Below are 57,671 nucleotides of genomic sequence, written 5' to 3'. Positions count from 1 at the left end.
TTGGACCGGGTTAGGACCGCAGCGCCCCTCGAACGAAGCGCGCCTCGCTTCGAAGGATAACGTGGCACTTGCCGAGCATTGCGATCGGCGCTATCGGACGGGCTCGATCGCCAGCACGCTCACCAAATCTTTCCGTCAAGCCTCAGGTTAACTTGAGCAACTCGAGGCCAAATCGCTGGACATCGGGTGAGATGCGAACGCACCTCGCCCCCAATCGCAGGCTCGCGAGCTGTTCTAGCACGACATCTCACGGAGCTCTTCCCTGCCGCTTGTATGCCATGCATCTCGTCCTTCCTTTTCATTGCATGTCGGTGCGCTCAATGAGAAATTCGGCCACGCCACAGACAACAATCTTGTCACCGAGAATTACCCGAGGTTTCAGTAGCTTGAGAGTCACTCCTGCGCCGCGAGCGGAATAACGCCCGAACAACTGTGCGAGTTTGCGGCATTGCCGAAAATATGCCGGAAACGTCAGGCGCTTACGGGTTGGTCGATAGTGCCCTGATGGCAGATTCGCGGCCATGAAACTGCATTCGGCTGGCGTGAGATTTTCTCCGGACCCGGCCATTTCAAACCGAGAGGAAACTCGCCATGTCACCAGCGTCCATCGCGCAAGCGTCAAATGCCAAATCGCGCATTGGCGCCATCTTACGTGCGACGAGCGGCAACTTCCTCGAGCAGTTCGACTTCTTCTTGTTCGGGTTCTACGCCAGTGCCATCGGAAACGCATTCTTTCCATCAGGAAGCGAAACCGCTTCACTGCTGAACACCTTCGGTGTGTTCTGGCTGGGGGCCTTGATGCGACCTGTTGGCGCGATTGTGCTTGGAGCCTATATTGACCAGATTGGCCGTAGGCAAGGCCTGATCATCACGCTTTCGATCATGGCTATTGGCACCGTCATCATCGCCTTTTGTCCCGGCTATGCAACAATCGGCATTGCCGCACCTGCGATCGTGCTGTTCGGACGGCTGTTGCAAGGCTTTTCTGCCGGCGTTGAGGTTGGCGGCGTTTCCGTCTACCTCTCCGAGATTGCCACTCCGGGCAACCGCGGCTTTTACACATCCTTTCAGTCCTCGAGCCAGCAGGTTGCGATCTTTGTCGCGGCTCTTATCGGATATTTTTTGAGCGAAGCACTTCCGGCCGAAATGGTTGCCGCCTGGGGCTGGCGGATCCCATTCTTCCTTGGCTGCTTGATCGTTCCGCTTATCTTCTTCCTGCGCCGCACGCTGGAGGAAACTCCGGAGTTTCTGGTCATGAAGACCCACCCAACTGCCCGCGAAGTCTTTGCCTCCACATTTGCGAACATGGCGCATTGTCATTCTCGGCATGATGATCGCGATGCTGACGACCACGACCTTCTATTTCGTCACAGTGTACACGCCTACGTTTGGCAAGCACGTATTGCAGCTGTCCTCGCAGAGCACGCTCTTGGTGACGCTTTTGGTCGCCGTGACGAACTTCATCTGGAACCCAATTGGCGGCGCGATTTCTGACAGAATCGGTCGGAAGCCAGTCTTGCTGACCATTGCCGGCCTTGCATTCGTGACTGTGTATCCGGCGTTGTCTTGGCTTGTGACCGACCCAAGCTTTGGCAAGATGCTGGTAGTGGAGATGATGTTCTCGTTCTACTTTGGCACCTATAGCGGCGCCATGTTGGGCGCTCTGGTCGAAATCGTGCCGAAGCACGTTCGCACAACCTGCTTTTCTTTGGCTTTCGCACTCGCCGCAGCTCTCTTTGGCACCTTTACGCCGCTCGCATCGACTTGGCTGATCGATCGGACTGGCGACAAGGCTTCACCGGGTTTCTGGTTGATGTTTGCAGCTTTGCTCGGCATTATCGCCGCACTCACGATTTATCCAGGAAATACCAAGAGAGTTGCGAAGCTGTCGCGACCCGAGCGGTCTAACCGGGCCTTAAGCCCGCAATTTACCCCGCATTAGCAGCGCGCCCAGGGGGACCTTCACGTCCAAGACTGAACTGAACGGGGTGCGTGGCGGTCCTTGCGGTGATCTCACGGTGGTCCGCGTGCCACTCTGGGGGTCTCGGTTCTTTATATATGCAGCATCGAGCAGTATCGGGACGAGCTGTCGCTGATGTTGAACGGGATAGCTGAGCACTACCGCCACGCTCGATTCGTTCTGTGGTCGAGCGCCGCGATGATAACGCTCGCACTTTGCGGTTAATTGAAGCAGGGCAGAGCTCGCGCGAGGGAGATACAACCCTCGAGCGAGCTCCACATGCACTGTCTTGCAAAATCAACGGGGGACGTCTTGAGGTTGCATGAATTCCCCAGTGGACCGGTGTATCGCAGCTCGCAAACCTTAGCGAGCGATCGAAAAGCTTGATCGTGCCTGGTGCACCGAGCGACGGGCCAATGCATGACCACGACCCAGGCCATCGCCGGCTCCGCTCGATCAGCCGCGACTTCACGCACCACTAGTTTGCGCGGATGAGGTACCGCGCGCAAGCTGTGCGAGCTCCGTCTCGAGTGTAGGGTTGCGCTTGAACATGGCGTCGATTAGCGCTTGCGCCGGCTGCTCGGCCGCTTCCACCCACGTGGCCTTCTCCGCTCGTGCGGAGGGCGCGAAGACACGCTTGACCACGGTCGGCGACCCCCTCAGACCGCATTTGGCCATGTCATCCACGCCGGCAGTTTGAGCGCTCCATTTTACGATTGAGGCACGGGCCGCACGCAAGGCATCGATCATCGCACCGCGACGAATTTGATTGCTTGCCTCTAACATGCTGACGAGACAAGGAAGCTTGGAACGCAGCACCTGGACTCCCCCTTCGCAGCGCCGGTTCCGCATCAATCGTGCGTACTTTGAAGTCCAACGCTTTCATTGTGGAAACATAAGTAAGCTGCTGGACCCCGAGCCTCTTCGCAATGCCAGGTCCCACCTGCGCTGTATCGCCGTCGATAGTCTGCTTGCCGGTGAATATGACGTCTGGTGGGCCATATTCCTTCCCGATATTGCGAATCCCGCACGCCAGCGCGTAACTCGTCGCCAGCGTATCGGAGCCCGCGAAACTACGATCAGTGAGCAGGACAGCACGATCTGCACCAAATGTCAGCGCCTTTCGGAGAGATTCTTCGGCCGACGCCGGCCCCATTGTGAGAACAGTGATTTCGCCGCCGAACTTGTCTCGTAGCTCGAGCGCAGCTTCCAGTGCGAACAGATCATATGGGTTGATGATTGTCGGCACGCCCTGACGCATGATCGTATTCGTGACAGGATGCACGCGGATTTGTGCGGAGTCGGGGACCTGTTTGATGCAGACGATGCTATGCATATGCTTCTCCTAAGATGTTGAGCAGGCTCCCCCACGAATAGCAACTGTCATACCACCCCAGGCATTTCGCCGATGAGAGACGAATGCAACGGCTGGCGACTGACGGTGAGACCGTTGGGGACTGCGACGGGCTGCGTGAAGCGGACGTGATCTCTCTGATCTGAGTCGCGCCGTAAACGGCGCGGCCGCGATCTTGCGCTAGTTCGACACCTAATCATTTCTCATAGGGCGAATGCATTGCAAGCGGACGATGACCAGCACCGGGCTGACGCGAAGAGGGCTTATGCTTCCCGGCATGGCCACCCCCAAGCAGAGCACATCGGTTTCGCATCCGCTTCATGGACCAGAGTACCGCCTCTTGCGCACACTCTCCTACCGCGCCCGGGCGAGCGAGAGACACGCGAGCCGACTCTTTATTCAGAAGCGCTTGATCTCGATACCGTGCCTTCTCAAGGCATAGCCAATCTGGCGCGGCGTCAGTCCAAGCAAGCGCGCCGCCTTGGCCTGTAACCCACCCGGACCTTTCCATCGCCACGACTACGCGCTCGCGATCTGTGACCTTGGCGGCACCTATGCTAGGTCGGCCGGGTGGCTCTAGCGGCGTCAGTTCGCTACCGACCGGCTGAACGTGTGCCACAGCTTGTGTCGGCGGCATGCTCAGCCTCGCGGGAAGTGAGATTATCGGGCTCGGCTGTCGCGCCACTTGCTCCGGACCGCACTTCCATAGCGTGGCCGACAGGCATTGCCCGTGCCAGCAGGCAAAATCGTCTCTTGCGATCGACGATCCGTGCGCCAGGGTCGCGGTCCGCTGCATACAGTTCTCCAGCTCGCGGACATTACCGGGAAATCCGCAATTCATAAGAACGTCAGCCGCACTTGAATCGAAGACCAGATCACGGCCGTTCTCATTGTTGAAGTTCTTCAGGAATCGAGCGGCGAGAAGCGGAATATCAGTGCGTCTTTCGCGCAGCGGCGGCAGTAGCAGAGGAACCACGCTAATGCGATAATAGAGATCGGCACGAAACTCCTTCCTTGCCACCGCCTCTTCAAGATTCTTATTCGTGGCTGCAATCACGCGGACGTCGACTTTGATCGTCTGATTGCCGCCCACCCGCTCGAACTCCTGCTCCTGAAGCACCCGCAGGAGTTTTGCCTGGAACGAGGCCGAGATCTCGCCAATCTCATCCAGAAACAACGTTCCCTTGTCGGCGAGTTCGAAGCGACCCTTGCGCGCGTTGAATGCGCCCGTAAACGCCCCCTTCTCGTGACCGAACAATTCGGATTCCAGCACCGTCTCCGTGAGGGCTGCGCAATTCAGCTTGATAAAGGGGCGTTTGGCGCGCGCTGAACGCTCGTGAATAGCCTTCGCGACCAGCTCTTTGCCGGTACCCGATTCGCCACGCAAAAGAACGGTGCTATTCGACTTTGCGATCAGCTCGGTCTTCTCAAGCATCGCGCGCAACGCCGGACTATCGCCGATAATTCCCTCGACTTGGACCTTCTTACGCTCCCGCCCAGGAGGCTTGAGCTCGGACGACAGCTGCTTCTGCAGCCGAAACTCCTCGTCCATAAGCCGCCCGCGGTCGCGCACAAAGATGCAATGCAGCTTCGCCGTCTGGCCCAGAAGGCTTGCGACCATCGTCAGCAGGCGGAGGTCGTCCTCGAGCTGCGCATGCGTCCCGTTGTCTGCGATGCGGTCGATGCTCAGCGTACCCACAACTTTCTCGTCAACCTCTATGGGAACGCCGATGAACCCAACACACGTATTACCGGCGGCGTCTAGCATCTCGACGTCCGAAGAACTGAAGATCGAATGCAGCGCTACGTTGTGGACGATGAGCGGCCGCCCCGTCGCCACAATTTGATCAATTGCTGCTTGCGGCAAGCCCCCCCCGCAACGCGCGTCGCGCCCTTCGCTCCGGCCGTTGTTTACGATGATCTGGGGCACCCCGTCATGTTCGAACAGACATACGATGCCGCGCCGCATCTGCACGAGCGATGGCAGACGCTCGATGACGCTCGCCAGCTTGGCTTCGAGCTGGCATAGGCCGGTGAGCGTGTGCACTATTTCAAAGATCGTGCTTAGCGATTTCTCTTGCGACGGCAGAATAGAAGCGGAAGGGCCCGCAGAGGCGGAAGGGCGCGCGTCGGACGTTGAGTTTGGTCTTTCGGGCAGGGAAACGCTGTCCAGCATAATGACTTCTCCGTTCCTTTCTTGATCCTCCCCATCACCTCGATCGGACTTGTTAGACTCGTGTTGCATGCCTGCCTCGATCTGACATCCAGTTCTCAGGGCGCGGGCGAGAGATGACGCCTCTTCATGGCACGCCGGCAGCACTTACAGTGACTAGATCTTCCGCTTTATTCTTCCAACTCGCTTCGCGGATTCGCCCCGGCCAACATGGCTTCCATCGATGAAGCTCAGTTAGCCGGGTTCGCCAGGACGGATTCACTCACAAGTGTTGCCCACCATTGATCGGCACTTCGGCGCCAGTGACATAACTTGCCGCATCTGAACATAGGAAGAAAATGACCTTGGCGACCTCTTCGGGTGTACCCACCCGGCGTAGTGGGATCTTTGGCACAAGATACGCTTCCGTGTCAGGCGACAAAATGTCCGTCTTGATTTCGCCGGGCGCGATCGCATTGACGCGAATGCCATGTGAGGCGTAATCGTGCGCCATTTCGCGCGTGAGACAAGCGAGCGCAGCTTTCGACGTGGCATATGCCGTGCCTGCAAATGGATGCACCCGCGCTCCGGCGATCGAAGTAACATTGACGATCGAGCCTGAAGCCGCTTTTAGCTCATCGAACAGACCCCGAGCGAGCAGGATCGGCGCCACCAGATTGAGGTGGAACACGCTCATCCAGGTATCGACTGAGGTCGCCAGCGACGTAAGCCGGGCACCGTTTGGCGTTTTTGGTGAGTTTCCGGCATTGTTTATCAGTCCCTGCAGCGGTGCGCCGGCAAGGCGCTCCTTTATCTGGGCAATCACGCGCGGTAGCGTCCGATGATCGCTCAGGTCGACTTCGATATAGCTATCCCCCTCTGAGTCCCATGGGCAGCGCACCGCGTCGAATGGTTGGCGCGCGCAAGAAATGATGCGCCAACCGGCTTCCGAAAACAATCTTCCGGTGGCGCGACCGATACCGCGCGATGCCCCGGTCAATACCAGCGTCTTCCGCTCACGCAGCGGACGGCCCGCTCCATCGGTGTGAATTGGACCACGAGGGCCCGTTTTCGACGATTGAGCTGCGACCGCATTGTCATCTGGTAGACCTAGATTCACACGCGACTCCCTTCCGCTCCCCACGCCTGTGCACCTGGTGCAGGATCCGGGCCAGAGCGATGCAGGGCACAGGTGGCGCGCTTTTACGACGCAAATGGCAGGTTCCGAACATCTGGCCTGTTTGCTTTTCGACACCGGCAGCGCCGCAGCAATGGCTGTCGTCGAGCTCCCGGGTGCTGCCCACTGCGTGCGCTACGTCTTCGAGCCGAGAGGCTGGGGTTTCCATGGCGAGCTGACTGCGTCACCACTCCACGAGTGGTCTGTGGGTCATGCGCGCTGGACAAGATAAACTAGCTGTCCTTGGCGAAGATCAGGATTCAATGGCCGGTTCGTTTAAGTCGCTCTCGGCCTGGTTACGCGCGGCCGCACATAGGGCTCTTGAGCAATATCGATGGGCCGCCGGCCGCGCCGTTCATCACACCTCCGTTCGAAAGGACTAGCATGAACAAGGCGCCGTCGTCCAGAAAACGAGCTGACCGCAAAAGGGTTGCCCAGCAAAGGCGATCCATCTACCGGACGCGCCTCCTTGCTGCTGGGACATTCTGACGTGACTGTCTGTTACGTCAGATTTCCTCGGCGACCCGGACCGCCATTGCGTGCTTTTCACCGTCTGGCCAGCGATGGCGGACTCGGCGGGAGGATGACAGAACCATAACCTTTCCTCGCGACTCGACTTACACCGGAGGGCCCGAAGCATTGCGGGGCAAGGCCGCCGGCGCCCCGCTGGCATTGGCCTTACGCTTCTCGGGCGTTCGCCCTCCCACGCACCGCATCGGTGGTAGTGCGCCGGTCAGCCGTCGCTTGCGGGACGGAAGTCGCCATCCAACGTTCCCGCGACACGTTGCGAAACTCGATCGTGTCGAAGCCAGCAGTATCAGACCGATGATCTAGCCCGCCATTGTTCAGGCCCAGATTCTGGCGCTTCAGGAAGCCGCGAAATGCTCGTATGGATTATCGATCATGGTCAAGCGCTCCGGATTGCTCTGGTCGAATTCAATAATCCGTGGCACGAGCAGACGGGCATAGCGCGTGAAGGCGCTGGTGGGGGGAAAGCGGATCACGGTAGCGCATCGCGCAAGAAGATACATGTCGATGAGAGCGGAAGCTCCACCTTCAATTCCCATTTCCGCACTATGCAACGGCCCTGCCCGATCGGCCTGGAAACGTTTTGGTACGGCGAAGACATCGGGAAACAGACCCGATAGGCGATCGAGCACCTGTGCACTATCCGTGCACAGGAAGACCTTTACAGGCTTTGGATATGGCAAAGCCTTGGCTTTACGGATTGCCATGCAAACCTGACGAAGGGCGAGCTCCGAATCGGCCCAGTACGGCGCATGCTCCATGATATCTTCGCCATTGCCGTGCCGAACATGAACGCCAATGATGCTATGGCCGCTAAAGTGTTCCTCATACAAGGCGTCGATCCGCGCTTGAATCTCAGACCTGAGCTTGATGTTGCGAAAGATCAGTCGTTCGGCTGCCTCGCCACAACGCCACATCAGGCAGGCGTCACAGACAATGGTGTTGGCTTCGTTATCTTCTCTTGCCTGGAACAGCTCGGTCAGTTCGTCACGTTCTCGGAAGATCTGCTCATCCGGACGGTTGATGCAGTCGATCGATGGCCTATTCCACCACCGCGGGAAGAACGGTCCGGGAAACGAGAGCTGGTTGATCCGGTCATCGCAAATCACCGGTACCCCAGCGATGTCCTCAACCGGCTCGAAGAACACCGGAAAGGCGTTGCTGAACGGTCGGTCGATGTAGCAGGAACCGCGCCAGTCAACGACGAGCGTCCGCCCGGTCCGCTGCGCGTACGACCAGGCTGACGCCAGCGACCAGAGGCAGTCACCAAAGCCGGTACGCCTCCGAGAAATAACAAAGCGTTCCTTGGTCAAGTTATCAAACCCTTCTCGTTGCGCAAGATCAGTTTTGTGTGGCGCACCTACTCATCGGCGATTCCGATCCACGCCAATGGACGGCTGGTCACCTGGACGCAAGGCGATCAACCTGCAAGTCCTCCTCCACGGCACCGCGATTGGCAGGTCATGCAAGAGGCCTCCAGTGAGCCCTCTTCCGCATTGCACACTTTTACGATCACGCAGTCTGTGACGGATGCAGCCGAATACGGCGTAGATCCCAGAGCCCGCGCAGTTCGTTCACGAGAGCTTCTCGCCTAGTCCTGTCAGAGGTGACCCTGGCGAGAAGATCGGCAAGAACAGCTTCCTTCTCAATTTGCATCAGCATGTCGAACAGGTCATGCGAGATGCGCACGCTGTCCTGGCTGGAGTGACCCATGCGGATCTCGCAGACTGTCTCCTGGCGTTCTCGGCCGGCGTGAGCGCGAACCCGGTAAAGAGATACATGGGGCGGCAGTGATACAGCGAGTGCAGTCCAGCTTTCGAGTGTTGTTGCCCGCTTCTTGACGAGGAATGAACCGACCACAAGGCCATCCAGCTCGGTCGACAAAAACGCCGTAATCGCATCGGCAACGGAATCTACGATCGGTTCGGCATTGTTGTTGAAGGACGTATTAAGCAGAATCGGGACGCCTGTCCGGCTCTTGAACGCATTGATGAGTTCCCAATAGGCGGCATTGTTCGTGCGGGAAACCGTTTGCAGCCGAGCCGTACCATCGACATGCGTGATCGCGCCCAGCAAAGCACGCTTGGATTCACGCACGCGAACGACGAAATTCATGAAGGGATACTCTGCGCGACCATCCGGCAACTCAAAGAACGCGCCCGCATCCTCCTCCAGAACCGATGGCGCAAATGGTCGATAACTCTCGCGCTTCTTGACCATCGCATTGATCCGGTCTTTGTTCGCCGCGGGCCTCGGGTCCGCTAGAATACTGCGGTTGCCGAGCGCACGAGGGCCGAACTCCGATCGGCCCTGTACCCACCCGATCACGGCGCCATCAGCCATCCACTCGGCTGCTCTGGTTGCGACGTCAGCGGTCCGCTCAATCTCGAGGTGTCCGGCCCATCCCTTCAGTTCCTGTTCGATGCTGTCGTCGCTGCCGACATCTGGCCCCCAATAAACCGCCTGTAATCGCTCGCGGGGCGCAGGTTGCCCGGCCCCGTTCGACACCATCAGTGCCGCGCCCAATGCGCATCCGGCGTCATGCGCGGCCGGCTGCACGAAGATGTCTTCGAACAGGCCTGAATACAGGAGTTTTCCGTTCAGCGTGCAGTTGTGGGCCACCCCGCCAGCCAGGCACAACCGTTTCATTCCGGTCGACTCACGGTAGTGCCGAAGAATGTGAAATACGATCCGCTCCAGCGCCTCCTGCAACGATGCGCTCACGTCTCGATGCTGTTGGGTGAACGGCATTCCCTTTCGCCGGACCTCGATATTGCGCAGCAATGCCGGGCCGATACGTTCGAGGTGTACGCGGTAGCCACCGTTTGCGGAGAGCTCATAAAATTGCGAAAAGAGCTCGCGATAGCGTGCGGGATCTCCGTAAGGAGCCAGTCCCATAACCTTGTACTCGTCGAACAGGCCGTAGCCGAGATATCGGATCGTCTCCAGATAGAACAGTCCAAGAGAGTTATTCTCTGGAAACGTCACAAGTTCGGTCATTTCGCTGCCCGACCCGACAGCCAAGAGACCCGACAGGAAGTCGCCACAACCGTCGATCGCGAGGACCAGGCTTTCTTCAAAACCCGACATCGCCAGAGCGCTCACGGCGTGGGCCTGATGGTGGCCTACGAATGACACCCGGGAGGGATCAACTTGGGTACCGAACTCCGTTGCTAGAAGGTGCCGTAGCAGCAGATTCGCATCTAGGGGAATTGAGATTTCCGGTTGTGAGATGAACAACCGTTCGAGCATTGCATTGCAGTAGGCTTCAGTAGCGTAGAACGCAATACGATCGACGTCGCGAAGCTCCACACCCGCGGCTGCAAGACAGTATTCGATCGCACTGCTCGGGAGCTTGTTTGAATGTTTGATCCGGTTGAGGCGCTCCTCTTCCACGGCAGCGATCACGCGTCCGTCCTTGACAAGTACCGCGGCGCCGTCGTGCAGAAACGTGTCCGGTAGTCCAAGGGGGTTTTCATAGACCCTGTCGAGGCCGCCACTCAATCCTAGACACAGCATCTTGTTCTCCGTTAATCCTGAGAGGCCTGTTGGCCTATTTCGTATCGCTTGCTTTGGGAGCACGTCGCCGCGGGGCCGATCAGGCAGCGCTAGCTGACGAGACGCTTATAAGCGTCGCACGCGATTGGAAGTTCGCTACGCCCGATATCTCATCTCGCACACGCGATGCTTCGCTTTAGGTTGTGTTCCTCTCACCGCATCAGGCGCTGCCGAAGCAGCACGGCCGAGACCAGGAAGGGAAGTGCTGCGTAGATGCAAAGTGCGCCCACATGCAATCCGACGCTGTCGACCGGCCGACCAAGCATTGCTGGACGAATGAGATCGACTGAATGAGTCAGCGGCAAGAAGGTCGTGATGCGTTGAAATGAACCGGGCAACTGGCTCATTGGGAAGATCGTCCCGCTCAAATACATCATGGGCGTGAGAATGAGCGACTGGTAGAAGATGAAATAGTCATGGCTCGGTGCAAGTGCTGAAACGACCATTGCGAGGCTCGCGAAAGTAACGCCAGTGAGGGCGATGGCTGGTAACGCATAGGGGATGGATGACCACTCTGCGTAACCCAGCGCAACGGCCACAATCGTGATCGCGGTCCCGGCGAGCAAGGCCTTGCTCGCTGCCCATGCCACTTCACCGAGAACAATGTCGCCGAGCGTAAGGGGCGTGCAGAGCACTGCCTCCCACGTGCAATTTGTCTGCATGCGAGCATAAGCCGCATAGATCGTTTCGAAGGTTGCGGAGACCATCGCGCTTGTAGCAACCATGCCAGCCGCCAGAAACGAGATGTACGAGGTGCCCTCAACACCACCTATGATCATTCCAAGGCCAAAACCGAGACCGAACAGAGAGCTCATCGGCTCGGCCAAATTCCCAAGAACCGATGCCAGAGCGACTTTCCGCCAGACCAGAAAATTGCGGCGCCATACCGCGATCCAGTTCCATGGATTAGCAGGGAGCGCCGGCGCAAAACGTTGCCACATCGTTCAGTCCTTCATCTCTCGCCCGGTTAGCCGCAAGAACACATCCTCCAGATTTGGGGGACGCTGCAGAAAGCGCAGATCCGTGCGGTTGGCAAGGCGGAGGCGCACCTGCTCTGGATCCGTGACATAGCAGAACAGCGTCTCCCCGCTCACCTCAGCGCACTGCACTTCGGGTCTGACCAGCGGCAGCAGTTCGTGCGGGTTACCGCCGTAAATCTCGATCACTTGACAGCCGATCTGCTGCTCGATCAGCACGCGAGGCTGACCTTCGGCGATCTTACGGCCGTGCTCGAGCACGCACAGGCGGTCGCACAATCGCTCCGCCTCTTCCATGAAGTGGGTTGTGAGAAGGATCGTTTTGCCGCGCCCTAATAAAGAGCGCAAGCGTTCCCAAATCAGGTGACGGCCGTGCGGATCGAGGCCGGTCGTCGGCTCATCAAGCACCAAGAGCTGCGGGTCGTTAATGAGAGCCCGTGCCAACGTCAGGCGTCGCTTCATGCCGCCGGACAGTTCGGCGACGCGGGCATCCGCCTTGTTCTCCAGCCGCGCGAATTCGAGCAGTGACGGCGTGACCGCTTCCACCTCAGCCGCGCTCATGGCGAAGTAGCGCCCGAAAACAAGCAGGTTTTCGCGCACCGTGAGCTGAAGATCAAGGTTATCGAACTGTGGGACAACCCCGACCCCCCGGCGCGCCAAGCGCGCCCTTGCCGGCACCGGCTCGCCGAGCACGCATATCTTACCTGCGTCGGGCGATGCAACACCCAGAATCAAACGCGCAAGCGTGCTTTTACCCGCGCCGTTTGGTCCCAGCAGACCGAAGCACTCTCCCGGCCAGACCGTAAACGAAAGAGCGTCTACGACGACCCTGTCGTCGTAGAACTTGCTCACCTGGAAAAGGTCGACTGCCGCGGTTGACATTTGCTTACGCCATGGCGACGGAAGTTGTTCGCGCCGCTTCCTCGCTTGCGCGCTTTTTTGTCCAAAGCAGGCCATCACACCATACGTGATCGACGCGACCCCACTGGCACGCGGCGGCAGCATCCGGGAAAAAGCCGCGTCCATGCAGATTGGCGCTGGTATTGCAAAGCAGCGGAATGGCTGTGAGCTTCTCGTACTCGACGAGAAGCTCGGCCACTTTATGCTGGGAGGTTCTGGCAACGGTCTGTAGACGAGCAGATCCATCGAGATGCACGACGGCGGGAATTTTGTCCCGCCATTCTGGTCGCGTCTGGTGATCGAACAGCATGTAGGGATCGGGTATTCCAGGGCTAAAAATCTCCGCCGCACGATCCTCCAGGCATATCGGCGCTACCGGCCTGAAATGCTCACGAAGTTTGATGTCGTTGAGATGATCCTTCATTCCTTCCCAGCTAGCAGCCGCGAGAATGCTTCTGCCACCCAAGGCTCGTGGTCCGAGCTCGGCACGCCCGGCAAGGAAGACCACGGGCTTGTCGCAAGCGAGGATTGCCGCAAGTTCGCCCATAGTGCAGGGCGCGCCCTCCCATTCGGGCGGGACTTCGCTGGCACGAACGGCCGGCCCACTGTAGACCGACCATTCCAGAGCTCTGAAGCCTTGCTGTGCCGCCAGTGCAGAGCAAGCAGCACCAATGGCTGAGCCACTGTCGTTCGGAAAGGGCGGCACCCACACGGCATCGAACAGGCCAGTCGCACGAAATGCACTATTCCACTTAATATTCAGGCCACAGCCGCCGGCTATGCAGAGGTTACGCGCCCCCGCAAGACCTGAATGCCGCTCCACCACGTCAGCAATGGTGCGAACCAGCAGACGCTCTAGAAAGACGTGAAATGACGCAAGGATGTCTTCGGCTTGCTTTTCCTTCAATCGCATTGCGCACGCATCGAAGAAGTCGTGCAGAGCCTCAAGTGGCGATTGTGAGCTGTTGAGCTCCTTAAGCTCAGGACAAGCGCCCTCCGCATCCGTGGCAAAGTGCGCCTCATAAAGTTCATGAAACGTCTTAATACAGTCCTCGTCGGGCGATCCCAGCGCGATATAGGCCATCAGCTTGCCGGCAATACCAAGATCCCAGCTGGTCCGGTCTGCCCGCCTGTAAGGTCCAAAATGATGTCCTGCCGTCGCATAGGCGTGACCTATCATCGGAAACAGGCACTCGATGAACCGGATGCCGTGGGGCTCGACATAGTAGATGCGTGGAAACATGCAGCCGTCCCACACCAAGCAGAAAGCAGATTGTGCGGATTTGGCAAACGAGCTGGCGCAGTATGCGGATGCTACGTGCCCGGTGACATGAGGATAGCTTTGATAGGGATATAGCTTCCCATCAAGCATGAGGCCGATCCGATCGCGGGACGTCAGGGGGCTATCGCCTTGCCGTTCGACATACGGCGCGCCCTTGAGCTTGATGGTCGTCGTCCCACTAAGGACTTCAAACTGCGACTCGAACTCTCCATCCCAGCCATCAATGACGAACTGATCAATATCGCTCGGATCCAGCCCGTGCTTCGCCAAGGCGCTAACAACGGCATCCAGGTTGTCGATGGTTTGATAACGCGGATTGTTGTTCAGCTTCTCCTGTTCGACACAAAACACCACCCGGCCGTCCTCGATCAGAGCGACTGCCCCGTCATGCGTCAATTTGATTCCGCAGATACGCATAGTGGCTCCTTTCAAGCTCGGCCGTTAGGATGGATCGAAGATCGCTCCGGATTGCGAAAGCGGACCAACAAGCAGTCTTCGTCAGCCGACTGCCCCCGGCACTGCACGCGTTCGACCTCAATGAGCGCTTCAGTCAAAATCGTGATGACTGTCTCGGCGCCAGCGACATGCCCCCATCGCCTGCAGGTGGCGTCACGTGCAGATCCGAAGACCAGATGCCCACCTGGAGCAAGGATCTTCACCATCTTGTCGATTGCGGTACGCATCCGTGTCATGTCTTCGAGATAGTAGAGAACTTCGGCGACCACGATCAGATCGAACAGCTCTTCGGTCGAGAACTGAAGAATATCGGTCGCCGCCCAGCTGATATGCGACCACCTCTTGGTCCGCTGGACCGCTCGACCGATCGCTCGCGGCATAACATCGATGACCGTGAGCCGTTTGCAGTGAGGAGCAAGCTTCTCTGTGAATGCACCGGCCGCGCACCCGATCTCAAGGCCGGTTGAGACGGCGCCGTTCGACAGCGATAGCCGTAGCAATTGGGTGTGACGCTCACGTTCGAACGGATTGCCGTCAAGTCGCCACGGGTCATCGTTAGCCAGCTCCCGTTGCAACGATTGATAGGTCTTGTCCACGCTCATCACTAAATTCCCTACAAAGCTGTCAGTCAGTCTCGGCCGCAATGCCATCAGACGCGATCAGCTGTGAGGGAGCGCGTGAAGGACCTGCCCTGCGAAATGAGCCGGGCGTTTCCGATGCCGGGTTAAGGCTTGGTCCAGTTGTCGCGTCTTCGATCGAGGCCTTCGATTCATCGACGTCTGATGATTTCGCTACTTTGCGCGAGAGCCAGTCGCTGTTGCTCAAGGTACAGAGCGCATAGGCTTTCATCGGGAGCAGGAGGAAGATGTTGATCGGGGTGTGCAGCGAGAAGCCGATGAATCGAAGCTCGCCGGCACGAAGGCCCGCTACGCTGCATCGAATTATGGTCATTGCGACGATGGTCAGACCGGTCCACCAGGGCACGGTGCCGGTGAGCGCGAGCTGAGCGAGCGCGGCGATCGATGAGATGGCGAGCAGCAGCGGCCCGAGATTCTGTCCGAGCACGTCGAGCGTAAGGTACCGGTCGAGGCCGGGCAACAGGTGCAAACCCAGCAGCGTGTCGCGGTAAGTGCTCCGCGCCCAGCGGAGCTGTTGCCGCAGATACGGCAAGAGCCTGTCCGGGACCACCGTGGCGGCGATGGCGTCAGGAACGTACTCGGTTCGAAACCCTGCCTTGAGCATGAGGATCGTCAGATGGCGGTCCTCACCGAAGTCGCTCGGCTTTCCCCGGAAGAACTGCGTCTCGTACTGGTCGAGCACCAAGAGCAGCGCGGAGCGACGGTACATGGCACACGGGCCGCAACAACACATGACGGCACCAAAGCGCGTCTGCGCCGCGCGCTCCTCGTTGCAAGCCAACCAGTACTCCATGTCGATCAATCGGGTCAGCCAGCTGTCGTTCCGGTTGCTGGCCGTCAATTGCCCCATGGCCGCGCCGACGGCTGGATCCTGCATCTTGCGTACGAGCTTGCTGACCACGTCGCTGGCGATTTCCGTGTCGGAATCGACGTTGAGCACGAGATCGCCGAACGACCGGCGTATCGCTGCGATCTGCGCCTTGCGCTTTCCAACATTGCTTGGCAGCAGAATGACGGTGAACCTGGGGTCATGCGCGTAGCTCCCATGGACCGGGGCCACCGCAGCGACATTTGCAGAGCCGTCATCGACCACATAGAGCTGCAATCGCCCTGGGTAGTCCTGGCTTGCGAGAGATTTCAGGCAGGCCGCCAGCGTGCGCGGATCCTCGTTGAAGCAGGGCACGATGACATCCACGCTGGGCAGAGCACCGGTGTCGACGAGGTCGTACGGCGGCAGTGAGGCGTCGGTTCGCAGCGCATAAAGCGCCTGCGCGCTCTTATGGACGCTGGAGAGCAACGCGTAGGAGGCAACAGCAGCGGTGCTGATGGTGGCAAGCAGGCTCATGGGAATTGATCTATTCAGTGAGTTTGAGGAAGCGACCGGATTGCAAATCCACGGTCATGCAGTGCTGGAATGAGCTGGGCGAGCGCCGTCACAGTCTGGTCGCGCCGACCAGAGTGAGGGCAGCGTTTCAGTTCGTCGGGAGGGCACCCGTCGTGCAGGAGCACGATTGCCCCTGGCCGGACCGAGGCCAGCACCGCGGCAACAATCGCCTCGCCGCCAGGACGAGACCAGTCTTGCGGGTCGACTGACCAGTGCAGGGCTGCCAATTCGGCCTTCGCCGACGCGGCGAGGGCCTCCTTGGTCCAAGTCCCATACGGCGCACGCATGTGCCGCACAGAGGCTCGCGGGCAGGCCATTCCGATGACCTTGTTCGTTGTGAGGATCTCGTATTCCACCTCATCCGGTGTGCATTTGGATAAATTCGGGTGCGTCATTGTGTGGTTTGCGATTTCGTGCCCTTCTGCAATGATGCGCTGGATCAGCTCCGGCTGACCCGCTGCATATGCGCCGATCACGCAGAAGGTGGCGGGGGTCCGATGCTGCGCCAGCACATCCAGGATAGCCGGCGTGCAATGCGGGTTGGGACCATCATCAAATGTCAGATAGACGGAGTGCTCTCCGCCGGCGTCGGCGTAGTCGCTCCGCGCTTCAGTCTGGTCGTTTGCGGACGTCACAGTTCTGGCCCGTTCCGTTCAATCATCTCACCGTCCGGCCATTCGCTCATTGGCTTCGCAATCGGCAGGACGAGGACGACCACCTCCTCCACGCGCGTCGGAGGCACAGTGAGATAGATATCCGGACGAGCGGACCGGACACGGAGCCCTGGCAGAACAGTCGCTAACCCCTGTCGCCCGAGCAGCCTGGTAATATGTTTCTGCAGGGCGGATCGGACCGTGCCAAAGCCGAACGGCACCCCAAGATCTCGCAATACGGGATACATCACGCGGATGGAGTGGCTGATGCCGAGCCCCTCGAGATCCGGGCGTACCCCGTACAATCCGAGTTCAGCCACAAGCAGATCGACCTCACCCACTTTTATGAAGCGGCGCAGTGCGCCGATGTGAATCGCGACGCCACGATCGTCGTAGCCGATTGCCCGAATCTCAGGCCTTGCGCCGGCCCAGCTTCGATGACCTTCAAAGGGCTGTGCATTGAATGCCCCGGTCGGACCGTAGGTCTTCCGGAAGAAGTCTGACAATTCAATATGGTCAGCAAGTTGAAGCTCATTCTCCCAGCACAGCCTCCAACGAACTGGAGGGCGCGCCGAAACACCTCGTGTGGATCCGGACGCGATCATGTTCATAGAGGGTAATCCCTATTCATTATCTGACTCCTGACGCAGGCCAGCAGTTCGCTACGTTCGAAAGGCTTGCTCAAAAACTGGAGTCCAGCTTGCAGGACTCGACTCATATTGTCTTCGGAGTTGTCTGTGAGCAGAACGGTGGGAATCACGCCTCCGGATGCAGCCAGATGATGAAAGAGCTCAAAGCCACTCATCGCGCCCGACTGCATGTCCGCGATCAAGCACGACGTGATCGAACGGCGGCCCGATTTCAAGAACTCGTCTGCGCTCTCGAAGGATTCGGGTACGTAGCCCGCGGAAAACACCACATCTGTCATAGCTTCACGCACTGACCGATGTGCATTCACAATGGATACGACGTCGAGCGTGTGCGCAACTCGCATCAGATTCGCCAAGGGCGCCTTCGCTTGCATGTTCCGCACGATTTCTCCGCAGCAAGGACGCAATCGGATGCGACCAAAACACGTTTGGTACCCGCAACCGAAGGGGTCCAACTGGAGGGAAATCTACGGCCAGGTGAGCGTTCGCTCAATTCTACGGCGGTACACGGCCGGTATAGAATGGGTTGGCGAAGCCATACGAAGGTTTGCTCGTCCTATACGCCCACGCACAGTTGCGGATCCCCACCGTGCTAGCTCGCCGAGATATGAGTTGCGCAACACGCGCGAAACTGCGACCGCACGGTCCAGATGTCTTGATCGATTCCTGGCGCTGGGCTGAACGCGCTACGATTGTAACCATGCTGTTAGATCTGACATCTCGCTAAACTATCCTTTGCTATCCTCATTCGGTACAAATGGTAAAATCGATTGTATCGATAGAACACATTCACACCGTGGATCACTCAAGATTATGCGTTTCAAGGGCCTCGATCTGAATCTCCTCGTCGCATTCGACGCCCTGTTGGCGCAAGGCAATCTCACTGCGGCGGCAAGAAGCATCAACCTCAGTCAACCTGCCATGAGTGCTGCCGTCGCGCGGCTTCGCACTTACTTTCGCGATGAGCTATTCACGATGAGGGGCCGGAAGCTTGTCCCAACGCCGCGGGCTCAAGCGCTCGCAGTCCCGATTTGCGAGGCTCTCGCTCACATTCAGCTCTCCATCATTTCTCCGGACGGCTTCACTCCGTCTCAATCGAATCGGCGATTCAGGATCATCCTGTCCGACTTCATGACTGTCGTGTTTTTTCGACGAATCGTGGACCGCGTCGCGCGGGAAGCTCCGACAATCAATTTCGAGTTGCTGCCGCCCGTAGAGGAACCCGATGAACTTCTCCGGCGCGGTGAAGTCGATTTTCTCATGTATCCGGAGATGTTCATGTCGAGTGCGCATCCCAAGGCGGCGCTGTTCGAGGACACTTTCGTTTGCGTGGGCTGCCCCATGAACAAGCAGCTGGCGCCGCGACTTACGTTCGAGATGTACACGTCGATCGGGCACGTGGAAGCCCAGTTCGGGCGCTCCCTGAGGCCCTCCTTCCACGAATGGCTCTTGCTCGAGCATGGTTTCAAGTTACGCACCGAGGTCGCTGTGCAGGGTTTTGGTATGATTCCGCCTATGTTGTTGGGCACCAACCGTATAGCGAGCATGCCCTCAAGACTGGTCAGCCATTTCGCAAACACGATGCCCCTGCGGGTCATCGAACCTCCGCTGCGACTTCTCACATTCACCGAGGCCCGTCCAATGGCCGGCCATTCATAATACTGATCCTGCAAGCATTTGGATGCGCAACATGTTCTTGCAACAGGCATCCATGATGGTCTCTCCGTCCGAGACCAACCAATGTTACGGCCCGTTCTAGGATTGTTCGGCCGTTTGCGACCTACTCTTCGTTAACCAGATCCTACGCCGGGCTCGAAGCTCCGGTCCTCGCTGGTGTTCGGCCTGTCGACATTGGCGCGCTTGAGCGCAGTTTGATCGGGTCGGCGGCGCTATTGATCTCGCGCTGGCGTGACGACCTTGCGCGTCATACAGCTCGTTCCGCGGCGCTCCGCAATGACTTTCCGCTGATCCGACGGGCTGCATTGCACTATTCTACATGAGCTGAGCTCAGAGCTCGCGAAATGATCCGGCCAGTCAGGTGAGCGATCCGGGCTCGGCACTAAAATCTCTTGAATCGTACACCGCGTCAGGTTGTAGACCAAGTCCCGCGATCGAGGCTGCAAACGTGGACACTGGTAGCGCACCCGCACCGTTCTTCGCCTGCCGGTGGGCACTCTCCTTGCCGTCTACTATCCCGGCGATCGCACCAGTAATGCCGAAGCACGCCAGTAGCTAGACGCCTCTTGGCGGACGCCCCACAGGGTCGATGCCGGCTCGTTCGCGTCGAACCAACTTGTTCTGCCGAACGCCAACGCTGTCCACAGTCGCGTCCGGAAAGCGCAACGCGAGCTGGCGTAGTTCGGGGGAGCAGAACCTGCAAGTGAGAGGTCTGCGCAAGGTTGGCGTGGAGATTCGGACACGTCATCTCAATGGCCATTGTCTTACTCTTCTCGATCCCGCATGACGGAGCGCAACCGCAAACTCGCTGGCCGCAGGATCAACCTGGATCCACCCGCCGTGAGCTCGCGGCATTGTCCCGTTGCGCGCGTGCTTGGGGGATGAGTGTTTATGATGAGAGGACGGCAACTGTGCCAATGTCCGGCGCACGGAAGCGCTCGCCGCTCCCATTCGCCAACCCCTGCTCCACCTACAGCTTTTGATCGTTTCGGGCGACATGGTCAATCCAGCCACATCGGATCGTGGGTGCAGGGTCATCCTTTCGGATCTCGCGACAGTCGTGTTATTTTCGAAAGTGTCGTGGTGCGTGGCGCGCGGGATGCCGCCGCCGTTAGCCCCGAGTTGCGGCCCCTCACCGCTGTCCCCGAAGAGCTACTTCGGTGCGGTAACACGATTTGCCTATCTTACCCAAAGCATCTATGTCCAGCGCTCGCACACCAAGCGATACTGTTCGAGGATGAAAGTGAGTGAGCTTCTGGACGAGCAAGCCATTACCCGCGACAGCTGGACTGTGCTGCGCAACACTCATCCGGCTCACGTCTGGATATGCGAGTTATTGCTATAGGAGCTATGGCACGTCGTTGTTTTCCCGGGCGCGGCCGCGCGGCGCCGGGGGCGTGTTGACCCGTTTTGAGCGCCTCCACGTCCGACGGATATCGGAGCGATCCTTCGAGGCTCGGTCCTCAATCGCGAGTAACGTTTCGCCCGCCGCGCGAGGTGCGCTTGCGTTGAGATACATGCCGGGAATGGTTTTGCGGCCCGCCTTCTCTCATTCTACTGACGCTTTGCGTCGCAGACTCGCGCCGTTGGAGAGCAGCCATCATCTTGTGGCATTCTAAAACCCGATGTTGCCATGCGCGAACAACGCCTTCGCGCCCACAAAGCCATCTCAACAGGACTAGCAGCGTGTCGAAAACGCTGTTAGGTGCCGAGCGGGCGCCCGCGCCACGATGTGGTGGTACGACTAATCTGCGATGATTGACCAATCAACGCCCGGCTCGACGATAGACATCACAGCACGGATTCGACGGAAAGAGGCCCATCTGATCAGATCAGTACTGTGTCTGGGCCGCCGTCCGTGAAGCTGTCTCTCAAGAGCAAGCGAGGCTGCATGTACCTGCTTCGCTTCGCGTCGCGATCAGACAGCAGATGGCCACTGCTGCGGCCGCATCCAGCAGAAATTGCACAGTTTCGGTTAGGGCAGTGTTGGACAAAAGGGGAGCAAACGCCGTGTTGCATAACGGCACCACACGAGCGTACCTGTCACATTTCTTTCGCGCACGTCGCCGCTCCGTCTCCTTTTTGCCCCACCACAGCCAAACGGCTTCGTCACGTGCGGCGCGGGTGCGGCAATCAAAGGAGCTTACTCTTGGATAAGTCGAGCGGAGTCTACGATCCGGAGGATCTCGCGAGCTTGGGAAACCTTTTTGATCGAGCAATCGCGTCTTTACCGACATGCATGCGAACCAGCGAGAATCGCGTGGCGATCGCAAGACTTGTGATGCAACGCGCAGCGAGGGACGAATTGGCGTCGCTGGCGAACTTAATGCTTGCACTTGTCTCGGCCGCTTGATCAACAGCGTGCGCTCAGTCCCCTGGGGGTTCGCAGCAAGAGACCATCATCTAGATCATTGAAATAACTTGATTCTCACGTGACGTCAGGTTGTAGGCTTGCAAATTGAGGACCATGACAAACGCCACACCACGACGGCGCCGATGGCGCATTGGAGAACTTGCAGAGGCGACCGGCGTAACGGTACGCACTCTGCATCACTACGAACATACCGGGTTGTTGACGGTCTCGGAACGTACCTATGGCGGTCACCGCATCTACGATCGTGAAAGCCTACAACGCGTCTCTCAGATTCGCGCGCTACGTGAGCTCGGCTTCTCGCTTCCTGACATCCGCAAAGCCATCGAAGGGCGGACATCTCTCACGGACCTATTGCGCAACCATCTGGAGCGAATAGAAGTCCAAGTCGAGCGGACGACATTATTGCGGGATCGATTGCGCAATATGACGACGCAAGGTGAGACAGAAGTCAGTGTCGACGAGCTGCCGGCCACGTTAGATGCAATGTCGCGGATTGAGGAGCGTACCCCCTCGGCCATCTGCACGTGCGCCTCTAACGCTAGCCGCGAAGATCGGTGGCGGAAGATTCGGGACGAGCTACGAAGCTGCATGAATCGGGGCGAGCCTCCATGCAGTGAGCGGGCAAATGCGGTCGGGCGTCAGGCCCGTTCGCTGTTGACTGAAATCGCAGGAGTTGACTCGATTGTCTCGATGATACTTAAGGTGCCGACGCGATTGACCGAACCACACAATCTCGCCGGCTGGGATGCGAGCCTCATGCAATACCTGGATCTGGCCCTCGCCGCGCTGGAGGACCAACTGGGAAAGAGTTGACGCACCCGGTTGCCCGCGACTCGGTTACTGGAATGTCTCTAAACCCAATGAACTGATGCTGATCCTTGTCTGATTGAGGATCGTTGGCCCGTAGCAATTCGCCTCCAAATCTGCGTTGTCGAGACTCTTTCGGGTCCTTCGCTCTGTGGATTTTGGCAATCAACCTCGACGAGCACGCTTCGAAGTACTTGATTCGTACGTAGCGTCACATTGTACCTTCTAAAAGCATCGACGCAGCGGCGGGGCGACCAACAGAGCGCCGGCTACGCCGACGGAGACTCCAATGATCGGCATCACTTTCGGAAACTTCCGGTGAGAGCGCTGGGCGAGAACAAGTCGGTGGATGATCGTCTTTGGCCATTGCCGGCGACTGCGCAAACGGCACGCTCTTTACCTTTATGCCGGACTCGGCGACCAATGCTGCAGGGGCTACCGTTGTCGCCAAGCTTAAGGGTTCGAGCCTATCTGCCGCAGGTTGCATGCTCTCGCTTATGCCGCAGTTCAAACATGGGGAGGCTCGGTCAACCGGGCGGGCACCTTCGAAGCCACGCGGGTCGCTGCGGCCCTACCTCGGGCTCATCGAAACGGCCATTGCCACGGTTCGATTCGACTCCAAGGCAGACAATTCCGCTCCTGGGTTCATCGTTTACCGCTGGCGCGACAATACCGTCGAAGCACTCGCGCAGACCTGACCGCCCGCAACCAACTCCGCACGGAGCGTTCGAATGATGAACCATCCTCGACATGGCGATTACGCGCTGCTCACGTGCGTCGCAGTCGCCGCAGTCGCAGCATTTCTCGCCCTCGCGGCAATGCTATCACAGCTGTCGTGCACGCCCGAACGGCCGCCCGAAGAGTACGTTCCCATTCGCCTGGTGCCACTAGAGTGAGCATCACTTCCATATTCGTAAGGCCGACGAACATCGGTGACTTCTTCCAGCTAGTGAAACTGGTGCGCACCTCGCTCTCGGGAGTGAGCTGCCAGGGCCTCTTTAGAAGGAACGTAGCTTGTGGCAAGATGTCAGTGGTGCGCAGTCTGTCTGCGGATTACGCGAGTTCAGGCCAAGCGTTAGCAGCGCTGTTCGGCCGAGGGGACGTGGCGATCCCTCTCCTCGTGAAACAGGTATTCGCTGGATTAACGCCGTGCGCCGGCTGATCCGTGCTGATCGCTGCCGGACTCTGAGACGGGCTCTGATCCGATGCGGCGCTTAGATCTGAGCCCGCCTATGGCACCTCACCCTCACATTCATGCACGCCTTGCGTTTCCCTGCTCCGAACACAGCGCGCGCATCACGTAGGCTCGATGAAGGCCGTCAACTGCTCTCGACGACAAAAGGAAGAACACCAAATTGGATGCAAAACTGCAAACTATGCTTTCCTCGCTCTCGCCGGTGGCTCGCCAATTGGATGCTCTGCCGTCCGGGCGCCCCACCCCGGATAATACTTGCGTGAAACTGAACACGAATGAGAACCCATTTCCTTTACCAGCCATCGTGATGCGAAGCGCAATTGCAGCTCTTGAGGTGCAATACCGCTATCCAGAAGACGACAATGTCAGCTTGAGACAAGCGGCCGCATCGGCCTATGGGATTGCCACTGATCGCGTGATGGCTGGCAATGGATCGTCTGAACTCCTCAGTCTCATTTACAGAGCCTTTCTTGCCTCGGGCGACGGCATTGCAATGATGTCGCCCGGCTTCTCATTCAATCGCAAGCTTGCCATGTTGCAAGGGGCCCGGTTCATTGAAATTCCCTGGTCTGAACCCGACTGCTTGCCGATGGACGAGCTGCTTTTCGGTCGGGCTAAACATGCCAAGTTCATTCTGCTGGCCAATCCGAACAATCCGACCGGAAGCTTTGTTCCGCTCGCTGAGATCGAGCGCCTTGTTATACGATCTGACCGATTGATCGTATTGGACGAAGCTTATGTCGATTTCGCACCTGAGGACGGCCTACGCCTCGTTGAGCGCCATTCGAATGTTCTGGTCCTGCGGACGTTTTCCAAGAGTTATTCCGCCGCTGGCATTCGCGTCGGCTTCGGTTTCGGCCATCCCGAGCTGATTGGGCGGCTTCGTAACATCCAGAATGTTTTCAACATGAATGTGGTCGCTCATGCCGTTGGCATGAGCGTCCTTGCGCATCGCGACGCCTACGAGGAGAACCATCGCCACGTCAGGCTTGAGCGTCAGCGCGTAGCGGCCGCCCTCTCGGAATTTGGGTTCTCTGTAACGCCTTCCCACGCGAATTTCCTCCTCGCCCGTGTGCCGGTAGGCCAGGGTGGCAGATGGTGGCAGGCGGCGTTGCAAGACCAGAGCGTCCTCGTTGCCTTCTTTCCGGATGCCGGCCTGCAAGAGTGCATTCGGGTTAGCATCGGTACAACGCGCCAGATGGATGCGTTTCTTGCGGCTGTCGGCAGCATTCTTAAGAAAGTGGAATGCCGTGGCTAATGACCCCTTCCACTTAGGTCACAGATCCCCGTTCGTAATCGATCCGGACCAACACATGAATGCAGCTTCGCGACGCAGCCGGAGTCAGTTTTTGTCCGGTCGGCGCATTACGAGCTGTTGAGAACGGCTTCGCAGCATATGCACCGCAGTGCCAGCGAGCGCCTCTTGCACCCCAAAACCCGGCGGACTCCGGTCCCCTCTGTAGGAGATAACTGAGTGAGAAACGTTCTTCCCTCAAACCTGACCTGCGGCATCTTTGATCATCTTGACGAGGACGGCCCCGATATCGCCCGGCAATACGCGGACCGCCTCGCGCTGGCGGAGGTCCTACGACCGGCTCGGTTTCTATGCCTATCATCTGGCGGAGCATCATTGCACCCCGCATGGACGCGGTCCATCGCCGAACTTGTTTCTGTCAAGCGTCATACAGCGCACACGGCGACTTCGCGTTGGTCCATTGGTCATGCTGCTCAATCTCTACCACCCGTTGCGGGCATTCGAGGAGATCTGCATGTTGGATCACCTGAGCAGCGGCAGGGTCGAGGTCGGTCTTGGTCGCGGCTCCGTACCGATCGAACTGAGTTATTTTGGGGTTGGATGTTGCCTCAAGCCGTTACGAGGAAGCCTCCCAAATCTTCGTTAACGCGATGAATGGCGGCCCGCTCTCGTACGAAGGGCAACATTTTGCGCTGAGCGACGTTCCTTTGACACTTTCACCTCACCAGCGTCCTTGTCCCCCGACATGGATTGCTACAAATCGGCCAGAGTCCGCGCAGTGGGCGGCGGCGAATGGCGCTAATCTGGCGTGCATGGAATCCTCTTCTGCCGTTCGCAAGGTAACAGATCGCTATCGCGCTCATCGAAACGCCAAGCATGACGCCAACGGTTCAGCGCCATTTCTCGCATTACTCCGCATGATCGTAGTTGCCAGCTCTGAAGCAGCCGCCCGCTCCCTCGCCGCGCCAGCCTACGAAACATGGTTCAAGAGCTTTAAGTTCCTGTACGAGCTCAATGACATCCCGCCTCCATCCAACCTGCCCCTAACCTTGGATGCCGCAATTGAGAGTGAACTGTGCGTTGTCGGAACGCCCGCTTCGGTGCGCCAAACTCTTCTCAATCACGTGGAAGAGGCAGGCGCCAACTATCTCCTTTGCCAGCTCGCCTTTGGATCTCTGTCACTGGATGCCTGCCTCAACACAGCAACTGCGATTCACTCCGAACTCATAGGGGGAGAGCACTGACGATGAGCCAACAGCAATCGTCCTTGACCAGGCGATAAATGGCAACACCGAGGCCCATGAGCACCGCAACCGGATGCATTTGTCAGACCGCTCTTACGGTTCAAATGGCTCTTACGCGCATGAGACCCTTTCGACCACATCACCAAACAGTAGTCTCAACGGCAATAAATGCCCTGTCTCTCATTTTGCGTGCGTTGACATTGCCGGAGCAGTGGTTTGCTTGGACAGATGAGTTGGCTCACGCTCATCCCGCTTTGGCGCGCCAGTTCGTCGATCGCATTCCACACGGCTCCAAGATGTGGCTTATCGCACGGGCGAGCCTGTCGTGACGCGGTTCCGGCAGCGCTCCGACCAGACGGAGGAGATCGCGCGTAAGCTCGAGATCGTGCTGGCGGAATTGGCTTCGCTGCGCATTCTGCTGGCTGCGCACGGAATTAGCACCCCTCCACCTCTGCATGAGGACTACCTCACTGTTCAGCGATTCGCAGCGATGAACCACATAAGCTCCGAAGGCGTGCTCTCTCGGATCCGTCGCGGCAAGTTGCGCGCGGAGAAGCGCGGTGGCCGCTGGTGGGTGAAATGCACGGTTTGCACAGCATAGCCGTGCAGTGGCGAGGACAGTAAGACAGACGAAATGAACCAACCCGAGATAGGAAATCCAGCACATGAAAATCATCTGCGCGTTTAAGTTGCTCGTTTTTTTGAGCTCGATCGGAGGGCCGATGGAGAATCAAGAGAGCGATCGAGGTCGACGGCGCACGACCAACACACCATTCCAGATCGGGAGGCTCGATGTCGATGCGCCCACGCAATCACAAAACGGGTGGGCGCCCCGAGCACCGGTGTATCGGATGACCACCTTTGCGTGACCGGGATCACTCACTCAATACGGGCTCGTCAACAGAGCGATCCGAGTGAGAAAGCGGAAGAGCACGGACGCGTGGCAGAAGTCCAACTCCGATGCCGCTGCATGTATTGTGGCAAATGGAAAGCGGCGCACGCCCCCCATGTCAGTTTTGCACGTGAGCCACCGCACGCTACCGGGTTACGGCCTGGAGCACAGAAACGATAAATGCCTTGCTCGCAAATCGCACAGTTTGCGAGTTCCCCTGAACATATCTTGAACGTCCGTCTCACGCCCGCTGGGACTAGCAGCGGACATGTATCCCAGTCATTCGCCTGTTCAGGGTCGCCTCGCGCGTCGGTGTCAAACAGGGACAGGTCCGATTTCGCTGGGATGGTCGCCAGATTCTGGCTGGAGAAGGAGATCGCCAATGATGTCACCAAGACTGATGTCAGTTCTCGGGTCGATGGTAGCAGTCGAGCGCATGTTTTGGAAACTTCGAGAATTGATCGATGGCGATTGCGCGATCTCACCTGAAGTTCGAGAGACGCTTCATGTAATGTTAGACGCAAAGCTTCTTTCCGCAAAAGATAAGATTATGAGCGACGCGCGCGCTGCGATTGACGCAACTCCTGACTTGCCGCAGGCGGTCCGCGATCGAGCATATACGTCGCTCGACTTTGCAATGAAAATGTTCATCACCACCGAACCGCGCCGCCCTCAGGATCCTTCTTAACGAAGAAGGTATCTGCAGCGATCATCCCAAGATGCATTGATGCATGCCACGCTCCAGCGATCGCTTGCCCGGACACTTGGCTGTGCAGGGTTGATGTTAGCGGACGGGCTTCGATTGAGCTCCTGAGCAGCTATGAAGCTGATGGGAATGGAGCGACAGCACCTCGCTAGTTGATCAATCTAATCTGTCCTGCCGGCCCACAGGCTTGGGTGGGCACCTGCCGAAATGCTGCAGGCTGTTTTTCTCGAGCATCCCGAACCAGGCTTCTCTGGCCATCTTTAACGGTCCGCTGCGTGGAGCCAATGTGCGAGTCCCCCTCAGCTCTGTAAGTTGATCATCGAAAGGACCGGCCAGGTGTCGTCATTAGGCAGCGGCGTAGGCTCGACTCTGCTCGTGGGAAGCAACAGCTGGTCTCAGAAATCTGAACATCGCGATAAGTGGAGTTTCTGCCTGAATGCGGCGATAGTTGCCGCAGACAGGAGCGACGATGAGCAGACGATCCCGCCGAACCCATTCCCCGGCCTTCAAGGCGAAAGTAGCGCTGGCCGCCATCAAGGGCGATCGAACGCTGGCGCAGTTGGCCGAGCACTTTGATGTCCACCCCAATCAGATCACGGCGTGGAAGGCCCAACTGGAGGGCGGTGCCTCTGACGTTTTCGGGGCAGGTCCCGCGGCATCTGCCGGGCCGGCCATCGACGTGAAGTCGTTGCACGCCAAGATCGGAGAGCTGACGCTGGAGAACGATTTTTTAGAAGGAGCGCTCACCAAGGCGGGGTTGCTGAGCGCAAAGCGATGATCGACCGTGAGCACGATCTGTCGATCACTAGGCAAGCGGAAGCTCTGAACATCAGCCGTGGCAGCGTCTATTACCTGCCGCGTCCGGTGCCCTCCGCCGACCTCGCGATTATGCAACGGCTCGATCGGTTGCATCTGGAGTATCCCTTCGCCGGTTCGCGTATGTTGCGCGGCCTGCTGGCTGCCGAGGGGTGCAAGGTCGGCCGCCGGCATGTGAAGACGCTGATGCGGCGGATGGGGATAGAGGCGCTCTATCGCCGTCCGCGCACGACCAAGTCAGAGCCCGGTCACAAGATCTATCCGTATCTGCTGCGCGGCATGGAGATCACACGGCCGAACCAGGTCTGGGCGATGGACATCACGTATATCCCGATGGCGCGCGGCTTCGTGTATCTCGCTGTCGTGCTGGATTGGGCAACCCGCCGGGTTCTCTCGTGGCGGTTGTCGATCACGATGGAGGCGGCCTTCTGCGTCGAGACCCTGGAGGATGCTTTGGCGCGTCACGGCAAGCCCGAAATCTTCAACACGGATCAGGGCTCGCAGTTCACTGGCGCGGCCTTCACGGGCCTGCTCACCAACCAAGCCATCGCCATCAGCATGGACGGCAAAGGGGCTTGGCGGGACAATGTGTTCGTCGAACGGCTGTGGCGCAGCGTCAAATATGAAGAGGTCTATCTGCGAGCTTACGAAACGGTCGGCGAGGCGCGAGCTTCGATTGGCCGCTATCTCGACTTCTACAACGGCCGACGTCCACACTCGAGCCTTGACGGCAGCACACCGGATCAAGCCTACTTCAACCAGCCGCCAATCCGCATGGCGGCCTAACCCCGGCAGACGCTCCACTTATCGACGCGGAGATTTTGTTCAGACAACCGGGACCAGCTCTGCAGCGCCTGAGTTGATCCAGCTCAAGCATCATGATTCGCGTTTCCGAGATGGCTTCGATCCTGGCTAGGACCTTCACCGAATGCACGGTCGCATGCCTAGCCATTCTTCGGCATGCGCCTGATCAATTGAATCAAGAGGATCGGCTCACGCACTCAATATTGATGGATCCCTCTTGGCCTATCCACAGCATGGATACCTCGCATCAAAACAATAGATTCTACCAATATTCTCCAGATCCACATAGCTAACCGCCGGCTATCAAGGATGATTGAGGAAAAGGCGCGTCATGACGTATTCGCCATTTTAAATGCAATTGGCGGATGACGTGCAAGCGCCAACACGTGATCACCTCTTGCGCCCAGATCGAGGCCCGTCTTGGTCGCGTTATCGGACTAGGGCGCAGCGCAACGTGTTCTATTGCATCAGCGAGCCACTGGCGCGCGGGAGCTGCTTGGATGCATCAATCTGGCCCGAACATCAGCCATGAGGCAGCATGGGCAGCTCGCCCTCAGATCTCTGGCCAGCCTTAGCGAGAACTGCGCAGCCCAAGCCAATAGCGACAAGGGCGATCGAGCGTCGCTGGGTGCAGCGCTCCGGCAGGCTGATCCCGGATGGCCGCGCTTAACGCGCATCTGTCCGGTGGCGCGCGGTGAGCCCTTTGCGAGTTAACAAGGAACTGGAGTGTTTTCGATGCGGGCTCGTGGCCGCGGCACATGCGTGCGCCGTATGGGACTTGGACCAAGGAGGCCCTCGCCGCGTCGGCGAAGGCCGAATTGGCAGCCCTGCACTGGTCCAGTCGACCCGCAAGACTGGTCTCGTCCTGGCGGCGAGGCGATTGTCGCCGCGGTGCTGGCCTCGGTCCGGCCAGGGGCAATCGTGCTCCTGCACGACGGGTGCCCTCTCGACGAACTGAAACGCTGCCCTCACTCTGGTCGGCGCGACCAGACTGTGACGGCGCTCGCCCAGCTCATTCCAGCACTGCATGACCTTGGATTTGCAATCCGGTCGCTTCCTCAAACTCACTGAATAGATCAATTCCCATGAGCCTGCTTGCCACCATCAGCACCGCTGCTGTTGCCTCCTACGCGTTGCTCTCCAGCGTCCATAAGAGCGCGCAGGCGCTTTATGCGCTGCGAACCGACGCCTCACTGCCGCCGTACGACCTCGTCGACACCGGTGCTCTGCCCAGCGTGGATGTCATCGTGCCCTGCTTCAACGAGGATCCGCGCACGCTGGCGGCCTGCCTGAAATCTCTCGCAAGCCAGGATTACCCAGGGCGATTGCAGCTCTATGTGGTCGATGACGGCTCTGCAAATGTCGCTGCAGTGGCCCCGGTCCATGGGAGCTACGCGCATGACCCGAGGTTCACCGTCATTCTGCTGCCAAGCAACGTTGGAAAGCGCAAGGCGCAGATCGCAGCGATACGCCGGTCGTTCGGCGATCTCGTGCTCAATGTCGATTCCGACACGGAAATCGCCAGCGACGTGGTCAGCAAGCTCGTACGTAAGATGCAGGATGCAGCCGTCGGAGGGCCATGGGGCAATTGGTGGCCAGCAACCGGAACGACAGCTGGCTGACCCGATTGATCGACATGGAGTACTGGTTGGCTTGCAACGAAGAGCGTGCGGCGCAGACGCGCTTTGGCGCCGTCATGTGCTGCTGCGGCCCGTGTGCCATGTACCGTCGCTCCGCGCTGCTCTTGGTGCTCGACCAGTACGAGACGCAGTTCTTCCGGGGAAAGCCGAGCGACTTCGGTGAGGACCGCCATCTGACGATCCTCATGCTCAAGGCAGGGTTTCGAACCGAGTACGTTCCTGACGCCATCGCCGCCACGGTGGTCCCGGACAGGCTCTTGCCGTATCTGCGGCAACAGCTCCGCTGGGCGCGGAGCACCTACCGCGACACGCTGCTCGGTTTGCACCTGTTGCCCGGCCTGGACCGGTACCTTACGCTGGACGTGCTCGGACAGAACCTCAGGCCGCTGCTGCTCGCCATCTCATCGATTGCTGCCCTCGCTCAGCTCGCGCTCACCGGCACCGTGCCCTGGTGGACCGGTCTGACCATCGTCGCGATGACCATGATTCGGTGCAGCGTAGCGGGCCTTCGTGCCGGCGAGCTTCGATTTATCGGCCTCTCGCTGCGCACCCCGATCAACATCTTCCTCCTGCTCCCGATGAAAGTCTATGCGCTCTGTACCTTGAGCAACAGCGACTGGCTCTCGCGCAGACCAGCCGATTTGCTCGACGGAAATGGAACGCACGGCAAGCTTTTGTGCCCGGCCCCGACAACCGACAAGCCGAAGGAGATTGTTTGCACGTCGCGCATTGAGCACCTTGAGCACCGCATTGCTCTACAATTGGATGTCGTTGCTCAACTGATCTGCCAGGACAAATTCGCGCTCCGAGCGGTCAAGCTGCTCGACGAACTCACAAGCGAACTGGTCGCGGCGAAGCTGGACCTCGGCGCAATAGGCGAGGCGAGCGCCAGCGGACCCAGCAGGCGAACAGTCCCGGCGAAACAATACGGTGACCTCTTCTATCCAGAAGACCTCCGCATCCTAGCTGACATTTTCGATCAGGCAGTCGCAGCTTTACCGCCAGATCGCCGCACTATCGCCAATCGTACGCAAATCGCCAAACTTGTTCTAGCTCGGGGAACGACACGTGAAGCCAAGTCCGACCCGACCCATGGCGCCTGCGCTCTTGGCGATTTGCTCAATCAGACGTTCAACTCTTACTCGTCTAATCAAATCGAGGCTCCGCCTAGCACCTGGCGGAATTCTGCATAAGGCGAAGGTTAGATCGCTCGATCGGGTAATAAAAAGACATCGTCCTGGTTTTGAGAGCCGGCGGTCCTTTCGAGATCGCCCAGCGATGGGTATACAGGCAGCCTGCTTTTCCCTAACTGTTTCCTCTCGTCAGCAGGCGTGCCGCGGGACAGGTGGCAGGACCACTTCTTCGGCATCGTCAAGGCAAGAACCGTGTATTCAAGCCCTCGGTCTCAGAGCATGAGTACGGTACCCCCTTGCACTGCAATGCGACCGCCTGCCGGCCGCCGCGACGCGCAAATAGTCCAGGTCCTAACGGCAGTCCGAGTGCGTCGCGAGACGGCTGGTCTCGTCCACGTTTCAGCCGCGACCGAACGTCTTCTTCATTGCCCCCGCCGGGTGGGGCAATGCCGCCCAGAGAAGCGCAGCACTCTGACCAAGCCACAGGTATCAGCCATCACAAATGTCGTTTTCCTGCAACCATCACGGCGTGGGCCACTCCGTGGATCAGCATACCTTGCCTGGCTCCACGCACACTGCTGCTGCAGGCCATCTCAAGTGGCAAGGCGTAGCTTGCGGCACGGCTATCAGGAGGAAGTGCGTCCCATCCAGATTGTCGCGCTATAGTCGCCGGAGGGATTTGAATCGTACGTAGCGTCACGTTGTAGAAACCAGGCATCCGCCGCCTCGTGCCCGACCAACTAGTCAACGAGCGATGGCGGAAGTGTGTCAAAGCAATCCTGCGGTTTAGACATCGAGATGACGACACCGCTTCTTTTCTCACTATGCACTTCTTGGCGGCTTTGGATGAGGATCCGCTATGCGCAGCTGGCGTTCCTGCAACCGACGTGAGCACGCCCAGCTCTATAACGCTTACTTTCATTCCGGCAGTTCTGCTCCGCTGCCGCTCCGAGTTCCCGCACGCTGTGGTTCCTAATGCTGCATTCGGCCTTGCTCAAGCAAGGAAATTGCCGATATGCCACACGAGGACGAACGCTGACCGCCGTCAGTTCGTCGAGCACAGAACCGGACGGCGGCGTGGAGGGCACGCGCGTGCTCGCGTGGATCCCAACAGCGCGGTGTAACGTGTGACTGATGGCCGGTTTGACCCGAGACACTGACGGTGAAGACTGCGAGCCGCCGCGGAGAAGATATGTCTGGGACGCGAGTTAGCGCTTGAACTGAATGCGACGGCAAGCACGATTGCGACAGCATCGACAAGGAGCACCTTTCACTCTCCTGCGGCATCTACACCGCTTCGATGCCCGTGGCGATCTGCACTGGGCGAGAAGAGAGATCCAGAGCCATCGCACGACTTCGAATTTCATCTCGCGCAGGATCAGCGCCACATTGACCGTGACAAATGCTTCCTGGCCGAGTTCGATTCGCTGAACTCGCCTACCTAAACTGAGAGGTTTCGAAGGTGAGGCTTCCCTCCTAGAACTCGATCCGCGATAGTCAGTACAGCGGATGCATCATGAAACCTGACGAGCGCCTCGCCGAGGTCCTTGAGAATAGCGCGTGTTTTGATAGTGAGGCATGGAAGGTGTGGGCACAGTGCCTCTCACCCACTGAGCGGCTGGCGTATATTCGCAAGCATCGCTCTCACTTCCGGTTCGCAGATTACGATGAAGTGACAGCTGTTGTACAAGGTCGGCGCTTCACCGGTTGCTCATCGCAGCTCCTTCAATGGCGTCACAGGATAAGAGCAAGTACGTTGCAAAGCGCTTTGCTCTTTTCGGTTGCGGTGTGGCTGGGCGTCATGTGGCTTGCGGTGCGCTTCATCCGCTGAGATCAGCAGCCCGCTTTTCGTCCACGCCTACCAATCTACGTTCGCACGCGAAGGAGCCTTGCGAGGCTAGTTGAAGATGATCCGCAACGCCGCAACCTGACGCAGGGTTCGGTTCAAGCATTCCTTTCGGCCCAAATGTTGCGATGCAGCTACAGCTATTCGCGCGGATGTTGTTAAGACGCGCGAGGGTCGGGGCACTCAAGACATGAGAGTAGAAATGAAGAACTTGTTGCTTGCGACTGTAAGCATTGTGGCGCTTGGCGCGGTGGCGCCTGCATTCGGCGCTGACTTGGCTGCGCAGCCCGTCCAGCCTCTCTATACCATTGCGCCGCAGCCTGTTGCGGCTACGATCTACGACTGGAGCGGCTACTACGTCGGTATGAACGGCGGCTTGGGCTCAAGCTCGAATTGCTGGGACTTCAATGGCGGCACGCCTGAGGGCTGCCATGATGCGACCGGCGGTACTGTGGGTGGCCAGATCGGCTATCGAAGGCAGATGGGTCAGATCGTGCTTGGTGTTGAAGGCCAGGGGAACTGGGCTGATTTGACTGGCTCGAATGACAGCGTCGCGTTTGCGGATATCAACCAGACCAAGATTGATGCGTTCGGCGTGGTAACGGGGCAGATCGGTTATGCCGTGGACAACGTATTATTTTACGCCAAAGGTGGTGCCGCAGTGACGAGCAATACCTATCAGATTAGCTCGACCCTCACGGGCGCGCAGCTTGGGAAGAGCGACCACATTCTTTGGGGTGGTGCATTGGGAGCTGGGATTGAGTACGGTTTCGCGCCGAGCTGGTCGGTCAGTCTCGAGTACGACCACCTATTCATGCAGCCCGGAGCGGTGCACTTCCCCGCGCCCGCAGGCGGAACCGATCGCGTCCGCCAGGATTTCGATCTTGTGACTGCACGGCTCAACTATAAGTTCGGCGGCCCGTTTCTTCTGAAATATTGATCTGCAGTACGAACGGCGGATCGAAAGCCCCGGCCCATGGCCGGGGCTTGTTTTTGCGAGGGCGGGCTTGCTGCATCAATCAATACCGTTATCCCAGGCGACTAGGTTGTCGCAATCCAAGCCCAAAAACCGCTCCCATATTGGTCGAGTGGCGGCATCCACAACCAACTACGCCTGCGAAGATCACTGTCATCGCACGCGCGTCATCGATGCGGCGATTGGTCTCCAGTCATGGCCAGTCCACGTCGGATTTAGGCAATCGTGCGAACCTCTCCGGCATCGAAAACCCGACCAACCCTCGGCGGGGTGCGCATCTATGTTCCCGAAGACGATCGAGATGACAGGCTTGTCAGCTATTCGCGGCAACAGCATCTTCTGCACCTTGGGCTGAACGTGTCCTCGCTGCTATTGTCATGTTGTCACGCTGGTCAGATCGCTCACTCGTGACTTCGGCATAGGTCGATACGGGCAGCCGCCCCGAAACGTCAGATAAGACCTTGGCGAATCGCCTTGGCAACGCAATGGGTACGGCTGTTCGTCTCTAGCTTTCGCATCGCGTTCTTCAGGTGAAAGTTCACCGTATTCTCGCTGACTCTCAGGATGACTCCGATTTCCCAGGATGATTTCCCCTCTTCCACCCAGCGGAGGCAATCCTTTTCTCGTTCGGATAGGGCTACTTGCATATGGCATCTGCCCTCCGATGACGGCGCGATTTCTGAAAATGCATGATGAAACTGCCAAGCCAATGTGTTGAGACGACTGAGGCGATACTCAGGGTCGACATCGTCGAACCTGGATGCAAAGGATGCGACAGATGGTCCAAGCAGTGGTACGGTTACGCCGTGCTTCAGACCGGCCTCTTTGGCCTCGTTCAACACACGCATTTCGCCGGGTTGCAATTGATATTTGTGAGCGAGTTGATCCCATAAGAAAGGGAGCCGACTGCATCGTCGTACGCCGAATCACAGGATCGATGGCATTGTATCGGCGTTCAGCATAGCGCTCGCACCACGCGGAAGGAACGTTCACTGTTACGGCGGCTGGCAGATACTCTGGCCGGCGGGTCGGCTCCGCGTCCGTCAACGCCCCGTAAGCGACTTGACTGAAGCCCTGTTCGCTCGAACAGCTCACAAGCAGATCGAACAACAGCTCGGGAGATCGACTCTGTTTTGCGCATTCGATGAGGCAAAATAGGTCCATTTGGCGCCTCCCGCCACCGACTTAGGCAAACCGGTGCTGCGTCTTTTGAGTGGATCGATTTGGGCAGGGGCCCTGCGCCACTTCAGCCTCTTCTTGCTTGCGAAGTGCTCGACCGAACGCGACAATCATACTTCTCGTCATGAGCTGTAATCGAGTTGGCTGAGATCGGATAGTTGCTCGATAGAGAACATTGTGCATGCGCTTCTTCGGGAGGAGGCGGACCTGAAGCGTTCAGCAAATGTCGTACCAGCTGAGGCGCTAGGAGCAGTGCCGCAAAAGCACGAGTGCTGGAGAACTGGGGACGCAACATTCACTGTTAGAATTCGGACATTCGTCGCAAGAGAGACAACCTTGTTGGTCGCTAGCTGAAGAATATATGTTGCATCAGCAAGTACGCGAACGATCGTTTACGCGTTGGTCAGCCTCCCGGGGGCCAGCCGAGCTAGCGTAGGCCCAGCGCCCGCGTCATAGGGCGCAGAGGCAATTAGACGCAGAAATGGCATGCATCCGCTGCGATACCCGTCTGCGATGGCGGTCGCGCCGTACCGAACGCAACCGTCGAGATCCCCGGTTGCGCGATCGCGTATTGCCAGCGCTCGTGTTCAAAAGCACCCGGACATGTTTGGGCGAGCGAATCATCCGAATACGGCAATGGCACCTGCGGCTTAAATGACATCTAACTGACCGCACATCATCGGCGTTCTGCTCACGCACCGCACAATGACAGACAGAAGCCGTGCGCATGGTCGTCCTGCACGGGGCTGGCGCTACACCTCGGAGATGCACGGCTATAAATCCGCTTTACAAATAGTAGATCGGTCCGTGAGCCAACATGCCCAGATATCGCGACTGTCTGCGCCTGGTGATCTCTGCTCGGGTCCCAGTTGCCGCGTTTCGGGCGGAGACGACATATCGCAGTCGGGCGTGATCTCGCGACGATAGTGGCTCGTTGTGCGGCAGGCATCGCGCCCCAAGCGTCGCTTTTATCGCTCTTCTCCGCGCCATCGATACTGCCCTTGAAATCACCCTTTTCTGCTCTCATCCTGGTAAGCAGCGTCGCTCACGCAGTGTTCGCAGGCGGCTCGCAGCACCTGATGCATGTCCGCAATGAGATCACTCGGCCCCTCCATGCCGGCGTGAATACGAATCAACGGTCCATCAAATGAAACCATTGCTTCCGTTCGTGGAGGATCATCGACAGGCAGCACAAGGCTTTCGTACCCACCCCACGACAATCCGATTCCAAAAAGGCGCAGTTTCTGGAAGAAAACCGAAAGCTGGGCCTTGGACATAGGCTTCAGAACGACGCCGAACAGGCCACTTGCACCCAAGAAATCCCGCTTCCAAATATTGTAGCCGGGATAGTTTGGGAGCGCAGGGTGTAGAACCTGGCCCACTGCCGGGTGGTCTTCCAGGCTTTGAGCCAGCTTCAGGGCCTCATGCGAACGGCTAGTGTGCGCAGTCCACGAAGAGCTAAATAGATGTCATCTGGCCCAGCAATCTCCCCGAAATGATGAGCGCTTGGCTGCAGGAGCGGCCACGCTTGCTTGTTAGCGGTAGCAATGCCCAGAAGGGCGTCGGAATGACCAACGATATACTTGGTCGCGGCATGGATCGAGATGTCGACGCCGTGGAGAAAGGGTTTGAAATAGAGCGGCGTCGCCCAAGGTATTGTCCATGAGCACGAGCGCACCCGAGTGATCTGCGATCGCGCACAGCGCGGGCAGATTCTGTACCTCAAACGTCATGGATCCCGGGGACTCCAGGTACACAGCTCGCGTTTTTGTCCCAATCTTCGCGAGTAGATCCGAAGGCTGTGTGGGATGGAAGTACTCCACCTTGACCTCAAATCTAGTTAAAACCTGGTTCGCGAACATTCTCACTGGTTCATAGGCGTTATCGCAGATCAAAACATGATCCCCGGCCTTCAGGATCCCGAGAAGCGCGTGGGAGCACGCAGAGAGCCCCGAAGGGAACAAGATCGAACGACCGACCGGCCCTTGAGCGAATACCAACTCACTCCGCGGGTCGGGCGGTCGCGACGCCGTTCCCCTCCGCGACGTCGAGCGCCGCAAGGACCTTCGGCTTGCGCAAGCGCACGTAGACCTGCGCCGCCAGAAGCATCACGCAAAGGAACAGAAAGAACGCGCTGATCGGCCGCTCGACGAAAATCATAGCGTCACCGCGCGAGACCAGCAGCGAACGGCGGAAGTTCTCTTCCAGGCGTGGCCCCGGGACGAAGCCGAGCAGAGATCGAGGCCGGGGGTGGAAATCGAGCAACAGCAGCAAATAGCCGATCAACCCGGCGACGACGGTCTCGCCGACTTGGAACATGTCGCTGTTGGTCGAGTAAACGCCGATCGCGACGAAGAACAGCGCGCTTGGATAGAGATATTTGTAGGGAATCATCAGGAGCTTCACCCACAGCCCGATCAGCGGGACGTTGAGCAAGACCAGCAGGACGTTGCCGATCCAGAAACGCGATCAGGCCCCAGAAGATGTCGAGGTGCTCTTTGATCAATTGGGGACCGGGTACGATGCCCTGGATCATCAGCGCACCCAGGATCAGGGCCATGACCGCGTCGCCAGGAATGCCGAGGCTCATAGTCGGGATGAAGTCGCCCTGTGCCGACGAATGCGTCGATGCTCCTGGACAGGCGACGCCTTCGATCATGCCGGCGCCGAACTTCTCTGGCGTTTTCGAAACCTTTTTCTCGGCCGCGTAGGAAATAAAGGAAGCGATCGTTGGTCCCGTTCCCGGAATGAGCGAGCAAAGGCTCGCGATGATGGTGCCGCGCAACATCGCAGGGATCGAGCGGCGGAGTTCGTCGCGCGATGGGCGCAGATCGCACAGGCCCACCTTCGAATAGCGCGTGTTCACCTCGGAGTATTGGTTCACGCTCTTCATGAACTCGGCGACACCAAATAGACCGAGAGCGAGTCCGACGAGTTCGATGCCGTCAAGGAGATTCGGGATGCCGAACGTGAAGCGCTCCGAGCCGGTCTCGACATCCGTTGCCACGATTCCTAGAAACAGCCCGAGCAACGTCATGGCGATGCCTTTGGAGAGGCGAGCCTTTCGCCAGCGTCGAACCGGCGAGCAGGCCCAGAAGCATCAGCGAGCATATTTCAGTCGGACCGAACTCCAGCGCGACCTTCACCAGCACCGGAGCCAGAAAGATCATTTCCAGGATGCCCCAGGAAGCGCCGACGAACGACGATAGGACCGTGATGCCGAGCGCCGCGCCGCCGCGGCCCTGCTTCGTTAGCGGAACCCGTCGAGGCACGTCACCGCGTGCGGCGGATGGCACGGTAAGTTGAGCAGGATTGAACAAATCGCGCTGCCTTATTGCGATCCATAGAACACTCCTGACAACATCAGGATGGCGCCGACCGGCTTGATGCCGAACGTCAGCGGCAGCAGCACCGAGATCGTGGCGAGCGGCCCCATTCCCGGCAGGACGCCCCACCATGTTACCGACGGGGACGCCGACGAAACACCACATGAAATCCTGCGGCTCGAAAGCGACGCCGAAGCCGTACCAGAGATCGGAAAGCGCGCTCGCGAACATCTAGAACCCCCAACGGTACAGCGGGAAAGCAACGTTCAGCACGTAGGAAAGAGGAGACAGCCGGCGACCGTGACGACCGCGGCCAGGACGGCCGAGCCTTTCAGGGTGGCGGTTCTGTCGCCGAGCGCCGAGACGAAGACGCACATGAAGCTCGCCGCGTCATGCCGAAATAGACGCGAAGATGATGAACATCACGGTAGGGACGAAAGTCTCGTACGTTCGAACCCGTCATTCCGTCAGTTTTGCGCGTCGGAATCCTCTCAGAGAGGTTCACGCTCGAGCCAAAATCCCGGCCCTGGCAACCACACCTTCTCTGCGTCGTCAGAACTCGGATCCCCTACGTGCAGCGCGCGAATCGGAACTGCCACGGAGCGCTGAACTTGAGCCCTGCACCCCTCGCGCGAACTCCTCGATTGCCTTGGGCTGTCGATGTCACATATTCGCTGACGTTGTTGAGGGCGCTTGATCGAGGCAGGACGGGGACGACTTCGGGATGCCGTAGAGGCTGCCGATCTCCGCGCCAATTTAATCGGTCGCCTGCTTGGCAAAGCTCTTTACTTTCGATGCAACCGCTGAAAATTCACGACCGGCTTGCCTGGCGGGCCGACTCGATGGTCGCATTAAGCCACGAGGTTGAATGCGCCGTGATGTTGCAGTAGGAAGACACGCCGCTTACAGCCAAAACTCAGGATCAGGACAGGTCCGCCAGCAGGCGTTAAACCTGCATAACCATCAGCTCAGCCGCCTCGGCGTTGCGCTGCGCTTCTATGACATCGACGTGACCGGTCCACCGCTGCTGTTCATTGTAAGCAGGTTTTGACGGGCAAAGGAATTTAGAGTCCGTTTGAAGCTGACTTGTCGCGTGCATCCTGAATAGAATGCGATAGATCCCGCGATAGCTCGATGATGGGTCCAGTGTGGAGCACCATCAAAGTCGCGCATAATGGCCCGGATGCAGCAATTGGCTGCTTCCAGCACCGCCAATGCACGACTTTCTGCAGGGATGCGAATGCGACTAAAATCGAATTGCGCGAGGGTGCCCCCCAATCCGCGAAGGTTTCCAGCGGCGGTATTGTGACTGCCAACCTGTTTTGAGGAAAGCAAGTAGGGTCATTGCAACGGTCTCTGCTGCTACGCATTCGTGTCCTCCGCCCTGCGGGCGTTCATGGAATGCGCCGGATCGGGAGCGAACCAAACAGCCACGCCCGAGCAACCGGTAGTGGCGCTCAAGCAGCTTCAAAAGACGACCTCGCTGCCTTGACTGATGCCACGATGAAGCGGTGCACTTCCGCAACGCGCCGCGTTTCGTGCGTATCGGGATGTGACGTCAGCCAGTAATTCCGCACGAAACGGATGTCGGGAAGCAAACGCCGCAATTCGGGATAGCGCTGGGCCACGTAGTCATGAAGGATTCCGACGCCGTGTCCACCGCGAACAGCCTCCATCTGCGCAACGACGCTGCCGCATTCATAGCGTCGCGACATGAGCCGGCCGAGCACCGAGGCATAGTCCAATGCCCTGCTGTAGACGAAATCCTCCACCTGGGTGACGAACAGGCGGCCGGCAAGATCGGCCTGCGTCTTGATGGAACCCTCGCGCGCCAAATAAGCATCAGCAGCATAGACACTGAGCGTGTAGTCGGTGAGCTTGGACAGGATCAGCTTGCCCTGCTTGGGCCGGTCCAGCGTGATCGCAACGTCAGCCTCGCGCTTTGACAATGAGAACGTGCGCGGAAGCGGCACGAGTTGAATGACAAGGCCCGGGTGCTTCGCTGCCAGTGCGCCCAGCCGATCGGCTAGGAAGTAGTTGCCAAGCCCGTCCGGCGCCCCTACGCGTACTGTTCCGGTGAGGGCCTCGGCGGCGCCTCCAATGCTCGATCCCACTTTGAGGAATTCGCTCTCTGCGCGCTCGGCCGCGGCGACAAGCGCCTCGCCCGCCGCCGTCAGCGTGCAGCCTGAAGTGTGTCGTTCGAGCAGTTTGGCGTTCAAGCCACTCTCCAGCGCCGTCAGTTGCCGGGCGACCGTTGGAGCCGTAGGTTTTCGAGGCCTTCAGAATCTGGCCGGCACGCGCCCCCTCTAGGAATATCCGAACGCGCTCCCAATCCATTGACTACACTTTCTGCACAACGGAGCCGCGAATTCGGCCGTTGATGCCGCTTTTTTATGCGCTGCATATCTGGCTCGATCAACCATCATCTTAGGGAGAGCAGCCAATGCCTGTGACTATTCTGAACTTCATCAATGGCGAGTTGGTGCCGAGCCGGGGCCCTCGCACCGCGCCGGTTTACAATCCCGCGACCGGCGAGCAATCGTCAACGCTCGCACTTGCTACGATGGAAGACGTGCGATCGGCCACAGAGGCGGCCCGCAAGGCCTTCCCGGCCTGGGAGAACACACCGCCACTGCGGCGTGCTCGTATTCTCAATCGTTTCCTGCGGATCATGGAGGACAGGATCGATGAACTTGCCCAAGTAATCACCGCCGAACACGGCAAGGTGCTCTCGGACGCGAAGGGCGAGATCCAACGCGGCACAGGTGGTGGAGTTCGCGACGGGCGCGCCGCAACTGCTCAAGGGAGAGATCAGCGAGAATGTCGGCACCCGTGTCGACTGCCACTCGCTGCGTCAACCGCTCGGGGTGGTCGCTGGTATCACGCCATTCAATTTCCCGGCGATGGTCCCGATGTGGATGTTCCCGGTTGCGCTGGCCTGCGGCAATACGTTTATCCTCAAGCCGTCAAAGCGCGATCCCTCGGCCTCGCTCATGCTTGCGCAGTGGCTGAAGGAGGCCGGACTGCCCGACGGCGTGTTCAACGTCGTGCATGGCGACAAGGAAGCGGTGGATGCCATTCTAACCGATCCGGACATCGTCGCGGTCAGCTTCGTCGGCTCGACGCCGATCGCGCGATACATCTATGAGACGGCGACCAGCCACGGCAAGCGCTGCCAGGCGCTGGGCGGCGCCAAGAACCACATGATCGTGATGCCTGACGCCGACATGGACCAGGCGGTCGACGCTCTCATGGGCGCGGCCTATGGCTCCGCCGGCGAGCGCTGCATGGCAATCTCCGTAGCCGGTCCGATCGGAGACGCTACCGCCGACCGTCTGATCGAAAAGCTGGCGCCCAAGATCCGCGCGCTTAACATTGGTCCCGGCACCGACCCCGATGCCGAGATGGGCCCGCTGGTGACGAAGCAACACCTCGACAAAGTCCGAGGCTATATTGACGCCGGCGTTGACGAAGGCGCGAAGTTGATCGTGGACGGGCGCGATTTCCATCGCCAGGGCTCCGAGAAGGGCTACTTCATCGGCGGCAGCCTGTTTGATCGCGTGACCACGGACATGAAGATCTATCGCGAAGAGATCTTCGGACCGGTGCTCGTGGTGGCTCGGGCCAAGTCCTATGACGATGCGGCCGACATGATCAACCAGCACGAGTTCGGCAACGGCACCGCAATCTTCACCAGGGACGGCGATGCAGCGCGCGAGTTCGCGCATCAGATCCAGGTCGGCATGGTGGGCATCAATGTACCGATCCCGGTGCCGATGGCATTCCATTCGTTCGGTGGATGGAAAGCCTCTCTGTTCGGGGACCATCACATGCATGGCCCCGAGGGCGTTCGTTTCTACACCAAGCTGAAAACGATCACGACCCGTTGGCCGACCGGCATCCGGGCAGGCGCCGAGTTCGTGATGCCGACAATGTCCTGATCTTCCCAAATGGAAGGCCGTGGCAGCTCCACGGCCTTCTCACCCTCCAATTGGCGCAGGCCTCAACTGGTGAACTCCGGCACATCGGCGCCAGAGAGGTCGATTCGGCCGATCAATCTGTGAATATCGCTTAACACCCAGAGATCTTTCACCTTCGGTCCCTCGAAAGTGAATACGGGCGCTCCGTACCACCAAAGATCGCACCAGCAGGATGGACGCCAAACAGGAGCTTGCGGTGCAGGCGATGGAAACGAAACTTCCGTCACGTGATTGGCTTCCTCGACCATGCCGAGGATATTCGACCACAGCCCGCACCCTCCGGCCAGCTGTGACATAAAGCCGCCAGGCGCTCGGCACCCTTGAAGCCACGGATCGATGGATCATTCCAGAGCAACTCGGTCGTCCCCCGAAGCACTACCACATCGCCAATAACAAAGTCGACAAAAAGCAGTCCCGCCTTGGGATTTGGCACAAGATTGCCGCGTGTTGAAAAAGGAATTACCCGCAAAGCCTGGAACGGTGATCTGGTCGCCCGCCACGTCAATGAAGCCCGCCTTGCCGCCGCGGTGAGAGATACCGCAATCGAACGATGATCCGTCATCTGAAGGCGCACATGACGCGACGAAGAACGTCGCTGATTGGCGGATCAGCTCTCGCGCCGCATCGTCCAAGACCTCGAACGCCTCCACCTCGCGGGACCGATTTTCTCCAATGGAGCGGATCGTGCCGAGTCGATATGGCGCGAAGTCAGCGATCATAGGAGGAGAAGTTCGGACCCAATTGACAGGCCCAGTTGCTTCTCTCTCTATGACCGCCCGAGTTGGGTATCAGGAACGCGAAAGACGCCCTTGATCGTGTCCGGATTGCAAACGCAGATCTGAACGTGAGTTTTCTGGAAGAACCCCGAGGTCGGATAGATGCGGTTACCCTCGATGAATATACCTCGCACTGTGTCAACGGGAGCTTCTCCGGCGTCCCGTCGAATTCGATGGAACATCTCGATCACAGTCTGACGCTCTGAAGGCGCGGCAGCCTCACATCCGGTGATGTTCACGAAGTCAACCGCCCCCGGTAATTACGACCAGTTCAACGTCTTCAATAAATGTCAACTCGTCTGGTTGCACGGACGCGTTGAGCAATATTCCGGACAAGAACGCCGCCCGCGAATTCGGCGTTCCCGATACCAACCTCGTATCACTGCTCAGGCCAGTGCTCGCTGGCGCGCCGATTATTCTCATCGACTATCGCGGAGCCGAGCCATCAATCATGGAAGGTATCTTTGCACAGAACAAGGGCGGCTCGCTTTTTTCCTCTCGGCATATAAGGGTGCATACGGGATGGCGAAAAGCTGCATCCTTATGCCGAATCGCTCGCACGGAGGCTCGGCACAAATTTCCGCCTGTTGAGGATAGATGGCTTCGACGAACTATTTGCCGACCTCGGCAAAGAACTGGTAGGGCGACCGCTACACAGCCGATAGCGATGCGTCTGCGCAAGCTTCACGGGTGCAGGCGTTTGACGAACGCGTGGTCGCAAGCGCTTCGCTTGACGATCTCGATCTGGATCTGACGCTATCCGTCCTGCGCGATTACTGCGAAACACTCGGGCGCGCGCCGGTTAGCGCGACACCCTGCGCGCGCTTATGAGTGAGCAAGGTCTTTCGGTAAGCGGACCCGACAATGAGCAGGTGACGGCCGGTGCGCTCATCCTGTTCGGCAAGCGGCCGAAGCATTTTTTCTCGCACGCCGTCGTGTCAGTGACAGAGGCAGGCAAGAAACGCGCAATCTACGAGGCAGTCTGATCAGCTAGTACCGGCAGCCTCTGGAAAAGATCGAAAATCCCGAGGTCAATCCGCTCTTGAAGGTGAAAAAGCGCTGCCAATGTGACGAGCGGAAGGCTGGACGTGGGATATCGCTCTTTGGGTGGAGAAGTGGAGGCGTCATGCCCCCACGATGTGCCGCCCTTCCGATTTTCTCCATCACCAACTTTCGGCGAGGGCGCCGGCCCGCTGGATCGCGGCCGTCCAAAGAGTGCGTTGGCACGAGGCCCGGATCCGTCAATTGCCCTGCGAACGCTCGTCAGCTGCAAGATCACTCGACGACCACGGGTAGAATTCTCCTTCTGTTGATACGCGCCTTCTGCGCATACCATAGTTTCCGGCATGGCTCGCCAACCAGCTGCTCAGCAAGGAATCACAAGTGATTCCTTCAACTAACGATTTCGCCAATCAGCGCGGCTGATCGACGTTATGGGAAATTGAAAGAGACCGCACAGACCATCGTCGCGCTGGCAATGCTTGATCACCTTCTTTCCTATACAAGTCCGCGCGACCCAAGCTTTTCCCATAAGGAATCAACGGTGTACTGAGGCAGTCGGAGCCCGAAGACATTGGCCAAGACCTGCTGCAGTTCGATCTTCGTTTCGAGTGTTTGTGTTTCCTTAAATTGGCTGCGAGTCAATCTGAGCTTCTTGTTAAGCAAGGTTGCACGCCCCTCGGATGTCAGCACACTCATCATGAGGACGGATGGAAAAGGCATACCGTCCCAACGTGCGCAGATGAAGTTGGCGCCCTCGAAATCTGGTGGCAGGGCGACGGCTCGGTCGATATCGAAAAGGGCGAACCATTCATCTTCGTTCTTGCGTTCAAGCACGAGCTCTCCACTGGCCGGGTCCGCCCGCAGACGAAACACGTCATGGCCAACTATTTGCTGCTCCTCCGCATCGATTCGTAACGGTGCAATCGGTGCCGGGACCGGGGAAGCCGGCATCGGCAAGCCAGTCGGAGCCCTCTATGGTCCACGATCAATGCATGATGTGTGTGCGTGGGCCACCTTCCGGAGCCCCCATGCGCACCCTGCAAAGAATGGGCCGGACCGTGAAATCGAGTGCTTCGAGCGCCAAGCCAAACAACTTGTTCAATTCGAAGCAATAGCCGCCTCGCCGGGCATCGATCAGTTTGGCCCAGATCAATTTTCAGTCAGATCGGGGATATCGCCCAGCAGAACATCAATGTTCTCATAGGGGATCGCACGCATTTGAGCCTGCTGGAGCGCAAGAAGGCCATCAACCGTTGTCGGGACTTGAGCAAGGGCGATCCGATCGAGATAGGTCGCAATTTTAAATGCCATGGCACGTCCTTGATACCTGGATTCGTTTGATTAAGGGCCGGAAGCGCGATGACTTCGCAGTGAACGTGTAGCGGCGTAAAGGTGGCCATCTCTCCTATAGAAATGAAACAGCCCGAGCACTCCGGCGACAGCCTCAGTGCCGGTATCGAGCCAACGCGCCATTTGTGCACGGCCGGAACAGCCCGTAATACTTCCGATCCGCGGCGGTTTGCAACGGCGATCTTCCAAACTTGCGACTCATTTCGTCTCGCCTCGCCGCGAACGCACCGCGTTTCAGATCCACGGTCGCCGGCGATCCGCCATCGCTGAGTAGAGAACGGCGACAGCTACCAGCTGAGGAATCGCTCTCAGCTACACTAGCAGTTTCCGCCGCGTTCAACATGACATCGCCCTTGATCAATCGTAGTTACGAAATTGCAGTTCTTGCGCTACTAACGAGCGGCTGTCGCTCTTTTGGGTTGCTCAGCCGGCCCCGCGATAAGGCGCCACGCCTGTATCGGGCAAGCAGGCGCCCTCCTATGGCGTGCCGCTCTGCCAGAACACGTCGATCGGGATGCCGCCACGCCGATACCAATAGCGGCCGACGCGCAGCCACACTGGTTTGATCGCCCCGACAATGCGTCGGCCGATCGGCACCGTGCATTCCTCATGCAAACCGCCGTGGTTGCGGAACGAAGTCCTGAACAGCTTCGGCGGGCGCGCCATGATCCAGTTGGCCACACGCACAACTTTGCTGATACCGATCACCGACTTACCAGGCAGCACGCCGACCCACATGCGGCCAATTACGGGAACAAAGTGGTGCGAGCACGTCGATCTCACAGTGATGGGGCCAAGCGCGTAGATCTCTTCCAGGCAGCCCGCGTTTGGCAAGTCCGTAGCCTCAGGCGCAGCTTCAAAGCGCCCGGCAAACACCTCGCGCACGTACATCGGCGGTCGCAGTCGTGTTGTGGTCGCGGCTGGTGTCGACAACCAGGCCCTCAAGCAAACCTGCAAGTGCTGCTCGACTTCTGCTTGTATTATCTCCACCTCACCAGGCCGGAAGTATTCTGCGACATTGGCATCTGCTCCAAAGGACACGCCTGCGTCGAGCAGGCGTTTCCGAATTACTTGCCTTGAGCTCATCAAATATTCTAGCCGGGCGCTTTGCCTCGCTCTTGCGCGAACAAGTTGATCTGCGGGCGCTTCTGCATTTCGGTAGTCCACATGATGACCTCTGGCCGTCGGAACGGCCGCTTGTCGCCACCTGATCTGCGATTACCTGCCGCGCTGGCCTTGAGATCCTGGATGATTTCGAGATTTCCACCGTGTCGGCAACATGGCCGGTCGCGCGATGCCATCCATTGTCCTGCGTAGCGCCGCCAACGTTCGAACAATGACGGAGTTGCTTGATAGAATAGATAGCTTTCATCTGAACTCTTGAGTGGTGACGGCGAGAGACCGCTATTCTTGAAACGCGTCCTTCACCGTCGCTGCAATCAACATGCCGAAAACCGCTATGCTAGTCTTGCTGGAAGACAACAACACCATGTGCCTTGCGAGCGCGCGCGGAAACATTTTACGCCCTGATGTCAGGGGCCGGACATGAACGCCTTCAAGACGACACGGCTGAAAACAAACATAAGGGCGTCAAAACATGATGCGGTCGTTTTGCCGGCCTCGCTCGCGTCTGCGCCATGTGCCTGAAACTACATTCTGTTAGCCCAATCGTGCGAGCTTCGTTCACAAACGCCTCCTCATTTATGAGACGCCTCAACAGCCTTCACTTTGCACATCGATGCCGTCACGGAGCGTCTACCCCTTCAAAGCCGCAACAACGGCGGACTGCAAATGCTGGACTCCCTCGCCAGACCCATTCTAACTTAACGCTCCAAAGAATGCCCGGGACTAAGCCGTAGTTGCCGTATACAACGTGCGCGCTAGCAGCAAGTGGCTTCGTCACATGGCAGGTCGAGCTTGCTCAATGCCTTGGCGAACGATTGCCCATAGGAGCGACTTTTGTTTTCACAGCAGTTTTCAGACGCAAACTGGCTTCGATACAATCATCGTCCCATAATCATCGTCCCATCAAGATGCTCACGCAACATGGACGTCAAAGATAAGATTGAGGCGGATCGCCACAATGGCGGCTTGGATCCGGCTGGTCGCGCCCAGCTTTCGCATCGCGTTCTTAAGATGAAAGTTCACCGTATTGTCGCTGATTTGTAATATCCTCCCGATTTCCCATGACGATTTGCCCTCTGCCACCCACCGTAGACAATCTAGTTCCCGCTGCGATAGCGCAACTCTCATATTGCAGTTATCTTCGGCCGGACGTGTGATCTCCACACAAGCGGTATGAAAGTGCCAGGCTAGTGCGTTGAGATGGCCTTTGGAGTGTTGAGGATCGGCATCGTCGAACCGAGATGCAAACGATATGACGGATAATCGACCCAATGGCCCAAACAACGGTACACTCATGCCGTGCTTGAGACCGGCCTCTCTGGCCTCATCAAGTACGCGCCGTTCGTCGGGCTGTAGTTGATATTGCTCGGCGAGTTGATCCCACAGAAAGGGCCGCGAAAGCGTCGGTGTCCGCCGGACCACCGGATCGATTTTGTGGTACTTTCGCTTAAAATATCGCTCACACCATTCGGGCGGCCACTTTACGGCCACCGCGGGCGGCGGATACTCCGGTAGACGAAGTGGCTCCGCGAAATTGAGCGCTCCGTAAGAGACTTCGCTGAAGCCTTCGTCGCTCGCACAGCTCACAAGACGCTCGAAAAGCGATCTGAGGCATTGTGTTCGCGTCGCGCATTCGGTGAAGCTGAAAAGATCCATTTTTGGCGCCTCAGCAGGCTGGCCCAAAAAGGTCGGTATTGCGCCGCTCCATTGAGCTTGTTTTGAGCGGAGGCAAGTTTCAATCCCTCGCCGAGCCGCTCCGTGATCCCGAGCTCAAGGAGCCCGGTGTCACCGCCGATGTTCGGCTTGCCGGCGAGCATGAAAATTCTGCTTGGTGCAGAGGGCACTTTGCATACGCATCTCCGGAAGAACGAGAACCTGGGGATGAGAACAGCAAGTGTTGTACCAGTTGCACCGCTCCAAAAAATCGGATTTAACGACAATGACTTGAGAGAATTGGGATAGATGCCGCGGGCGCGTGCGTTGAAGAATTCGCGACATCAGGAGGAAAGCCGACAGCGCCATTTGGCTTAGTTGTTCGTGACGATTGCCTGACTGGCTTTTTCTCTTGACGTGTGATCGGTGCCCCCTTGTGCAAGGCACCGCTGAATCGCTCATTATTGCCTGTCGCTTGCCAAGAACCTTTGAAACAAGCGGAAAAGTTCAAGGGCAGCGGATGCAGGCTATCTGAGTGGTCTGTGAGCCGAATCCCTCTGACCGACCAACACATGCATTCTGAGGCACCGACAGGGGATGAGGCGCAGACGCTCGTTGGTCCACTTTGCGCGCCGACGCTTCAATCCGTCACTGCGGCTTTTAGCGGCTTAGCAACGTTTCTCAGGACAGCGGCGCGGCTGTTGACAAACATCTGCTTCGTGTAATTCCCGCCGAAGTAATCCAGTACGAAGGTGCCGATATAATCCGGATCGCCCACGCTGAGGATTATGCTGTCGAGAATCTCGCCGATTTCGGGAATGCGCTCGCAGTAACGGGCACGGAGAACATTAACAGCGTTCATCGAGTGAACTGCCCTCGTCGGCAACCACCTCTCTCTGGCAACGAAGGAAGCTGCTGCCAAGTCCGGCATAGAACTCTCTATCCGCAGCATAGGCGCGGCAAGTACACATCTCATCAAATGCGATCATAACGATCAGAGAGAATTTGTCCTTCAAGTATTCATTCATTGCAGAAAAACTATGCGATCGAGCCTCCAATCTGTCTCGAAGATCTTTGCGGATTCACCAGCGACAAGCTCCATGATCCGGATGAAACCATCGGTGTGACGCTCTTCATCCGCGGCCCAGGCACTAAAGAACGCGTCAGCTTCGTCGGTGGCGGTCAGATTTCGGTTGAACAATTCTTGTTTTAAGTGCCTCGCGTCGTATTCAGTATACAACTCTGGCCACAACTTGTCCCGACGTGCGCGCACAGTCGATGGTCCGGCCGTGAACATCGCCGGCGTCAACTCATCGAAAAGTCTTTTGGATTCCAGTTACGTCGAATCGGCGCAATCATCCGACTGTCCGTCTCCGCGAGCGGCCTAGCAGACGGACGCCCGCAAAGCATACTGCCCCACAGCACGTATGCTGTCGCCCCGTTGTTTTGGTGGGCAATTTCGGAGACGCAACTCTTCAAACGGTTTGAAACTCGTGATCATCAACAGAAGCTCATGGGAGGCCGTCAACGGTTTTGGAGTTCGCGTGTAGTGTAGGCTGCGGTATCCCATTGCTTTCTTTGCAAACCGCTCCCTTTGATTGCGCGGCAGGCGAACTGGGGGATCTACGATTTGGCTCAATACACATCCGGATGAGATCGGCTGGACGTCCATGTGGAGGGACTATCGAGTGAGTACCTTGAAAGAGGCGCGCTTAGCTCGCGGATACGGCTGATGCCTGAAGTGACTTACTATTGCTTTGTCCTTCGCCCTTCTGGCGAATGCATCGCGCCCGGAAGGCGAGGGAATGTTTCAGCGCCAAGCGACCTCAGGCACGCCGCAGCTCTCTCGCGCAAGCTGGGTCTGTCTGCACCCTCGCCTTCTCGAGGATGACCAATCCATCGAGCGTCGAGTTCGGGAACGCCAAGGTGATCCAGAAGTTCGGGAATATGGAAGGACCCTCCTCTCGGTTGGGTGTTGTAGCCGCCAACTTCCCGGCCGCCCTGTGTATTAGGACGCATGCTCGAAGTCTGCCAGACAGACACCTTCGGGAATTGGCTCCGGGCGCTGAAAGATGCGGATGCCATTGCTCAATCGCCGCTCGCATTCGCCTTCTCGAACTCGGCAATCTTGGACGATGTGAGACCGGTTGAAGGCACTTCCGAATTGCGGTTCGACGACGGCCACGGTATTGACTTTAATTCCTTCAGCAGGGCAACACCGGGTCGTGTTCCCAGTGATGGTGTAGCTCGGTAGAGCAAGGCCGCCCCGACGCGCGCCTTCAAATAGCGCCGTAGCGGGCGGGCGGCTTTGCGGTGGTCACCGGCAGTTCTCCGGTAGGATCGGGTTGCGACACGCCAACGCAACGGAGGAACCATCGATGACCGACGACATGATGTACCTGCGCACACTCGTAGAGAAGACCCCTGATGCCGATCTCTTGCGCGAGATGATCGGCTTTGCCGCCCAGCGTCTGATGGAGCTTGGAGTCGAAGCCCAGACCGGGGCGAGCTACGGCGAGAAGAGCCCCGAGCGCCAGGCCCAGCGCAAAGGTTACCGGGAGCGGATCTGGGGGACCCGCGCCGGCGCGGTCGAACTGCCCATTCCAAAGCTGCGCAAAGGTTCCTACTTCCCGGGCTTCCTGGAGCCGCGCCGCATGACCGAGAAGGCGCTCACCGCCGTGGTGCAGGAAGCTTATGTGCAGGGCGTCTCGACCCGTTCGGTGGACGATCTGGTGCAGGTGATGGGCATGACCGGCATCTCCAAGAGCCAGGTCAGCCGGCTGTGTGGCGAGATCGACGACAAGGTGAAGGCCTTCCTCGCCCGCCCAATCGACCGCCGAAACTCCGGCTCAAGTAAACCGCGCCGTGCTTCCATGCCCGAAGCGACTCCATAATACCCTCAGCGCGAACATCATTCCGTTTCTCGAATTAAAGCTGGCTGAAGAGCTCGCTTCAAGTTCGGGGAACTGAGCCACCACTTTTCTCAGTATGCCACCGAGGCGTCTCCCGCTCCTAGAAAGCGGCGGTCGCCATGGTATGCCGCCGCTACGGGGATCAGAATTTGGCGCACTGCACCCTCCCCAAACCTTAAAGGCGCGCGCGTCCACAATGAATTCGCGCCCTGACTTGCTTGAGCCCGCACTCTCTAGAATGCCATCGACTTCAGAAGCCTTCGCGCAGATCGCGCAGTCTCAAAACCGCGTGGACAAATGCAAGATCGATGATGCCGTTGGTCGGCGCCTCGACCAGAGCACAACGGTGCTTTCAATTTGTACCGTCACTCAAATGATCGGCGAAGCTTAGCGGTGATTCTCGAGCACTCCGAAATGGAACAGGTTTGCGGGCCCGATCAACTACCAACCCTCGTAATTGATCTAGATGACGGAAGCATGTCACCTATCGATTGATGAAATCGGCCGGTCTAGACGTCACGCCTCATCACAAGGAATTGGAATGCAAGACCGATTACCATCTGTTCTCGCAAACGGCCCTGATCAACCCGCCGGTTCCTCACGTGCTGAAATCCTGCGCGCCGAAATCTGCTCCCGCAGAGAGCTATCGTTCCTCATGGAAGTGCATGATGGTCTCTCCGCCGCGATCGCTGAGCGCGCAGGGTTCAAAGGCCTCTGGGCATCTGGCCTGTCTATTGCCTGCTCCCTGGGCTACCGCGATGCCAACGAAGCGTCGTGGAGCCAACTCGTAGACGTAGTCGAGCGGATCGTGGAATCGAGCGGACTTCCTGTGCTCGTTGACGGAGATGGCGGCTTCGGGACTTTCAACAATGCGCGCCTCGTGGCACGAAGGCTCCGTCAGCGCGGAGCAGCCGGCGTCGCGCTCGAGGACAGCTGTTTTCCGAAGATGAACTCGTTTGTTGGGGGATCGGCACCCCCTCGCCGACATCGACGAATTCTCTGGCCGCCTCCGCGCAGTGAAGGATACCGTGGCGGACGACTTGATCTTGGTGGCAAGGATCGAGGCGTTGATCGCTGGGCATGAGATGGACGAAGCACTTTCGCGCGCTCACGCCTACGCCGACGCGGGAGCCGATGCGATCCTTATTCATTCGCGAAAGAGCACCGCGGACGAAATCCTATCGTTCGCGCGCGCTTGGCAGAACAAATTGCCGGTCGTGATCGTTCCGACGAAATACTATCGAACACCGATCTCTGCATACCGCAAAGCCAACATCTCTACGGTGATCTGGGCCAACCACTCCATGCGAGCGGCAACGGCGGCAATGCGGCAAGTCTGCGGTCGCATCATCGCTGAGGAAAGCACCGCGAGCATTGAGCCGCATATTGCTACTCTCGAGGAAGTCTTCGAACTGTTCAAGTATGACGAACTCGCCCGTGCGGAAACGCGATATTTGCGGCCCGACGCTGAACTGCGCAAATAGGGTTTCGTCGACACAGGAGCGCATATTCGTTGTCGAAGACCTACTGTTCTTGACTTCCTCCGGGTTCGACTGCAATCTGAAATGCCTAACCATTGCACTGAGAATAGATGGCGTAGCACGCCTCACTCAACCGAAATGCGCACTTTGCCATCTCGGCAGCTCGAGGCACCGGATCCAGCGCCCCCCTTCTGTCTGGAGAAAGGACCGACGAGGACCATTTGTCTGTCTTCACGCTTGGGCTCCATTTTCAGATGGCTTCGGCAGACCTGATGTCGCTTCAGCATGCCTACGCTGGCAAGACGTCCGTCGGTGTTTCACCTTAGAGGCGCGACGAAAACGGAACTAAACGGTGACCGATGCTCCCAAGAACGCCGTCATTCTCGCCGCTGGCTGCGGCTCTCGCCTGCGTCCTCTGACAGATCTGCGGCCGAAGTCGCTGGTCGAGGTCAACGGCACTTCGATTCTTCACAACGCTCTGCGCAATCTGAAAGCTGTCGGCGTGGAAGAGGTGACGATCGTCGTGGGTTACCGCAAAGACGCCATTCAATATGCCTGCGGTAGCCACTTTGGCGAGCTCAAAATCAAATATGTCGAGTCGACCGTCTTCGACCGCACCGGAAGCGCCTATTCTTTGTGGCTGGCGCGCGACGCTCTTCTCTCCGGAGACTGCTTTCTTCTCGAGGGCGACGTCTTTTTTGAAGAGGATGCGCTGCGACACTTGATGGTCTGCCGGGGGACTGACGTAGCTGCAGTCGTTCCCTTCGATGATTCAATGGAAGGGTCGGCCGTTCTGTTGTCGCAGAACGGCTTCATCTCAGGTTTTCGATTGAAGCAAACCGCGGCAAATCTTGTTGCGGATGGCCCACAGCTTTTCAAGACGATGAACCTTCTACGGCTTTCGGCGCCGACACTCAAGGCAACGATCGTACCGACACTGGACGATATCATCGCCGCTGGAGCTCGGCAGACCTACACCGAAGAACTTTTGGGTTATCTGATAGAGAGGCGAGGCCTACAGCTCGCCGCGGCGCGATGCGATGGCCTCAGCTGGCACGAAATTGATAATGCTGACGATTTGGAGATTGCCGAGCGCATTTTCAAGGACCGAACGAAGCCCTACACGGCGAGACGTGATTTGCAAACGAGGTGAGAGTTCAATGCTAAAATACCTTTGGGATCCAGCGAACGCCATAACGATCACAGGTCTTCTCTTTTCCTCCGCCAGTCTGTTTTTAGCTCTCTCTGACCGCCTTGAGCTATCCGTGGCAGCAGCGCTTTGGGCTATTCTATCGGACCACCTCGACGGGGTTGTGGCAGGTCGCACGAAAGGTCGCGATCCGGATGTCGCAAAAATGGGAGCGAGCCTCGATGGATTTGCAGATATCGTCTATGGAGCTGTTGTGCCTGCGGTAGTTGTGGTACAGGTCAGCCAAGCTTCACAACTCGCGCTTGCGACCGCAACAGCTCTACTGGTGACGGGAGCAATAAGGCTTAGCTACTTTGCGAACTTCGGCAGGTCGCGCGATGGACGCTTCTTGGGCGTCCCCTTGTCATACGACGTACCGCTCTTGGCGCTCCTATTTCTTTTTAAGCCTCTTATTCCTGCTGAAGCATTTCCTGACGTCGTAAACATTGGCCTCTTGCTGCTCGCTACAGCGCATGTCGCGCCTGTTCGCGTGCTACCACTCAGCGCAACAATGTATACGGCAATAAGCATCTTCGCCGTCGCGTCGTCGGTGGTTTTAGCCAGTCGCTCCTTTGATTTCGGATGGAAGTATGATCCAGCGACTGGCCTTCTTCGTGTTGCAGGCTTCCCTCCATCCAGGTCACATGATGACGTGTAGTCTCGCCAACCGCGGCGTGCACCAGACTTGTTGCCGAGAGCATTTCCGCACCAATCGGCACTGCTCGATGCTTGTTCGCCGTGAGCTTGTCGAGAGATCGCGACCATCTTGCAATTTTCGTTTGTCCTGAAATATTTGAGCTAGTCGCACTCATGAACAGCGCAGCACAAATGGACGTATCCCTTAGGTCGGACGAGGTCTCTGACCTGATCAACCGATTCCCCGGCGGCTATTGGAATTATGACATCAAGGACTTCGTCCTTCTGGTAACCCCTTATTTTCCGCCGCAGGCGTTCCTTGACAAACTTAAGAACGCTCTACCGCGGCTTATTACCTGCTATCCCTCTCCTAATGCGCAGATGGTCCAGCTTCTTGCGGATGCGGTGAAGACGCCAGCGAATAATCTTGTCATTTGCAATGGCGTGGCTGAACTCATTCCCATCTTCCTTGGTCGACTGGGTATGAGGATTGCTGTCCCGGTCCCAACCTTCAATCCTTATGAAACCACCGCCTTGCCCGGGCGGTTGTCACGCTTTTTTCACCGCCAGATTTTGAACTCGATGTGCACCGCTACGCAGCATTTGCGCGTACAAATGGTGTCAATGGCGCAGTCGTGATATCGCCGAATAATCCCACTTCGCGGATGGTTCCCTATGCCGATTTACTATATCTCGCTTCGGCGCTTCGAGCTCAACAGCAACTGCTACTAATCGATGAGTCATTTATCGAGTTTAGTGAGCTCGGACGAAGTGCGAGCCTGGAAAATCACTTGCTCGAATTTCCCAATGTGATCGTTCTCAAAAGCCTCGGAAAGATTTACGGGACATGCGGTTTGCGGATCGGGTATGCGGCATCGGCAAATGTAAAGACGATGCACGAAATTAGAGCCGCCCTCCCCACGTGGAATGTCAATACGTTTGCTGAGTTTTTTCTAAGCAAGCTTCCTCACCTGGCGCACGCGGCCAAGCAGAGTTGGGTGAGGGTGGGCAGCGACAGGGACAAACTATACGCAGACCTGCGCAGCATCGACGGAATGAGAGTTCTGAAGCCCGACGCAAATTTCGTGTTCTGCGAACTCCCGGCCCATTGGCCGGATGGAGACGTGATCGCCTCAAAACTCTTAAAGGATCGACGGATATTGATCAGGCACAATGGCGGCAAGACGCTTCAGGATGGCAAACGATTCTTGCGCATCGCAAGCCGCACTGAAGACGACAATAAGCTTTTGGTGGAAGGATTGAAAGACATCGCTGATTAGCGCCCGGTATCGAGCCTTCAAGTTCGCCGGGGTGGGCCCCAAGACACTTCGACACGGAGCGAAAGGCACAGTCTCGGCTCCGCCGGAGCGGGCCATCGTCGCCTTCGGCGTTCACCCCTCAAAAAGGAACCAGCGGGACAGCGCGCTGCGTGGCTATATTTCCAGAATTTGCTAGCTTCCCCGAGCGCGCGCCTGCGGACTTCATCGATTGCGAGATCGGCGAGAACGCTTCGAGCCGCATCGCGCAGGTTCGGATCGCGAGACGCTCCGGAGCGGCTATCGCTCCGGAGCTTACCCGTGATGCGGTACGGTCATCGGAAGTCTACTCGCCGGCTGTTAGTGGGCAATAGGACCCGGATGCACTCAAGGAGATGACCTTGTCCGTCGGCAGGACCGGCGCATCCATCGCGGATCGCCGGCCCCTGGCACGGTGCGATCCGTCAGCGCCGAACCTGCGGCAGGTTCACCTCATATTGCGAAAGTGCCCCGCATCTAGCAGGCTGTTGAAAGAGGCGCTCGCCGCGGACCAGCGACCGTGATTCATTGGCTCCGACGAGATTCGGAGATGGTGCGTGCGCGGCGGGGAGAATCGAACGGGCTAGCTGTTCAGCTACGTTGACATGGAGGCGCGGGTGCGACGTGATCATCCGCTGCGGGCGATCCAGACGATTGAACGAGGTGCTGTCGACGCTGGAGCGTGAGTTTGCCGCGTTCTATTCGCCGATTGGGCGGCCGTCGATCCCGCCGG

41 protein-coding genes and 15 pseudogenes (1 of these 56 only partly in view) are annotated in these 57,671 nt (G+C 58.2%); 23 read left to right on the top strand and 33 right to left on the bottom strand.

Annotated features, from left to right (window positions below):
* Positions 1-298: 298 nt before the first annotated feature.
* Positions 299-523: a hypothetical protein gene (locus ACVWW3_RS37900; protein ID WP_456651316.1), complete on the bottom strand. Its 225-nt coding sequence runs from the start codon at positions 521-523 to the stop codon at positions 299-301.
* 68 nt (positions 524-591) lie between these two features.
* On the opposite strand from ACVWW3_RS37900, the pseudogene tcuC reads away from it, so the two are divergent.
* Positions 592-1,942: pseudogene (gene tcuC / locus ACVWW3_RS37895) on the top strand (tricarballylate/proton symporter TcuC).
* 486 nt (positions 1,943-2,428) lie between these two features.
* Here tcuC and ACVWW3_RS37890 read toward each other — a convergent pair.
* The 13 genes and pseudogenes from ACVWW3_RS37890 to ACVWW3_RS37830 all read right to left on the bottom strand — a co-directional run bounded on the left by ACVWW3_RS37890 (position 2,429) and on the right by ACVWW3_RS37830 (position 18,025).
* Positions 2,429-3,296 (bottom strand): annotated as a pseudogene (locus ACVWW3_RS37890) (electron transfer flavoprotein subunit beta/FixA family protein).
* Positions 3,297-3,713: 417 nt separating this feature from the next.
* Positions 3,714-5,490 (bottom strand): annotated as a pseudogene (nifA, locus tag ACVWW3_RS37885) (nif-specific transcriptional activator NifA).
* A gap of 259 nt (positions 5,491-5,749) precedes the next feature.
* Positions 5,750-6,517, bottom strand: coding sequence for an SDR family NAD(P)-dependent oxidoreductase (locus ACVWW3_RS37880; RefSeq protein WP_456652093.1), 768 nt, complete (start codon positions 6,515-6,517; stop codon positions 5,750-5,752).
* A 992-nt stretch (positions 6,518-7,509) separates the two neighbouring features.
* Positions 7,510-8,484 (bottom strand): nodulation protein NodZ, encoded by a 975-nt coding sequence (locus ACVWW3_RS37875; protein WP_456651320.1) that lies wholly within the window; start codon positions 8,482-8,484, stop codon positions 7,510-7,512.
* A gap of 199 nt (positions 8,485-8,683) precedes the next feature.
* A complete protein-coding gene (locus tag ACVWW3_RS37870) occupies positions 8,684-10,690 on the bottom strand; it encodes a carbamoyltransferase family protein (protein WP_456651321.1) in 2,007 nt (668 codons plus the stop codon).
* A gap of 191 nt (positions 10,691-10,881) precedes the next feature.
* A complete protein-coding gene (locus ACVWW3_RS37865) occupies positions 10,882-11,670 on the bottom strand; it encodes an ABC transporter permease (protein ID WP_456651322.1) in 789 nt (262 codons plus the stop codon).
* A gap of 3 nt (positions 11,671-11,673) precedes the next feature.
* Positions 11,674-12,588, bottom strand: coding sequence for a nodulation factor ABC transporter ATP-binding protein NodI (gene nodI, locus ACVWW3_RS37860; RefSeq protein ID WP_456651323.1), 915 nt, complete (start codon positions 12,586-12,588; stop codon positions 11,674-11,676).
* Positions 12,589-12,592: 4 nt separating this feature from the next.
* Complete coding sequence (nodU, locus tag ACVWW3_RS37855; protein ID WP_456651324.1) at positions 12,593-14,305, bottom strand: nodulation protein NodU; 1,713 nt, start codon at positions 14,303-14,305, stop codon at positions 12,593-12,595.
* A gap of 11 nt (positions 14,306-14,316) precedes the next feature.
* Complete coding sequence (gene nodS, locus ACVWW3_RS37850) at positions 14,317-14,946, bottom strand: nodulation methyltransferase NodS (RefSeq protein WP_456651325.1); 630 nt, start codon at positions 14,944-14,946, stop codon at positions 14,317-14,319.
* Between the two features lie 22 nt (positions 14,947-14,968).
* The gene (nodC, locus tag ACVWW3_RS37845) at positions 14,969-16,327 is read right to left on the bottom strand and encodes a chitooligosaccharide synthase NodC (protein WP_456651326.1); all 1,359 of its coding nucleotides are present in this window, start codon (positions 16,325-16,327) and stop codon (positions 14,969-14,971) included.
* Between the two features lie 14 nt (positions 16,328-16,341).
* A complete protein-coding gene (gene nodB / locus ACVWW3_RS37840) occupies positions 16,342-17,001 on the bottom strand; it encodes a chitooligosaccharide deacetylase NodB (protein ID WP_456651327.1) in 660 nt (219 codons plus the stop codon).
* Positions 16,998-17,630, bottom strand: a complete 633-nt coding sequence (locus tag ACVWW3_RS37835; protein WP_456651328.1) for a NodA family N-acyltransferase — start codon at positions 17,628-17,630, stop codon at positions 16,998-17,000. The genes nodB and ACVWW3_RS37835 overlap by 4 nt, the downstream gene beginning before the upstream one ends.
* A complete protein-coding gene (locus tag ACVWW3_RS37830) occupies positions 17,627-18,025 on the bottom strand; it encodes a response regulator transcription factor (RefSeq protein WP_456651329.1) in 399 nt (132 codons plus the stop codon). The genes ACVWW3_RS37835 and ACVWW3_RS37830 overlap by 4 nt, the downstream gene beginning before the upstream one ends.
* Before the next feature lie 457 nt (positions 18,026-18,482).
* Between ACVWW3_RS37830 and ACVWW3_RS37825 the strand changes: the two are divergent.
* The 12 genes and pseudogenes from ACVWW3_RS37825 (at position 18,483) to ACVWW3_RS37770 (ending at position 34,998) form a co-directional block, all read left to right on the top strand.
* Positions 18,483-19,428 (top strand): annotated as a pseudogene (locus tag ACVWW3_RS37825) (LysR family transcriptional regulator).
* Positions 19,429-21,813: 2,385 nt separating this feature from the next.
* Positions 21,814-22,533 carry a MerR family transcriptional regulator gene (locus ACVWW3_RS37820; RefSeq protein WP_456651331.1) on the top strand — a complete coding sequence of 240 codons (720 nt, stop codon included), beginning with the start codon at positions 21,814-21,816 and terminating at the stop codon, positions 22,531-22,533.
* 353 nt (positions 22,534-22,886) lie between these two features.
* On the top strand, positions 22,887-23,225 hold the full coding sequence (locus tag ACVWW3_RS37815; RefSeq protein ID WP_456651332.1) for a hypothetical protein: 339 nt from the start codon (positions 22,887-22,889) through the stop codon (positions 23,223-23,225).
* Between the two features lie 678 nt (positions 23,226-23,903).
* The gene (hisC, locus tag ACVWW3_RS37810) at positions 23,904-24,980 is read left to right on the top strand and encodes a histidinol-phosphate transaminase (RefSeq protein ID WP_456652094.1); all 1,077 of its coding nucleotides are present in this window, start codon (positions 23,904-23,906) and stop codon (positions 24,978-24,980) included.
* A gap of 216 nt (positions 24,981-25,196) precedes the next feature.
* A pseudogene (locus ACVWW3_RS37805) lies at positions 25,197-26,221 on the top strand (LLM class flavin-dependent oxidoreductase).
* 325 nt (positions 26,222-26,546) lie between these two features.
* The gene (locus tag ACVWW3_RS37800; protein ID WP_456651333.1) at positions 26,547-26,822 is read left to right on the top strand and encodes a hypothetical protein; all 276 of its coding nucleotides are present in this window, start codon (positions 26,547-26,549) and stop codon (positions 26,820-26,822) included.
* A 673-nt stretch (positions 26,823-27,495) separates the two neighbouring features.
* Entirely contained in the window at positions 27,496-27,801 is a 306-nt protein-coding gene (locus ACVWW3_RS37795; protein ID WP_456651334.1) for a hypothetical protein, read from the top strand.
* A 487-nt stretch (positions 27,802-28,288) separates the two neighbouring features.
* Positions 28,289-29,421 (top strand): IS3 family transposase gene (locus ACVWW3_RS37790; RefSeq protein WP_456647380.1). Its coding sequence is split into 2 segments (ribosomal slippage): positions 28,289-28,544 and positions 28,544-29,421, totalling 1,134 coding nucleotides; the frame shifts between segments, so codons are not numbered across the junction.
* A gap of 770 nt (positions 29,422-30,191) precedes the next feature.
* Positions 30,192-30,510, top strand: a pseudogene (locus tag ACVWW3_RS37785) (chitooligosaccharide deacetylase NodB); the annotation flags it as partial.
* A 14-nt stretch (positions 30,511-30,524) separates the two neighbouring features.
* A pseudogene (gene nodC, locus ACVWW3_RS37780) lies at positions 30,525-31,762 on the top strand (chitooligosaccharide synthase NodC); the annotation flags it as partial.
* A gap of 1,966 nt (positions 31,763-33,728) precedes the next feature.
* The gene (locus ACVWW3_RS37775) at positions 33,729-34,043 is read left to right on the top strand and encodes a hypothetical protein (protein ID WP_456651335.1); all 315 of its coding nucleotides are present in this window, start codon (positions 33,729-33,731) and stop codon (positions 34,041-34,043) included.
* A gap of 217 nt (positions 34,044-34,260) precedes the next feature.
* Positions 34,261-34,998: an outer membrane protein gene (locus ACVWW3_RS37770; protein WP_456651336.1), complete on the top strand. Its 738-nt coding sequence runs from the start codon at positions 34,261-34,263 to the stop codon at positions 34,996-34,998.
* A 485-nt stretch (positions 34,999-35,483) separates the two neighbouring features.
* Here ACVWW3_RS37770 and ACVWW3_RS37765 read toward each other — a convergent pair whose 3' ends face one another.
* The 9 genes and pseudogenes from ACVWW3_RS37765 to ACVWW3_RS37725 form a co-directional block, all read right to left on the bottom strand.
* Positions 35,484-35,897, bottom strand: coding sequence for a helix-turn-helix transcriptional regulator (locus tag ACVWW3_RS37765; RefSeq protein WP_456672362.1), 414 nt, complete (start codon positions 35,895-35,897; stop codon positions 35,484-35,486).
* 109 nt (positions 35,898-36,006) lie between these two features.
* Positions 36,007-36,198: pseudogene (locus tag ACVWW3_RS37760) on the bottom strand (LuxR family transcriptional regulator); the annotation flags it as partial.
* A 1,022-nt stretch (positions 36,199-37,220) separates the two neighbouring features.
* Positions 37,221-37,634: pseudogene (locus ACVWW3_RS37755) on the bottom strand (PLP-dependent transferase); the annotation flags it as partial.
* Entirely contained in the window at positions 37,628-37,813 is a 186-nt protein-coding gene (locus ACVWW3_RS37750; protein WP_456672447.1) for a PLP-dependent transferase, read from the bottom strand. The pseudogene ACVWW3_RS37755 and the gene ACVWW3_RS37750, both read right to left, overlap by 7 nt.
* A complete protein-coding gene (locus tag ACVWW3_RS37745; protein ID WP_456672446.1) occupies positions 37,749-38,177 on the bottom strand; it encodes an aminotransferase class I/II-fold pyridoxal phosphate-dependent enzyme in 429 nt (142 codons plus the stop codon). The genes ACVWW3_RS37750 and ACVWW3_RS37745 overlap by 65 nt, the downstream gene beginning before the upstream one ends.
* A gap of 37 nt (positions 38,178-38,214) precedes the next feature.
* A complete protein-coding gene (locus ACVWW3_RS37740) occupies positions 38,215-38,373 on the bottom strand; it encodes a hypothetical protein (protein WP_456652145.1) in 159 nt (52 codons plus the stop codon).
* A gap of 144 nt (positions 38,374-38,517) precedes the next feature.
* Positions 38,518-39,250, bottom strand: a pseudogene (locus ACVWW3_RS37735) (tripartite tricarboxylate transporter permease); the annotation flags it as partial.
* On the bottom strand, positions 39,159-39,485 hold the full coding sequence (locus tag ACVWW3_RS37730; RefSeq protein WP_456672361.1) for a tripartite tricarboxylate transporter permease: 327 nt from the start codon (positions 39,483-39,485) through the stop codon (positions 39,159-39,161). The gene ACVWW3_RS37730 and the pseudogene ACVWW3_RS37735, both read right to left, overlap by 92 nt.
* A gap of 59 nt (positions 39,486-39,544) precedes the next feature.
* Positions 39,545-39,649 carry a hypothetical protein gene (locus ACVWW3_RS37725; RefSeq protein ID WP_456651340.1) on the bottom strand — a complete coding sequence of 35 codons (105 nt, stop codon included), beginning with the start codon at positions 39,647-39,649 and terminating at the stop codon, positions 39,545-39,547.
* A gap of 758 nt (positions 39,650-40,407) precedes the next feature.
* On the opposite strand from ACVWW3_RS37725, the gene ACVWW3_RS37720 reads away from it, so the two are divergent.
* The gene (locus tag ACVWW3_RS37720; protein ID WP_456651341.1) at positions 40,408-40,590 is read left to right on the top strand and encodes a hypothetical protein; all 183 of its coding nucleotides are present in this window, start codon (positions 40,408-40,410) and stop codon (positions 40,588-40,590) included.
* Between the two features lie 406 nt (positions 40,591-40,996).
* Here the strand turns inward: ACVWW3_RS37720 and ACVWW3_RS37715 are convergent.
* Positions 40,997-41,876 (bottom strand): annotated as a pseudogene (locus tag ACVWW3_RS37715) (LysR family transcriptional regulator).
* A gap of 106 nt (positions 41,877-41,982) precedes the next feature.
* Here ACVWW3_RS37715 and ACVWW3_RS37710 point away from each other — a divergent pair.
* Positions 41,983-43,480 (top strand): annotated as a pseudogene (locus tag ACVWW3_RS37710) (CoA-acylating methylmalonate-semialdehyde dehydrogenase).
* A 62-nt stretch (positions 43,481-43,542) separates the two neighbouring features.
* On the opposite strand, the gene ACVWW3_RS37705 reads toward ACVWW3_RS37710, so the two are convergent.
* From ACVWW3_RS37705 to ACVWW3_RS37665, 9 genes are all read right to left on the bottom strand, one after another.
* A complete protein-coding gene (locus ACVWW3_RS37705; protein ID WP_456651342.1) occupies positions 43,543-43,815 on the bottom strand; it encodes a hypothetical protein in 273 nt (90 codons plus the stop codon).
* A gap of 45 nt (positions 43,816-43,860) precedes the next feature.
* Entirely contained in the window at positions 43,861-44,238 is a 378-nt protein-coding gene (locus ACVWW3_RS37700; RefSeq protein ID WP_456651343.1) for a hypothetical protein, read from the bottom strand.
* Positions 44,239-45,792: 1,554 nt separating this feature from the next.
* Positions 45,793-46,248, bottom strand: a complete 456-nt coding sequence (locus ACVWW3_RS37695) for an arylamine N-acetyltransferase (RefSeq protein WP_456651344.1) — start codon at positions 46,246-46,248, stop codon at positions 45,793-45,795.
* A gap of 34 nt (positions 46,249-46,282) precedes the next feature.
* Positions 46,283-46,390 (bottom strand): hypothetical protein, encoded by a 108-nt coding sequence (locus tag ACVWW3_RS37690; protein ID WP_456672445.1) that lies wholly within the window; start codon positions 46,388-46,390, stop codon positions 46,283-46,285.
* A 56-nt stretch (positions 46,391-46,446) separates the two neighbouring features.
* Positions 46,447-46,608: a hypothetical protein gene (locus tag ACVWW3_RS37685; RefSeq protein ID WP_456651346.1), complete on the bottom strand. Its 162-nt coding sequence runs from the start codon at positions 46,606-46,608 to the stop codon at positions 46,447-46,449.
* Between the two features lie 516 nt (positions 46,609-47,124).
* Positions 47,125-47,538 carry a GTP cyclohydrolase I gene (locus ACVWW3_RS37680; RefSeq protein WP_456652096.1) on the bottom strand — a complete coding sequence of 138 codons (414 nt, stop codon included), beginning with the start codon at positions 47,536-47,538 and terminating at the stop codon, positions 47,125-47,127.
* A gap of 1,146 nt (positions 47,539-48,684) precedes the next feature.
* Positions 48,685-49,428, bottom strand: a complete 744-nt coding sequence (locus ACVWW3_RS37675; RefSeq protein ID WP_456651347.1) for a helix-turn-helix transcriptional regulator — start codon at positions 49,426-49,428, stop codon at positions 48,685-48,687.
* Positions 49,356-49,589 (bottom strand): hypothetical protein, encoded by a 234-nt coding sequence (locus ACVWW3_RS37670; RefSeq protein ID WP_456651348.1) that lies wholly within the window; start codon positions 49,587-49,589, stop codon positions 49,356-49,358. The genes ACVWW3_RS37675 and ACVWW3_RS37670 overlap by 73 nt, the downstream gene beginning before the upstream one ends.
* Before the next feature lie 476 nt (positions 49,590-50,065).
* Positions 50,066-50,287: a hypothetical protein gene (locus ACVWW3_RS37665; RefSeq protein WP_456672360.1), complete on the bottom strand. Its 222-nt coding sequence runs from the start codon at positions 50,285-50,287 to the stop codon at positions 50,066-50,068.
* A 165-nt stretch (positions 50,288-50,452) separates the two neighbouring features.
* Here ACVWW3_RS37665 and ACVWW3_RS37660 point away from each other — a divergent pair, with 165 nt between their 5' ends.
* From ACVWW3_RS37660 to ACVWW3_RS37625, 8 genes and pseudogenes are all read left to right on the top strand, one after another.
* Entirely contained in the window at positions 50,453-50,638 is a 186-nt protein-coding gene (locus tag ACVWW3_RS37660; protein ID WP_456672359.1) for a hypothetical protein, read from the top strand.
* Between the two features lie 1,165 nt (positions 50,639-51,803).
* A pseudogene (locus ACVWW3_RS37655) lies at positions 51,804-52,259 on the top strand (transposase); the annotation flags it as partial.
* A gap of 733 nt (positions 52,260-52,992) precedes the next feature.
* Positions 52,993-53,821 (top strand): annotated as a pseudogene (aepX, locus tag ACVWW3_RS37650) (phosphoenolpyruvate mutase).
* A 349-nt stretch (positions 53,822-54,170) separates the two neighbouring features.
* Positions 54,171-54,971 (top strand): phosphocholine cytidylyltransferase family protein, encoded by an 801-nt coding sequence (locus ACVWW3_RS37645; protein ID WP_456651350.1) that lies wholly within the window; start codon positions 54,171-54,173, stop codon positions 54,969-54,971.
* Between the two features lie 7 nt (positions 54,972-54,978).
* Entirely contained in the window at positions 54,979-55,665 is a 687-nt protein-coding gene (locus ACVWW3_RS37640; RefSeq protein WP_456651351.1) for a CDP-alcohol phosphatidyltransferase family protein, read from the top strand.
* A 152-nt stretch (positions 55,666-55,817) separates the two neighbouring features.
* Positions 55,818-56,282 (top strand): hypothetical protein, encoded by a 465-nt coding sequence (locus ACVWW3_RS37635; RefSeq protein WP_456651352.1) that lies wholly within the window; start codon positions 55,818-55,820, stop codon positions 56,280-56,282.
* Complete coding sequence (locus tag ACVWW3_RS37630) at positions 56,228-56,923, top strand: aminotransferase class I/II-fold pyridoxal phosphate-dependent enzyme (protein ID WP_456672358.1); 696 nt, start codon at positions 56,228-56,230, stop codon at positions 56,921-56,923. The genes ACVWW3_RS37635 and ACVWW3_RS37630 overlap by 55 nt, the downstream gene beginning before the upstream one ends.
* A 620-nt stretch (positions 56,924-57,543) precedes the next feature.
* Positions 57,544-57,671 (top strand): annotated as a pseudogene (locus ACVWW3_RS37625) (IS5 family transposase) (its annotated part continues 661 nt past the right edge of the window); the annotation flags it as partial.

The organism is Bradyrhizobium sp. LM2.9 (genome assembly GCF_054056555.1).
Note: the sequence above shows the minus strand (reverse complement) of the source record. Positions and strands in the feature narration are given on the sequence as shown.

Coding starts and splice junctions, on each gene's coding strand:
- nodC (WP_456651326.1), bottom strand. CDS start 16,327: ATGAGCCTGCTTGCCACCATCAGCACCGCTGCTGTTGCCTCCTACGCG.
- ACVWW3_RS37820 (WP_456651331.1), top strand. CDS start 21,814: ATGACAAACGCCACACCACGACGGCGCCGATGGCGCATTGGAGAACTT.
- ACVWW3_RS37770 (WP_456651336.1), top strand. CDS start 34,261: ATGAAGAACTTGTTGCTTGCGACTGTAAGCATTGTGGCGCTTGGCGCG.
- nodI (WP_456651323.1), bottom strand. CDS start 12,588: ATGTCAACCGCGGCAGTCGACCTTTTCCAGGTGAGCAAGTTCTACGAC.
- ACVWW3_RS37705 (WP_456651342.1), bottom strand. CDS start 43,815: ATGTCACAGCTGGCCGGAGGGTGCGGGCTGTGGTCGAATATCCTCGGC.
- ACVWW3_RS37700 (WP_456651343.1), bottom strand. CDS start 44,238: ATGATCGCTGACTTCGCGCCATATCGACTCGGCACGATCCGCTCCATT.
- ACVWW3_RS37720 (WP_456651341.1), top strand. CDS start 40,408: ATGCGCCGTGATGTTGCAGTAGGAAGACACGCCGCTTACAGCCAAAAC.
- ACVWW3_RS37675 (WP_456651347.1), bottom strand. CDS start 49,428: ATGGATCTTTTCAGCTTCACCGAATGCGCGACGCGAACACAATGCCTC.
- ACVWW3_RS37670 (WP_456651348.1), bottom strand. CDS start 49,589: ATGCTCGCCGGCAAGCCGAACATCGGCGGTGACACCGGGCTCCTTGAG.
- ACVWW3_RS37740 (WP_456652145.1), bottom strand. CDS start 38,373: ATGATTTTCGTCGAGCGGCCGATCAGCGCGTTCTTTCTGTTCCTTTGC.
- ACVWW3_RS37865 (WP_456651322.1), bottom strand. CDS start 11,670: ATGTGGCAACGTTTTGCGCCGGCGCTCCCTGCTAATCCATGGAACTGG.
- ACVWW3_RS37795 (WP_456651334.1), top strand. CDS start 27,496: ATGATGTCACCAAGACTGATGTCAGTTCTCGGGTCGATGGTAGCAGTC.
- ACVWW3_RS37680 (WP_456652096.1), bottom strand. CDS start 47,538: ATGTACGTGCGCGAGGTGTTTGCCGGGCGCTTTGAAGCTGCGCCTGAG.
- ACVWW3_RS37775 (WP_456651335.1), top strand. CDS start 33,729: ATGAAACCTGACGAGCGCCTCGCCGAGGTCCTTGAGAATAGCGCGTGT.
- nodU (WP_456651324.1), bottom strand. CDS start 14,305: ATGCGTATCTGCGGAATCAAATTGACGCATGACGGGGCAGTCGCTCTG.
- ACVWW3_RS37835 (WP_456651328.1), bottom strand. CDS start 17,630: ATGAACATGATCGCGTCCGGATCCACACGAGGTGTTTCGGCGCGCCCT.
- hisC (WP_456652094.1), top strand. CDS start 23,904: ATGCTTTCCTCGCTCTCGCCGGTGGCTCGCCAATTGGATGCTCTGCCG.
- ACVWW3_RS37635 (WP_456651352.1), top strand. CDS start 55,818: ATGAACAGCGCAGCACAAATGGACGTATCCCTTAGGTCGGACGAGGTC.
- ACVWW3_RS37900 (WP_456651316.1), bottom strand. CDS start 523: ATGGCCGCGAATCTGCCATCAGGGCACTATCGACCAACCCGTAAGCGC.
- ACVWW3_RS37870 (WP_456651321.1), bottom strand. CDS start 10,690: ATGCTGTGTCTAGGATTGAGTGGCGGCCTCGACAGGGTCTATGAAAAC.
- nodS (WP_456651325.1), bottom strand. CDS start 14,946: ATGAGCGTGGACAAGACCTATCAATCGTTGCAACGGGAGCTGGCTAAC.
- ACVWW3_RS37640 (WP_456651351.1), top strand. CDS start 54,979: ATGCTAAAATACCTTTGGGATCCAGCGAACGCCATAACGATCACAGGT.
- ACVWW3_RS37725 (WP_456651340.1), bottom strand. CDS start 39,649: ATGGGGCCGCTCGCCACGATCTCGGTGCTGCTGCCGCTGACGTTCGGC.
- ACVWW3_RS37695 (WP_456651344.1), bottom strand. CDS start 46,248: ATGCCGGCTTCCCCGGTCCCGGCACCGATTGCACCGTTACGAATCGAT.
- ACVWW3_RS37665 (WP_456672360.1), bottom strand. CDS start 50,287: ATGAACGCTGTTAATGTTCTCCGTGCCCGTTACTGCGAGCGCATTCCC.
- ACVWW3_RS37685 (WP_456651346.1), bottom strand. CDS start 46,608: ATGGCATTTAAAATTGCGACCTATCTCGATCGGATCGCCCTTGCTCAA.